Raw genomic sequence first — 57,671 nt, forward strand, 5'->3', positions numbered from 1 at the left:
GCGGCAATAACTAATTTTATATTTTTATTAAACATATGTTTTGTTTGTATTTTCAGATCGCAAAGGTAATAAAAACAAAGAGTTTACCTTCAATGATTTTTTGTTGACTTATAATTTTACCAAAAAGTAGAAAAAAATATTGATTATGCCTGTATTTAATAGAAGTATTATATTTGTTTAGAAGGTAACAAAACAGTCTAACCCTTAGTATTAGCGATTTTACTGCAATAAAGATACTTTCTAAAAAACCAAATAAAATTTTTCTTTTGGCTCTTGCTATAATAAAAACTTGTTGTATATTTGCACGCAGTTTTGAGATAGCTCTCAATCAATTAAAGAAAAATTAGTTTTTAAAAATATAAGACATGCCAAAAAGAACATTTCAACCGTCAAAAAGAAAGAGAAGAAACAAACATGGTTTCAGAGAAAGAATGGCTTCTGTTAACGGAAGAAAAGTTTTAGCACGTAGAAGAGCTAAAGGAAGAAAGAAATTGTCTGTTTCAACTGAATCAAGACATAAAAAATAATGATTAACAATTGTTAATATATTAAGGCGTTACTTAGGTGTAACGCCTTTTTTTATATCCAAGTGATACTTATTTTTGCAACGCTAATTAATTAAAGTTTTTGTTAAAACACTAAATATATATTCTCATGCCAAAAAATAACAGCATAAAATCTATTTTACTTATTGGTTCTGGTCCTATAGTTATTGGGCAAGCCTGTGAATTTGATTACTCTGGTTCTCAAGCTTTACGCTCTTTGCGAGAAGATGGAATAGAAACCATTTTGATTAATTCTAATCCTGCAACAATAATGACTGACCCTACAATGGCAGATCATGTTTATTTGTTGCCGTTAAACACAAAATCATTAATTAAGATTTTAAAAGATCATCCACAAATTGATGCTGTTTTACCAACAATGGGCGGACAAACAGCATTGAATCTTTGTATTGAAGCCGATGAAAAAGGAATTTGGGAAGATTTTAATGTAGATATTATAGGTGTAGATATTGATGCTATTAATATTACAGAAGATAGAGAGAAATTTAGAGAACTAATGTTAAAAATTGGTGTTGGCATGGCACCACAAGCAACTGCAACTTCGTTCTTAAAAGGTAAAGAAATTGCTCAAGAGTTCGGTTTTCCTTTAGTAATTAGAGCGTCTTATACTTTAGGTGGAGCAGGCGCGTCTTTTGTTTTTAAAGAAGATGAATTTGACGAGAAATTAACGCATGGTTTAGAGGTGTCTCCAATTCATGAAGTTATGATTGATAAGGCTTTAATTGGTTGGAAAGAATACGAATTAGAGCTACTTAGAGATAAAAATGATAACGTTGTTATTATATGTACCATAGAAAACATGGATCCTATGGGTATCCACACAGGTGATTCAATTACACTTGCTCCAGCAATGACGTTGTCTGATAAAACACAACAGAAAATGCGAGATATGGCAATTCATATGATGCGTAGTATTGGTGATTTTGCTGGTGGATGTAATGTGCAGTTTGCTGTAAGTCCTGATGATGCCGAAGAAATTATTGCAATTGAAATTAACCCTAGAGTATCGCGTTCTTCAGCATTAGCGAGTAAGGCAACTGGTTATCCTATTGCCAAAATTGCAGCTAAATTGGCTATTGGTTATACTTTAGATGAACTAGATAACCAAATTACAAAATCTACTTCAGCATTATTTGAGCCAACTTTAGATTATGTAGTAGTGAAAATTCCGCGTTGGAATTTTGATAAATTTGAAGGGTCAGACAGAACTTTAGGTCTACAGATGAAGGCTGTAGGAGAGGTGATGTCAATTGGTAGATCATTTCAAGAAGCATTGCACAAAGCAACACAATCTTTAGAAATTAAAAGAAATGGTTTAGGCGCTGATGGTAAAGGATATAAAGATTATGATACCATTATAGAGAAACTTACGTATGCTAGTTGGGATCGTGTATTTGTTATTTATGATGCTATTGCTATAGGAATACCATTAAGCCGAATACACGAAATCACAAAAATTGATATGTGGTTTTTAAAGCAATATGAAGAGTTATTTCAACTTCAAAAAGAAATTTCAACATTTAATATTGACACTATTGAACGCGAATTATTACTAGAGGCAAAGCAAAAAGGTTATGGAGACCGACAAATAGCACATATGCTTGGCTGTTTAGAAAGTGAAGTTCGTAACAAACGTATGGCATATAATATTAATCGTGTATTTAAGCTGGTTGATACTTGCGCAGCAGAATTTAAAGCACAAACACCATACTATTATTCAACCTTTGAGAGTGAAGTAGAAACAGCAGACGGTGAAGTATACGTGCACAATGAAAGTGTTGTTACAGACAAAAAGAAAATCATTGTATTGGGCTCTGGGCCAAACAGAATTGGTCAAGGTATTGAGTTTGATTACTGTTGCGTACATGGCGTTTTAGCAGCCGCAGAATGTGGTTACGAAACTATTATGATTAACTGTAATCCAGAAACGGTCTCTACCGATTTTGATATTGCAGATAAGCTTTATTTTGAACCTGTTTTCTGGGAGCATATTTATGATATCATTCAGCATGAAAAACCAGAAGGTGTTATTGTTCAGTTAGGTGGACAAACAGCATTGAAACTTGCCGAGAAATTAGAAAAATGGGGAGTTAAGATTATGGGAACAAGCTTTAAATCTCTCGATTTAGCAGAAGATAGAGGCAGTTTTTCAAATATTTTAAAGGAGCATAATATTCCTTATCCTGAGTTTGATGTTGCAGAATCTGCTGATGAAGCATTAGCTATTGCAGACGTTTTAGACTTTCCGATTTTAGTAAGACCTTCTTACGTACTTGGTGGTCAAGGGATGAAAATTGTAATTAATAAGCAGGAGTTAGAATCACATGTAATAGATTTATTAAAATCGATTCCAGGTAACAAATTATTATTAGATCATTATTTAGATGGTGCTATTGAGGCAGAAGCAGATGCAATTTGTGATGCAGATGGAAATGTTTATATCATTGGTATCATGGAGCATATAGAACCATGTGGTATTCACTCAGGTGATAGTAATGCAACATTGCCACCATTTAATTTAGGTGAGTTTGTAATGCAACAAATTACAGATCATACGCATACTATTGCAAGAGCCTTAAATACGGTTGGTCTAATTAATATTCAATTCGCTATAAAAGATGATGTTGTTTATATTATTGAAGCCAATCCAAGAGCGTCACGTACAGTTCCTTTTATTGCAAAAGCTTACAAAGAACCTTACGTAAACTATGCAACTAAAGTTATGCTTGGCGAGAAGAAAGTAACTGATTTTAACTTTAATCCACAACTAGAGGGATACGCGATAAAACAACCAGTCTTTTCATTTAATAAATTCCCTAATGTTAATAAACAGTTAGGGCCAGAAATGAAAAGTACAGGAGAAAGTATATTGTTTATAGATAGTTTAAAGGATGATCAATTTTATGATTTATATGCCAGGCGAAAAATGTATTTGAGTAAATAATTGGCATAGTTTTCGATGAATGGTTAATGTTATTATTTAATATTTACTAATTTAGCTAGAAGAAGACCCAAATTGTATGAAAAAAATATTACTCGGATTTTTATCAATAATATCATTTGGTACTATGTATGCAGATGCATTAAGGCATCAAATGAGCGAGATTAATGAATTAAAAGAAAGCATTGAAACTATATATTATTTTGATAGCAATAATGATTTGTTTCAAGATGATAGTTTTAAGATTTCACCAAATCCTTCAAAAGATAAGTTAAATATTAGAATGCCAAAAGCGTCTCAGAATTTAACACTTGAAGTTTATGATGTTTTAGGAAAACGAATTCATAAAAGCACAATTACACAATTAGCAACGTCTATTGATGTTTCTAGCTGGAAAACAGGTGTTTATTTGGTTAAAGTCTCTAATAAAAATGAGACGCAGACTAAACGTTTTATAAAGCAATAAATTTAATAGATAATTATAAAAAAAGCTGTTTATCCCAATAACTATTGGAAGAAACAGCTTTTTTATTTAGGGTCAATTTTTGAAATATTCTTTTTCTGAATATTGACCTATATTTTAAATATTATTCTGAAGGTGTTTTAAAAATGAATATGTTCCGAATTTATGATTCAAATAATTCAATTAAAGCATTTTGCGATTTAATTAATTCAATATGATCTTCTAATTTAAAATCTGAAGAATTAAAACGAGAAGACCTTTTTCTAGATTGTTCTTGTCTGGCAACACTTCTTGCAAATCGTCTAACGCCTTGTATTGAGTCTAAAATTAGGCCAGGTACTTTAGCGTTTTTTCCATCTTCTCCCTTAGCAACCATTGTAAAATAAGAAGAGTTGCAATGCTTAACTAGACCTGTTTGTACGTTCTCAGATTCAACACGCAACCCAATTACCATTGAGGTATTACCTGTATAATTAACCGATGCTTTTAATGTAACTAATTCACCTACTTCAATTGGGTTTAAAAAATCAACCTTATTTACAGAAGCAGTAACGCAATAATTTCTGGAGTGTTTTGAAGCACAAGCAAAAGCGATTTGATCCATTAGATTTAAAATATGACCACCATGTATTTTACCACTAAAATTAGAATGCGATGGTAACATTAACTGGGTAATTGTAACTTGTGAGTCTTTTGCGTATTTATACATGAGTTTTGCTTTAGTTCTGACCTTATAAGCTTATGATTGCGCTAAATTAGGTATTTATTTTGCGTAAATTTAATCTCAGTTTTATTTTTAGTAAGTTCTAATGTATTCCAAATTAAAAAATGATTTTAATAATGATTAATATTGGAATTATAAAAATTACAATTAAGAATTTAAAACAACAGATAAATTAAATAAACGTTATTCGTTTTCTTCTTCAACTTTGGTAATAAAATACTTGGTGTCTCCTAGCCAAAACATCGTTTTATAGCGCTCAAAGTAATAAAGCTTAACAAATTTACCTTGTAATCTATTGAGGTCTTCAATGGCTTTTTTTTCGCCATCTTCAACAGAGAAGGTAAATGTTTGCGCATCAGAAACACCTTGGCTTATTTCGCCCTCCCAAGTTTTAAATAAAACCCCTTTATTACTGAATTTTACAAGTTTTCCTGCTCTTACACCTTCACTATAATGTACAAAATACATGAAACAGAATATGCCAGCACTTAATATTAAAAGGACAATAATAGATTTGATTAAAAATTTCATGAGATTATATTTTTCTATAGTATTAAGCTTTCGCTATTATTTATTTTGAAACTAAAATTTTGAAAACTATTTTATTAATTGTCTTCTTCTTCAGCACGTTTTAAAATGGCTTCAGGAAGCGTTTTTTTAGCTTTAGCACCCATTTTTTTGAGTTTTTCAACGCTAGTAATTAAATTACCTCGTCCGTCAACTAGCTTGTTCATAGCAGATGAATAATCGGATTTGGCAGCATCAATCTTTTTTCCTACACCTGTTAAATCTTTTACTAAGCCTTCAAATTTATCATAAAGTGCACCAGCTTGTCTAGCAATTTCAATAGCGTTTTGTTGTTGTTTCTCATTATTCCACATACTATCAATAGTGCGTAATGTCGCTAAAAGGGTAGAAGGCGTTACAATAACAATATTCTTTTCAAATGCTTTATTGTAAATAGAGTTATCCTCATTAACTACTATTGCAAAAGCGGGTTCTATAGGTATAAATAGAAGTACAAAATCTGGCGATTCTATATCATATAAATCTTGATAATTCTTTTCAGAAAGTTGGTCAACATGTCTTTTAATAGAATTGACATGTGCTTTAAGGAAAGTTGATTTGTCATTGTCATCATCTGCATTAACCAAACGCTCGTAATCGGTTAAAGATACCTTAGAATCTATAATCATCTTTTTATTACCAGGTAAATTTAAAACGACATCTGGTAAAACTCTAGAACCATTTTCTAAAGTAAAACTTTGCTGCACAAAATACTCTCTATCTTTTTCTAAGCCCGATTTTTCTAAAACACGCTCTAAAACTAATTCGCCCCAATTACCTTGCATTTTACTATCGCCTTTTAAAGCTCTTGTAAGGTTTGTCGCTTCTTTTGTCATTTGTTGATTAAGATCTTTTAAACCAAGTAATTGTTCTTTTAATGCAGAATGCATACTTATGCTTTCCTTTTGTGTATCATCTACTTTTTTCTCAAAAGTTTTTATTTTCTCTTCAAGCGGGTTTAAAATGCTTTTTATGTTTTCTTTATTCTGAAGCGTAAATTTTTCAGATTTTTCTTCTAAGATTTTTGAAGCCATTAACTCAAAATCTTTTCGAAGTTGAATTTGTTGTCGTTCTAATTCTGCATCACGTTTAAGGTTTTGCTGTTGTAAATTTTCAAACTCAGTATTTCGTCTTGATAACTCTGTGCTTAAAAAATCTTTTTCTTTTCTTATGTTTTCGCGTTCAGACTCTGTTTTAGATATATTTTCTTTTAATTCTAATAATTGCTGATTAAAATATTGGTCTTGCTTTTTGTTTTCAGCTTCAGAAAATTGTTTGAATTCGTTGAATTGTTGTTGCAAGTTAGCATTACGCTCTTCAAGTGTACTTTTGTCACTTTTACTTTTAAGTTGGGCAAATTTGAGACCAATAAAAGTACCAATTCCGGCAGAACTAATAATGGCTATAAAGAGAATAAGTGTATCGTTCATTTTAGAAATAGAAATTTAACCAAAGGTAATTGTTTTGTTAATTAGAGCGAAACTAAGCTTCTATATTTCTCAACAGATTATGAAGTTATAATATTTTAATAAGATTGTTTTATTTGGATACTCTAAAACTCCCAGTTTTATTATCAAAAGAAATTAAATCCTTCGGAAAAAGAGTTTCAAAAACGCCATCTGAAATTAAATTACAGGGTTGGTCGCAAATTACCTCATTCTTTTGCATCACAATCATAGTGTCACAAAGTTGAATAGCCAAATCAATTTCGTGAGAAGAAAAGAGAATAGTTTTACCCGTTTCTTTAGTTAATTTTTGAAGTAATTTTAAAATATATGCTTTGTGGTACATATCTAAATGCGAAGTAGGTTCGTCTAAAGCAATTATTGCTGTGTCTTGCGCTAAGGCACGCGCTATCATAACTTTTTGTAACTGACCATCACTAAGTTCGTAACATCTTTTTTCTTTTAATTCTAAAATGTTAACTAATTCTAGAGCATTATTTATAATGGTTAAATCATTTTCGGACAAACTTCCAATCCAATTAGTGTAAGGATGTCTACCTAAGGCTATCAGCTCAAAAACAGAAAGATTTTTAGATAATAACGGCTCTGTTAAAACAATACTTAATTGTTTAGCAAGATCTATTGTAGATGTTGCATCTAAGTCTTTGTTGTTTATTTGTATAGAACCAAATAGGCTTGGCTGCACTTTAATTAAAGTTCTTAAAAGGGTTGATTTTCCTATACCATTAGCACCAACTAAGCCTATGAGCTGTCCTTTTTTTAATTCAAAATTAATATTAGAAGCAATAATAGTCTCAATCTTTTTGGTTTTATAACCAATAGAAAGTTGATGTGCTTTTAATATGGTATTATTTTTATTATTGGCCACTAATGCATTTTAGTTACTTGTAATATTATTATCATGACAAATACTAATGTAATGAATTGCTAGTACAATTTGAATATTTTTATTGGATAAATCAAAGTCTAGTTTATTATCATTTAAATAATTTAACATAGAAAAATGACTGAAATTTCCGGATTTTACAGTTTTATTATAGTAATCATTTATCCTAGAATTGTATCTGGTGTTTTTAGCTAAAAACTGAAGATATTTGCCTTTTTCCTTAGGTATTAAATACTCATAGGATGCAGAGTTGCGTTTGCTAGGTTTATGAGTTTTAGATTCCCAAATTTCATTAAACGTATCTTCATTTACAGTTTTAAACAATTCATCTATTTTTTTTGGTTTTATAGATGAAAAGCCACTAGATTCTAATTTATACATTTCATTTCTAAATTTAAAATGAAAATTATCATCATTTAGCTGCATGATATCCTTAATAAAAAAGGATCTAATAGTTTCAAGGTCTTTGATTTCGTCTTCAACAAAGATAGACTTAAGTTCGTTAGTAGGTTCGTAAGATTTACATCCCATTATCATAGTTAATGATAATGCAATAATTAAGGGTTTAACAGTGTCAATCTTACAAAAACTTAGGGGAGTTTTTGAATTCATGTTTTACATAGTTTAAAACATTATTTTCCGCTGTTTTATTAATAGCCAAATTACTACTGGTGCTCCAACTAACGCAGTAATAGCATTTATTGGTAGGGTATAGTCACTAGCAGGAACTTGAGCAATACTATCACAAATAAGCATTACTATAGCACCAAACAAAAATACAGCAGGCAATAATATTTTATGATTTGAGGTTTTAAAAATTTGCCTAGTTAAATGAGGAATCGCTAAGCCTATAAACGCTATAGGTCCAGCAAAAGCTGTAACGGTTCCAGCAATTAAACTGGTGGCTAATATAATAACGAATCTGCTAGAATTCAAAGATAATCCTAGACTTTTTGCGTAGTTGTCGCCTAATTGCATAACATTCAGTTTTTTAACTGAGGCTATGCTTAGAGTGATGCCTATGGCATAAATTCCGAAGAAAATTAGCAATTCTTCCCATGATAAATTGCTTAAACTACCAAATCCCCAAAATATATATTGTTGTAATTGTTCTGCAGAACTAAAATAAGAAAGCACACTCACAACGGCAGCAGTAATGCTTCCAAACATTAAACCAATAATTAAAATAGCCATTGTGTCTCTCACTTTACTAGATACTACCAAAACTGCTAATAAAACTAAAAAGCTACCTAAACTAGCAGCAATTACAATACTCCATTTTGAAATTAGTATGGTTGCAAATGCACCTCCAAATAGACCAGCTCCTAAAATTACGATAGCTACACCTAAACTTGCACCAGAACTAATACCTAAAACAAAAGGTCCTGCAAGTGGATTTCTAAATAAAGTTTGCATCAATAACCCGGAAATGCCTAAACCAGAACCTACCATAACGGCAGTAAATGCTTTGGGTAGTCTATATTCTGAAATAATGATTTGCCACGTTTCATTCTCTACTGTTCCAAAAAAACTTTGAAAAATTGAAGATAAAGGAATACTAACTGAACCTAAACTAATATTTACGACAAAGCAGAATAGTAAAATAACTAAAAGTGATATAAATGAATATGTATGGTTGGTTTTCATGTTTTATTTGCCATGTTGAGGAAGGCAGAATTTGTATTTAAAAAAGAGACTTCAAATACATAACGTTTTTTATTTTACTCTAAATGACAATAAGTTATTTTAATTTTTCAAAAAAATAAGGTTGATAATCTTCTAACAATTCAGGATGTGCAATTTTAATTAAGTCTTTTAATACAATATCTGGTCTGGCTGTTCCTAATTCATAATACAAAATACCTCCTGTTTTTCCTTTTTTATTTGCGAAGGTATAAATGTTTTTTTGTTTAAAGGCTTCAAAATTTGTGTAAAGTGTGTTCCCTTTTTCTAACTGTTCTAAACTGCTATAATAAGATGGACTTAGCCATAAATCTGCCTTTTGGGCTTTGTCTAAAACGACTTCAAAACTCAGTGCTAAACTACCGTTTCCTTTAGTTTCACTCCAAAGGTAATTAACATTGGCATCTTTTAAAAATTGGGCTTCTGCACTTAAGCCGTTTGGTAAGTGCCAAACATCTTTTTGCATTGCTCCACTTAAAACGGTTGGCTTATTTTTTGCGCTTACAGCAATTTCTTTAGCTCCGAGATATTCTTTTTCTATGTTTTTAAAAATGGAGTCCGCTTCTTTTTCTTTATTAAACAAAGCTCCGAAAAATTTAATCCATTCTGCTTTTGCAAGTGCGGATGGTTCTACCCAATCACCATTATAAATTACCGGAATGCCTGCTTTTTTTATGGTTTCAAATGTTTTGTTTACACCATCTACACCAAAACCTATTACTACATTAGGGTTTATCTCAAGTAAAACTTCGGTATTAATTCCTTCGTTTTTTCCGAGCTCTCTCACTTTTTGGTTATCTATTAATTTTCTAGTTTTCTCAGAAGATATATAATCAGTTCCTGGGAAACCAATAAGCGTTTCCTCAACTCCCAATAATTCTAGAGCAGGTATATGTGTTGTAGATGTTACTACGGTTTTAGAAATAGGAGTAATTATAACACCATCATAATCACTTTTGTTGTAAGAAGATATTGCAGCCTGTTCTTTTGATAGTAGTAAATAAGTGTATTTTTTATCTGCCTTTGGCCAAGGTTTAGTGATTTCAATAATTTTACGGTTATTGTACTCTGTAATTTTCAGTCCTTCAGCATATTGCAATGCCAATTCTTTACCTTCACTTAAATCTGGAAAGTCGTTTTTAGTTTCATTTTTACATGCAGTAATAACTATAAATAGTATGAAAATCCTTATATATTTCATTGGTAACATTTGTAACTTATTAATTGTAACATTATCTTTAATTTTGATAAAAATTCTACCATGAGAGGCGATTCAAATTTAACACTATATATTGTTGCAGGTATTATTATTGCCCATTTTTTAATTGGATTCATTTACCTTATCTACAAAATGAATAAAAAAAAATGATAAAAATCAGCTTTCAACTGTAATTAAAAGTCTAGTTTTGCCGCAGATTTAGGTTCGACTATAATTAAATAAAAGTCGATTAAAAGGGAATCTGGTGAGATAATTATAATCAAGTCCAGAACTGTTCCCGCAACTGTAAGTTTTATACTGAATTTGTTTCAGTATCTCTTTTAAAAGTTATTATTTACTTCAAATACCACTGGCTATTGCTGGGAAGGTGAAATAATAAAAAACGAGTCAGGAGACCTGCCTATTTTAAACTTTAAAGTAAACTTTCGGGATAAAAGTTAAGGCAGTATGATACGTATATTATTCTTTGTTTTATTACTATGTTGTTATAGCGTTGCTAAAGCGCAAACGTCTATTGACTCTATTCAGCGATTGGATGAAGTTGTGTTGAGCGATGTAAAACTTAAGCGCTACAATGAAGGTTACAAACTCACTGTACTCAATGATTCTATTCTTAGAAAAAATGGTAATTCATTAACGGATGTTCTTCGGTTTAATTCTAATATTTACTTTAAAGAAAATGGTTATGGTATGGTTTCTTCAGCGTCGTTTAGAGGAACTAATGCTTCGCAAACTGCTGTAATTTGGAATGGCATTAATATTAATTCTCAACTTAATGGACAGGTTGATTTTAATACCATATCTACAGCAAATTATAATAATATTAGTATAAGAAGTGGAGGAGGAAGTGTGCAATATGGTAGTGGTGCCATTGGTGGAACTGTACATCTTTCTAATGATTCTGACTTTACTAAGCACATAAATCATAGACTACAATTGGGTTATGGCAGTTTTGAAACTGAAAATGCTAGTTATAATGTTTCCTTTGGTAATAATAATTGGTCTGGTAATGCAGGTGTTTCTTATGTGAATACTGAAAATGATTATCGAATTCTTGGTACAGATGAAAAAAATGAAAATGGAGCTTTTAATAATTTAGACCTTAATCTAAACTTAGGTTATGTTTTATCTCAAAAGGATGTTCTAAAAGTTTACCATCAGAATTTTAGAAGCGATAGAGCATTTTCTTCAACCTTATTAGCGCCTTCTAATAGTAAATATGAAACTGAAGATTACCGTAGCATGTTAGAATGGGCTCATGTTGGAGATAATTTTACGTCGAGTTTAAAAGCGGTACATTTATTAGAACAATTTAAATATTTTGAAAACAAAGATTTAAATAACTACTCTAAAGGTCAGGCAAAAACATGGTTAGTAAAGCATCATTATAAGCGTAATGTGTCTAAAAACATGGCATTAAGTGTTATTACAGATTACAGTTATATTACGGCTGAAGGAAATAGTTATGTAGATCCAAAACGAAATGCTTTTTCTGCTACTGCCATATTAAATCATCAATTTTCATCAAAATTTAGATACAACCTAAATGTTAGAAAAGATGTGATTTCAGATTTTAAAAGTCCTTTAGTTTTTGCAGGAGATTTAAGTTACAAATTAGGAGAACCTTATACATTAAAGTTTAATGCTTCTAAAAACTTTAGAGTGCCAACATTTAATGATTTGTATTGGAATCCTGGTGGAAATTTAGACTTAGAACCAGAAGAGTCTTTTCAATTTGATTTAGGTCACCAATTTAAAATATTAAAATCGATACAATTAAAACTGAACACCTTTTACATTGAAACTTCAGACCTTATTCAATGGCGACCAAATGCTGAAACCAACTATTGGAATCCTGTTAATATTGCTAATGCTAAGCATTATGGTTTAGAAGTAGAACTTGGTTATTTAAAACAAATACATGCGCATTACTTTAATTTAGTAGCAGCGTATTCTTATACAGAAACTGAAGATGTAGAAAAAAATCAGCCGTTGTATTATGTGCCGCTTCATAAAGGGAATACTGCTTTATCATACAATTTTAAATCATTTACCGCTTATTACCAACACTTGTTTACAGGTGAAGTAGATATTATTGGTGGTTCATTAAATGGTTATGATGTTGGTAATTTAGGCTGTTCTTATGAGCTAAATGCCACCGGAAAATTAAATTACATCCTAGATTTAAAAGTAAATAACATTTATAACACTTACTACGAAAACGTAGCATTGCGTCCAATGCCAAACAGAAATTTCAATATTCAATTAACACTTAAATTTTAAAACAAAATGATTTCAAAAAAACTAGCCTTATTATTTTTATCAATGACATTACTATTAACATCTTGTAATAATGATGACGATGATACAACCACTGAATCTTTAGGAGATTACGATAACGGATTATTGATTACAAATGAAGGTAATTTTGGGCAAGGTAACGCATCAATAACGTTTGCCTCTTATGATTTATCAGTTGTAGAAAACAACGTTTTCAATGCGGTAAATTCTAGAGCATTAGGAGATACTGCTCAAAGTATTACATTTAATGGAGACTTGGCCTATATTGTTTTAAATGTATCTAATTCTATTGAGGTAGTAAACAGATATACTTTACAATCTGTTGCAACTATTAATACAGTATTAAATAACCCAAGACATATTGCCTTTGCAAATGGGAAAGGTTATGTTACAAATTGGGGAGATGGCGGTGTTGCTACTGATGATTTTTTAGCGATAATAGATGCATCTACTAATACAATTGAAACACAAACAATTTCCGTTGATGAAGGTCCAGAAAAAGTTATAGCAAATGGAAATACAGTTTACGTAGCGCATCAAGGTGGTTATGGTCAAAATAATATTGTTTCAGTAATTAATGCTGCTACGGATGCTGTCTCTACAACGGTAACGGTAGGAGATGTGCCAAACTCTTTAAGATTAGATTCTAATGGAGATTTATGGGTTTTAGCTGGTGGAACACCATCTTGGACAGGTAATGAAACTGGCGGAAAATTATCTAAAATAGATGGTAGTGATTATAGCGTAACTTCTATTGACTTTGCAGGTACTGAACATCCAAGCTTTTTAGCACTAGAGAACGGAACACTTTATTACTACTTATCTGGTAGCGTTTATAAAATGGATGCGGATGATACAGCATTACCGACAACGGCAGAACTTAATGGATTAAATTTCTACGGAATGGAAGTTAAAGACAATGTTTTATATGGTGTTGATGCTATAGATTATACAAGTAATGGTATGATTTTATCATATAGCTTATCTTCTAATGAAGAAACAAATTTTGCGACTACAGGTATTATTCCAGGAGGTGTGTATTTTAATTAAAAATATAACTTTTAATCAAAAAGACCGCTTTTACATTTGTAAGAGCGGTCTTTTTATTTTTTATTGATTAAACAGTTTAAATTTTGAAGCACGATTATCAACCATGTCAAACACTAAAGGATTATTAGAATTTTGATTTCCTATATGTTTAAGAGGTTGTTGGCTGTTAGTTTCTGCTCTACTTAGACCAGTAATGTCCGCAATAGCCATAGCTAATAAAGGTTCGTCTATATCACTTAATTGTCCTAGGTTTTCAAATAATTCACCAATTTCAAATCCATTAGTTGGTGAAATTCCGTCGTAATATTGTGAGAAACCATCAGCGTTTTCAGACTCATAAATTAATGGCTGTAATGCGTAATTATGGTTAATGTTTACATTAGAGCGTGTAAAGTCTGGAGAATCATATATAGTAATTGATGCTTGTGGTTTACCTCTAGTTGTTGTTCCTATTTGTACAATATCAATATAAGGAGTAAGGCAATTTATAACAAGTTCACTGGCAGAAGCACTACTAGCAGAAGTAATAATATAAACTTTATTTAGGTTTAAACTATTAATAGACTGCTGATAAATAATATCATTATCCGTATTTCGTTTAATCATGGTATCTACAAATGTATTTGTGATGGCATCAAGATTATTTGCTTCAAAATTAGATTGAATTTCATTATTCCATTTTTCTTTAAAAAACAACTCACCAGTATATTGACCTGTAATCATTGAAGACAACCAAATTGCTGTGCTTACACTTCCTCCGCCATTATAACGTAAATCTAAAACCAAATCTGAAATGCCTTCAGCATCAAATTCACCAAAAACGGTATTAAGTTCGTCTAAGTTTGCGTCTGCAATTCTAAAATTATTATACATTAAATAACCAATTTTATGGCTTTCAACATTAAGTACGTTATGTGTTAAAATAGGATTTTCAGTATATGCAGATTTGGTAAGTGTTATTGCTTCATTATTAGTTGAAATGATATCATCATTAAATACGCCTGGTGTACCATTATTATCGTAATCGGCTAGATTAATGGTATATGTAGTTGCAGAGGTTAAATTAATATAGTTGTCTGCTGTTAAAACCGTACCATCAATGCTATTAAAAATCATGCCTCTTGTTACACCTTTTGTTTCGGCATCTGTATTTGGCATAACGTACCTCACATAGCCAATTATATCTTCATTCGCATTAGGTATTCTTACCAAACCATAAGCCATACCATTGTTTAATGATGTGCCTTGTAATAATTGTTCTAATTCAAAATAATTAGAATAAATTCTGCTAAATTCATCAACTGTATCAGGCTCATAGAGTAAAGATTCAAATAAATTTTCTGGAGAATCAAATCCATTTAAATAATTTTGATATTGCTCAGTGGTTTCAAAATTATCATTTCCTAATTCTGTAATTAAATCTTTATAGACATACACGGCATTCATCCCTTTCCAAACAAAATCATTAAGCTCTAATGTGCTGGAAGGAATAATATTATCATCTAAATCATCAAAGCAACTTGTTACCGAAAAAAGCACAATACAATTGAGTAGTAACATCTTAAATTTTCTCATCATTTTTTTTCTTTTTTTTAATAGCAATTCTTTACATATACCTGTAAAACTCTAAATTTACTTACAATATTATAAAAATCATAAAATCTTTGTAACAAAAGATAAAGTGACTCGTCGTAATATTGAAAGCGAGTAAAAAGGCTTTTACCAACCAACCAAAAAAAGTAATGAAGCAGGCAGATTTTGTAAATATCGTTATGCCTTTTAAGGATAAAGTATTTCGTTTAGCAAAGCGACTACTAGTTTCTAGGGAAGAAGCTGAGGATGCTACGCAAGAAATACTGTTGAAATTGTGGAAGAATAATAAAAAAATTGAAGACTATAAAAATGTAGAAGCGTTTTCAATGACCATGACAAAGAATTTTTGTTTAGATCGACTAAAATCGAAACAAGCGCAGAATTTAAAAATTGTTCACAGTAATTATACGGATGGTAATACATCTTTACAAAAGCAAGTAGAAGCAAAAGATAGTGTGGATTGGGTTTCTAAAATAATGGAAGACCTACCAGAACAACAAAAAATAATAGTGCAACTAAGAGATATTGAAGAATACGATTTTGCAGAAATAGCTAAAATGCTAGACATGAATGAGACTGCAATACGCGTCAACTTATCTAGAGCACGAAAAACAATAAGAGAAAAATTAACTAATACACATGGATATGGTATTAAATAATATAGAAAAACTAATAGAAAAGTATAACAATGCGGAAACTACGCTTACAGAAGAAGCGCAATTAAAAGCGTACTTCTTAAGTGATGATGTAGCACCACATTTAGAACATTACAAACCAATGTTTCAATACTTTTTAGAATCAAAAAAAGAGCAGTACACCAAAGACGTTCCATTAAACTCTAAGAAAACAAAATTGTATCAATGGATTTCTGTCGCAGCTGTGGCTGTTTTAATGCTTGGTTTGGTTGTGCCAACCTTTATTGGTCCGTCTGAACAAGAGAAACGAGAAGCTCTTATGGCTTATAACCAAACGATGGAAGCTTTAAGTTTAGTTTCGATTGGTATGAATGAAGGCAAACAACAACTTAATTCACTGGTTTTGGTTTCTAATAATTTTAATCATGGAATTGAAGAAGCTGGGAAATTAAGTGAATTTACAAAAACAACAAATAGAATTTTTAAAAACAAGTAACACACACAAAAATTAAGAAATTATGAAAAATTTGAAAAATTTTCACGAATACAAAAAAAATAAAAGTACCATGAGTAAAAAATTAATTGTAATACTCGCAATCATAGTTGCACCTTTTACGTCTAGTGCACAAAGTATCTTTGATAAATACGAAGATATGTCAGAGGTTGTATCAGTAATTGTTAATGAGAAAATGTTTAGTATGATTGCAAGTATTGATGTAGATATGGACGATCCTGAAGCTCAACAATACATGGATATGGTTAAAAAAATTACTGGGCTCAAAGTGTTTACAACTGGTGATGCTAAAGTTTCGGCAGATATGAAAGCTACGGTAGAGAAATATTTAAAATCATCTGATTTAGAAGAATTAATGCGCATTAAAGATGGTGAACAAACGGTTAAGTTTTATGTAAAAGAAGGTAAAGATGAAAACCATGTTAAAGAGCTTTTAATGTTTGTTAGTGGACTTAAAGATTTAACCAAAGATCAGAATATAGAAATTAATGGTAAAAAGCGCGAATTTGAAACTGTTTTATTGTCTTTAACAGGTGAAATAGATTTAAGACAAATCTCAAAAATTACGAATCAAATGGATATTCCAGGAGGTGAGCAGTTAAAAAAAGCTGGTGAAAATAAAGAATAATATTATGATACAATCAATCAAAAAATCAATAGTAGTGTTGCTTCTTGTTACAGCTTTTACAAGCTGTAATCAAGGACCAACATTGCAAACTTACTACGTAGATAATGAGCAAAAACCAGGTTTTGTGTCGTTTGATATACCAACAAGTTTGCTTAATCTAGAAAATGCCGAATTGACCGACGAGCAAAAAGAAGCTTATGAATCTGTAGATAAGTTAAATGTATTAACCTATATGGAAGCTGATACTGAAGCGGCCGACTATAAACTTGAGTTAGAAAAGGTAAAAACCATATTAAAGAATCCGGATTATGAAGAATTAATGCGTGGAGGGAATTCTACAGATGGTAAGTTTGTAATTAAATATTTAGGTGATGTTGAGAATATAGACGAACTCGTCATTTTTGGAAGTGCTAATGACAAAGGGTTTTTAATAGCAAGAATTTTAGGCGATAATATGAATGCAGGACAACTAATGTCGCTATCATCTGTTTTAGAAAAGGCAAATTATGATGATGCACAACTTGGTAAACTCAAAGAATTTTTTAAATAAAGAAATTTAAATAAACTGACTTTTATTTAAATGTTAATGTGAATCGTCTTGAAGCTTGTCTTCAGGACGATTTTTTTTTCGTTCATTCTTTATCGCAAAGTATATCGCAACAGCTAATAAGCTACCAAAACAAATAAATGTTAGTATTTGTATAATAACGTAATTAAGGACATTAAACGTACCAGCTATAAAAAAGCCAACGGCAAGCAGCCCTACAAAAGTTAATGAAATACTATCTTTAGTTTCAGGTATATACTTCACAGCGTATTATTATTATTAAATGCCTGTATAATTACTAGGTGTAATTGCCTTTAGTTCAGCTTTAATAGCCTCTGAAACCTCTAAGGTATCAATAAAATTTGAAATAGAACTTTGTGTAATCGCTTCGTTTGTTCTTGTTAAACCTTTTAAAGCTTCATAAGGGTTTGGGTAACTTTCGCGTCTTAAAATCGTCTGAATTGCTTCTGCAACAACAGCCCAATTGTTTTCTAAGTCTTGCGCAAATTTTGGTTCATTTAGTAATAACTTACCTAAACCTTTAATTGTAGATTTAAATCCAATTATTGTATGTCCAAACGGAACACCAACATTTCTCAATACTGTACTATCCGTTAAATCACGTTGCAATCTAGATATTGGTAATTTTGCAGAAAGATGCTCAAAAATAGCGTTTGCTATACCTAAGTTTCCTTCACTGTTTTCAAAATCAATAGGATTTACCTTATGTGGCATTGCAGAACTGCCTACTTCACCAGCTTTAATTTTCTGTTTAAAATAATCCATAGAAACATATGTCCATATATCTCTATCTAAATCTATTATAATAGTATTAATGCGTTTTAAGCCATCAAATAAGGCAGCAGCATGATCGTAATGTTCTATTTGAGTTGTCGGAAAAGAATGCTGTAAGCCTAGTTTTTCTTGAACAAATTTTGTCCCAAATGCCTTCCAGTCTATATTAGGATAAGCAACTTTGTGAGCGTTAAAATTTCCTGTTGCACCACCAAATTTTGCAGCACTTGGTACATCATTTAGTAAATTAAATTGTTCCCTCATTCTCACCGCAAAAACACTAATTTCTTTACCTAAACGTGTAGGTGAAGCTGGCTGACCATGTGTTCTTGCTAGCATTGGTATTGCTTCCCAATCTTTAGCTAAGCCTTCAATTTTTTCTAAAAGCTCAAAATACTCAGGCACATAAACATCATTCATAGCATCCTTAATACTTAAAGGAATGGCTGTGTTATTAATGTCTTGAGATGTTAATCCAAAGTGAATAAACTCTTTATAAGCAGACAATTCTAAAGCGTCAAATTTCTCTTTAATAAAGTATTCAACAGCCTTTACATCATGGTTTGTTACTTTTTCAATCTCTTTAATAGCAGTAGCATCTTCAGCTGTAAAGTTTTTATAGATGTTTCTTAATGCTTCAAATAGTGAATGGTCAACAGACTCTAGTTGAGGTAATGGTATTTCACAAAGTGCAATAAAATATTCTATTTCTACTAAAACACGGTATTTAATCAGTGCTTCTTCAGAAAAATAGTCTTTTAATTTTTCTACTTTAGATCTATATCTTCCATCGATTGGAGAAATTGCATTAAGAGGTGAAAGTGCCATTTTTAGTTGATTTTTTAGAAGCATCAAATATAATAAAGTTAGTTGGAAGAATGAATTATTCTTTGACCTTTAGCGCTTAGCTTTTTGCTTCAAATTCTATAATTCTAGAAAGTAGAAACTATTTTTTAATTTTCTTCAAAATTTGTCTGGCTCTAGCTTTAAATGCTGCACTTTGAAACTGAAAATCGCGTTCTAAAATGAGCGTTAATTCGGGATATATCCAATCGTATTCTTGCCCTATTAAATAAAGACTTACCATACTATAAGCTTTTGCAGCTACTTTTTCATCATTAATCATCCAATCAAAACAAGCTTCTATAATTTTTTCTTTGTGTTTTTCGGTAAGATGAGTTTTTAATAAATGGTCTTCTTTACCGTAGTATGCTTTGGTAATATATTCGCACACTTTAGAAACTGGTCTTACGGCAGAATCTAAATAAACGCTATGCATATGTTCTGTAAATGTATCTAAAAACGGTATTATTGCTTCTAGTTTTTCGCCACACATAAACTCAAAAACCCAAGCTGCTCTGCAAGAAATTTTATCATCAATATCAAAAAGAATTTCTAGAAGTGGCGTAACTAATTCCGGATTGTCAATAACCATATTCGCGTATTTCAATCGATTCTCTCGCGAATGGTTTACATAGTTTAATTCTTTGTAGAGTTCTGCTTTGGTCAAAAGAAAATGATTATTTTAGAGCTCTAAAATTAATAAAAAATGAAGATTATAAAGAAAATAGCACTCTTACTTTTAGTTGTATTTATAATTGCTCAGTTTTTTGGACCTGACAAAAATGAAGGTGATATTGCGTCTGTAGAAGCATTTTATACAGATACTAATCCGCCAGAAGAGGTAAAAATAATTCTTGAAAACGCATGTAATGATTGCCACAGTGATAATACGCGTTATCCTTGGTACAATAATATTACGCCTGTTAATTATTGGTTAGCAGACCATGTTAAGCATGGAAAAAAGCATTTTAATATTTCTAAATGGAATGACTATAGCGATAAGAAAAAAGACCATAAACTCGATGAGTTAATTGAAATGGTAGAAGAAAAGGAAATGCCATTAGATAGTTATACATGGACGCATGGTGAAGCAGAATTATCGCAAGATCAAATTGATGCTGTGATTGCTTGGGCAAAAAATGTGCGTTTAAAATATGCGTTTTTAGAGGAAGCTCAATAAACACATTGCCTCAGTTTATAAATCCCAAATTCCAAAATCAGTCTTATTGGAGTTTGGGATTTTAGTTTTATCAATTATAATTTGTTATGAAAAAGAAGTTACTCGTTATTGGTTTTGTTTGGCCAGAGCCTAAAAGTTCTGCAGCTGGTAGCAGAATGTTGCAGTTAGTTGCGCAATTTCAAAATCAAGGTTATGCGGTGACGTTTGCTTCGGCAGCAAAGACGTCTAATAATACGTTTGATTTAAGCAGTATTAATGTTGCAACACAACCTATACTTTTAAACGATTCTTCTTTTGATGTATTTATAAAAGACCTCAATCCAGATGCTGTGTTGTTTGATCGCTTTATGACCGAAGAACAATATGGATGGCGTGTTGCAGAGCAATGTTCTGATGCATTAAGGTTATTAGATACTGAAGATTTTCACGGCTTAAGAAAGGCTAGGGAAGTAGCTTTAAAACAAAATGAATCTGTTTCTATCTCACATTTGCAAAATGAGATTACCAAACGCGAAATTGCAAGTATTTACCGTTGCGATTTAAGTCTAATGATTTCTGAAGCTGAAATTGAAATTTTAACTAAACAATTTAAAATAGATAGAGGCTTATTGTATTATCTGCCATTTTTGTTAGAACCAATGCAACAAAAAACTATTAATCAATTACCAACTTTTGAAGCAAGACAACACTTTGTAACCATCGGTAATTTTTTGCATGCACCAAATTACGATGCTGTTTTGTACCTAAAGAAATCCATTTGGCCATTGATAAGAAAACAATTGCCCAAAGCCGAATTACATATTTATGGTGCTTACGAATCTCAGAAAGTAACCCAACTCAACAATAAAAAAGAAGGCTTTTTAATTAAGGGATTTGCAGAAGATGTTAATGAAGTGATGCAAAACGCAAAAGTATGTTTGGCATCGTTGCGTTTTGGTGCAGGACTAAAAGGTAAACTTGCAGATGCCATTGAAAATGGAACTCCATGTGTAATGACAACAATTGCAGCAGAAGGCCTATTTGGTGATTTAGAAACAAATGGTTTTATAGAAGACCAACCAGAGGTTTTTGCTGAAAAAGCGGTTTTACTTTATAATGCTACTAACATCTGGAAACAAAAGCAACAAAACGGTTTTAATATTTTGAAACAACGGTTTAATCGATTAGATTTTGAAACTGAGTTTGCTATTCATATAAATGGACTTTCTACAAACCTAAAATCTCATCGCGAACAGAATTTTATTGGTCAATTGTTGATGCATCAAACAATGCAGAGTACAAAGTATATGAGTAAGTGGATTGCCGCTAAGAATGGATGATTTTTTTGGACTTTTGTTTAACGGTTTTGTGTATGGTTTGTTGTGTTGTTTTAGCAACTAATTTGGTAAACAATCACCTAATAAAAAATCCGCGAGGATTTTCGTAAGTAGGCTAGAACTAGCAATAAATTATATACGGTGTTGGCAATAGTTTTTGTTTTAAAACCTGAATAGTGTGCAGTTTTCTTTAGTCGAAACGGTTATTTAGCAAGTTATTAAATAAATATTATCCTGTCAAAATCATTATTTTGACACGTTCAGTCAATTTATTGAAAGCCCTAGTCAGTTAAAATACTTATATTTTTTCTAGTTTTGATTCGTACAATAATAATCATAAATATTTCAACCATGCTTAAAAACAAAAAGAACATTAAAGTAATGAAATTAGCAGCCATAACCATGTTATTTATCAACGTTCAAGGTTGTGGTGAAAATGTGAATAAATCTGATGAAAAAGATGGCTCAGTAACAGCACTTTCTCTTAACGGCAAAGAAGAATCCCACATTCACGATAATTCCACGCATTCACACACTAGTAAAAGAATAGTAAAACCAGAAGATGCTCAACAATTGTGGATATTTCCAGAGAGCAAAGACAAGCTTGGGTCTGGAGGATTACTTAAAATTTATATGGATCCTGAAAGCCACCCTGATGCCTCTTCAGGTTTTTCAAAATACGAGTTAGGTGTAGGTGGAGCCTTACCAGAGCACAAGCATAATAAAACGGAAGAGATTGCTTATTTTATTTCAGGAACAGGTATCGTTATAAATTATGAGAACGATGAGCGTAAAGAAACAATTGTTAAAGAAGGCTATGTATGGTATACGGCACCTGGAGAATGGCATTCTTTCCAGAATACTGGTAATGAACCTTTAAAACTGGTTTTTGCTACTGTTCCAAATGCTAAACATGGTTTGTTGAATTTTTTCAAAAAAGTAGGAGTAGAACCGGGAATGGAATCATCTAATACCTTAAGCGCAGAGGAATTCGCTAAATTAGCATCTGACAACGACCTTATTTTAAAACCTATAAAAATCGATTAGAAAGTTGATATTTATCTAGTTAAAAAACAGTTTAATATAGTCTAAGATGTTTCTAATAAGTTGATTTCTTAAAAAAAGTGTATTTTACAAAATAAAAAATTGACTTAAAAATAATGGGTAACGGTTACGACATAGCAAAAAACACGCCTACGTTCAAAAAAATTGAAGTGTCGTCACTTATGTTTTCGGAGTATAGATGTACGGAGGAAAAATCCATATTCACGACTTGGAACCATCTAAATTATTTTATTTATGTACTAGAGGGTAAAAAGAAATGGCGAACGCTGGAACATAGTTATATGGTTCATGTAAATGAGGTACTTTTTGTTAAAAAGGGAGCAAATATTATTGAGAAGTATTTTGACTCGGATTTTTGCGCCATAGTAATCTTTATTCCCGATTCTTATGTCAAGGATTTTATGTCACAAAAACCTGAAATAGGTGCCAGTCATAAAAGTAATCTTCAAAGTGATAGTGCAATTCCGCTGAAAATGGATAGAACGTTAAGTACTTATTTTACTTCAATGTTAGATTATTTTTTTAATGAAGAAAAGCCTTCAAAATATTTGATGGAAATTAAATTTCAGGAGTTGTTGGTCAATATTTTGTCACTGCCTTATAACCCTGAAATAGGGAGCTATTTTAAACAGATAGCCCAAGAAGTTAAACTATCGGTTAAAAACATAATGGAATCCAATTTTGTTTATAATTTATCATTAGAAGAATTTGCAAGACTATCGCACAGAAGTTTAAGTACTTTTAATCGCGACTTTTATAGTGCTTATGGAACATCACCAGGAAAATGGCTTACTAAAAAAAGACTCCTTCATGCGAAACGATTATTGGAGAATACCAATCAAAAAGTATACGAGGTGGCTTTTGATAGTGGTTTTGAGAGTCCTGCCCATTTTGCAAGAGTATTCAAGAACGAGAATGGAATTACTCCTTTAAAATATCAAAAAGCACAACTGTCTGTTTAAGCGATATCATAGATAAAAATTAACTGTATTATGAATATTCATGAAAACAAGGTAACTAAAACTCCTTCAAAGCACTGGTTAAATATTAAAGACCAGCTTGGGGACCAATTAGCTGCAAATGGAATTGCCCACGATAAGGCCGATACCTTTGTAGCCGATAATTATAAGTTATTGAAAAAGCAAGGATATTTAACAGCCATGATACCAAAAGCATTGGGAGGTGCCGAAGTTTCCTTTACTGATATGTGCGCTATATTGGTTAAAATAGCGCAGTATTGCCCTTCTACGTCATTGGCATTGTCTATGCACCAACACCTTCTTGCGGCAAATATCTGGAAATATAAACACCAAGGCACAGGCGAAGAACTTTTAAGGAAAGTAGTTGACGAAAACTTGGTGTTGGTCAGTACAGGAGCACGTGACTGGCTAGATTCTAATGGAACCATGACAAGAACTGACAATGGTTATTTGGTTTCAGCAAAAAAACAATTTGCAAGCCAATCTGCAATTGGCGACCTCTTGGTGACCAGCATACCCTTTAATGACCCAGAAGACGGATGGCAAGTATTCCATTTTACAGTATCTATGAAATCTGATGGGATACAACTATTAGATGATTGGCACACTTTGGGAATGCGCGGAACAGGTTCACAGACCGTGACGCTTAATAATGTGTTTATTCCAGAAGACTCCATTGTTATGAAAAGAGCAAAAGGGGAGTTCCCTCTGTTTTGGAATGTTGTTCTAACTGTGGCATTACCCTTAATCATGGCACCATATATAGGAATTGCAGAAAAAGCGATGAAGATTACTTTAGAAAAATCAAAAGCAAAACAGAGTAGACCACTTCATACTACTTTCTTGCTAGGAGAAATTTACAACAGCCTTACATTGGCTCAAGTGCTTCATAAAGATATGATTGAAATAGCCAATAATTTGGATTTTGAAGCTGACGAAAGAATAGGTGTTGAAATATTGACTAGAAAGACCTTGGTTGCTAATGCATGTAAGGAAACGGTCAGTAAAGCCATGGAAACAGTAGGAGGACAAAGTTTTTACAGAATATTTGAATTGGAACGACTCTTTAGGGATGTGCAAGCGGTAAGTTTTCACACATTGACTGAAAAACATCAGCATTATTTTACAGGAAAATTTTTATTGGAATAGCATAATTATTGCCAATGGTTTGATGATATAAAAGCGTTTCAATGTTTTATATCATACGTTAAACGAAGTTAGGCTTTTAAATTTACAAAGTCAAGCGTTAACTTTATTACTAATGGTAAATTAAATGGAGCTAAATATCTTCTTAAACCTTTCTGGTAATTCACTTTTTAAATAAATACTTTTATTTGTAAATGGATGAGTAAACTCTATTGAATACGCATGTAAATACATGCCTTTTCCATTCAATATTAAGTCTTTTATGCCATAATCTTTATCGCCTAAAATTGGGTTTCCCATTTCAGATAGATGAATTCTCAATTGGTGTCGTCGTCCTGTTAATGGTTCTAGATGCACTAAGTTGAGTTTGCCAAAGAGATGAGATAAAACGGTTCCTTCAACTATATATTTAGATTGTGAGGACTTATTATCCACATTAGAAGTGATAATACCTTCTGTAGGAGTCATATCTCCAATAGTTATGGCAATGTATGTTTTCTTAATGGTTTTGTTTTCAAATTGCTTGTTTAAAGCTCTTATGCTGCTGCTCGTTTTACCAACTAATAAAAGACCTGTGGTTGCAAAATCTAAACGATGAACAGGTTGTGGTTTAGTAGCATCTTGTAAGCTACTTGGTGTTATGTTCTGAACCAATGCATTGGCAACGGTTTTAAAATGATTACCACTCACTAAAATACCTGCAGGTTTATGGATTGCAGCCAAATAGTCATCTTCATAAATCACCTTAAGTTTAAAGATTAATCTTTTCTTAGGTGTAACATGTTCTGGGATAGATAATGTAATGGTTTCGCCTCCTTTTATAAATGTCGCAGAGGTTGCTATTTCTCCATTAACTGTAATGAAGTTTTTCTTTAAAGCTTTTTTTAGTGCAGATTTTGTAGCACAAGCATCAAATAGTCCCACACCATAATCTTGCATTCTTATTGGAGTAGACCGTTTAGGTACAATATGTGATACTATATGTATTATTGGTTTGCGTTATAAATGTTACAGGACGAATTTAGTTTAAACTTTTGTGAGTTTGAAAATAAAAAAAGCCATTAAATATTTAATGGCTTTTTAGGTAAACAAAAACAAACTATTAAAAAACAATTCTTTTAGATACTACTTTTAAATTTTAACGGGTTAGTTAAGTTGCTAAAAGTTGTATCTGGCATGCGCATTCTAATTTTCCTTTTTCAAATATTGTAGATATGTTTAGCACGGAACGTTATAGTTCTTGGTGTTTATGTTTTTTGTGTTTTTTTTAAGCTTTAAAATCTTCTGGCTTCAGTCCATTATTAAATTTTATATCTGTCCAGTTTACATTAATCCATGGCTGATCTGTAACTTCGGCTTCCCAATTAGAGGGTTTATATTTTCTTTTGGTCGGTATTAAAATTCCATCAATATTTTCGTATTCCATCTGCATTAAAAATGGAATTTCCATTTTACCAAAATCTGCTACAGTAAATAAAAACTGATCAACTAAATTTGTTTCTTTATTGATGTAGAGTTGGTAGATGTCTGTTGGTTTATCGGTCTCTGAAATAAAAGATATTTTTACAATCTCATAATCTTTTCCGTTAATTGTTTTTTCTCCTAAATACTCATAAGTTAGTCCTGGGTCTAAGAGTTTTTGAAACATGGCAAACCAATAAAAATTTGTAGGTCTATTAAAAGCGACTCTTTTTAAATACGCTTCGTTATTTAAAACGTTGCCATTGTGTTTAAGCCAGTATTGGTTACCGTCCCAACCTTGTTCTAATACACCTTTGAGATTTGGTAGTGTTCTTTCGTGTTGGTTATAAGCACCATACGATAGTTCACCATTAAAAATGTATTTTTCTGTAGAACTATCTGTTTTTCCATCTGGTGTTTTGTAAGTGTAGGTATAAACAACATCTTTCTTATTAAGAAGTGTTTGATAATTTCCAGTTTTTTTTGTGAGGTTGTAAACTAATTCATGTCCTTTATTATCAAATGACATGGTTTCTGTTTTAACGATTTCTGGCGCTGTTGAAGTTGGCTTTTTAGTATCGTTGCAAGATGCTAAAACAACACAAAGAATAAGTGTAAAAATGTTGGCTTTCATATATTATTTTAAAAATTGAATTTTTATTTTTTTATAGCTACTGTTCTAAACTAATGCACCATTTGCTCCTATTACTTGGCCAGAAATCCATTTAGAGTCATCACTTGCTAAAAAGACCGCAATTTTAGCTATATCTATAGGTTTGGCTAATCGGTTAAAAGCATTCATGCTGCTCAGTTTATCAATGAAATCTTGTGATTTTCCGTTTAAAAATAATTCTGTTTCTGTAGCGCCAGGTGCTAATGCATTTACCGAAATACCTCGTCCTATTTCTTTAGAAAATACACGTGTCATTTGTTCTACAGCAGCTTTAGAAGCAGAGTAGAGTGCATACGTTGGAAACATTAATTTTACAGTACTTGATGATATATTAATAATGTTTCCGTTGTCGGCTAATTTATCATAGGCTTCTTGTAAGGTGTAAAAAATGCCTTTAACGTTAATATCAAATTGTTTGGTGAAATCTTCTTCTGTATTATCTTTAATAGTTTTAGAAATCATAATGCCTGCGTTATTGATTAAAACATCTACTTTACCATAAGTAGTAATGGTTTTATCGAATAAGTTTGTTACATCTTTTTTGTCACTAACATCTGCTTTTATTGCTAATGCGTTCCCGCCTTCACTTATAATTGTATTAATGGTTTCTTCTGCTTCTTCAGCACTGTTAGAATAGTTAACAATAACTGTTGCACCATTTTTTGCTAATTGAATGGCTATTTCTTTACCAATACCTCTGGAGGATCCAGTAACTATAATGACTTTGTTTTCTAATTTTTCCATGAGAATTATTTCAGAGCTGTTAGTTTTTCGGCTATTAGTTTTAAATTAGGTTCGGCAATTTCTGGAGAAGGTGCTAATGGGTATTGTTGTGCACCAGGTCGACTGACAAAAGCACCTCTCCAGTTTGCCCATAATGCACCAGCTATATCCCAACCGTGTGCTGCTACTAATAAACATTCGTTGGGCTTTATGCCCATTTTTCTGGCTGCCCAATCGTAGGCATCTGTGTGTGGTTTAAATTTTCCGATGTCTTCAATGCTTAGGCGTTCATCAAAATAATCTAATAAGCCTGCATTTTTAAATTGTGTTTCTACACCTATATTAGATGAATTTGTAAATGAAACTAACTTGTAACCAGACTTTTTTAAATCCGATAAAGCCTGTTTAACTTCAGGATGTGCAGGTATTGAGCGTAAGGGTTTTAAAATAGCCTCTTTAGCTTCGTCTTCTGTTAAGGTGATACCATGATTTGCAGCAACCATTTGTAGTGCTGCAGAACCAATTATTCCGAAATCATTATACTGTCTACCAACAGTTGAAACCAGTGAATATTGCAGCATTGTAGTAAACCATAATGGTAATAAATCGCTTCGGTTGCCTAATACTTTGCCAACGCTTTCTTTCATAGCTGTTAAGTCTAACAATGTTTCATTGACATCAAAAAATATAACTTTAGGTCTAATCTGTGTTTTCTCCATATATTTTTCGTTTTTATTGTTAGTTGCAAATCCAAATTGAGGTATTGTAGCGCCAGCTAATCCTAAGATTGCAGATTTCTTTATAAAACTTCTCCTATTGTTGTTCATATTTACTTTTAAAACATACTAAATGGTATGTTTTTGTTTAAAAAAATTATGCTTCTAATTGATTAATATATATAGAAAACCCATTAATATAATCATCTAAAATCTGATCATCGTTATATAATTTTCTAATACCTCTAACACCTTCAAAAGCACTGATTAAATAAGTGGCAATAGCATTACTAGAAAGTGATTTTTTTATAGTGTTTTCTTTTTTTCCACGTTCTATTATATAAACTAAAGCAGCTTTCCATTCTTCAATGATTCGTTTTAATGCGATTTGGTAAGCTTCTTCTTTATCAGCAATTTCATTAATTAAATTATTCATGGGACAACCATGTTTCTTGTCAAATAGAGAAAATGATTTTAGTCGATTAGAAAAGGTATGTTCTAAAATAGATAATGCATTTCCATCTTCATATAATGGCGTAATCATGCCATCATAAACACGTTTTTGTAATTTTAAACTTATAATTTCTAAGCCAAGATCTTTTTTACTTTTGTAGTGATGATAAAAAGCACCTTTGGTTAGATTAGTCGCCTTCATAATTTTATCTACACTTGTAGTTTTAAACCCGTTTTTATAGAACAATTTAAAAGACTCGTCGAGTATTAACTGTCTTGTGAGTTCGGATTTTTGTTTTTGCTCCATACACAAATATAATATAAAAAATACTAGTCGGTATGTTTTTAAAATTTTTAACTATTATTTAAGATTACGAATTCATGCAAAGCTTAATGGATAAGTGTTATTTCATCTCATAAATAGGAACTGATGCTTTAGAATCTGAAATTAAAATAGCATAATCTAGAAAATCTAATGTCGACATGCCTTTTACAGCCTCACTATTAGAAGCTTCATCTTGCATTATAATTTCTATTAAGTCTGGCTCATTTGTAAAGTAAGGTGAATCTGATTGGTTTAATCTAAACAATGTTTTATCTGATAGTTTTGTATTCTTTAAATTTTGAATTCCTCTGAAGTATTCTTTTTCATAATCTCCAATACCAAATCCAGCTTCAATTGAATAACCAGAATAATCACCGTTTTTGTCATACTGTTCTGACCAAAAAACTTTGCTGTCAGTAAAATATCCAATTACAGAGATGATTTTTTGTTTTGGATAAATTTTGTTTTCTACTAATCTTGCAAATAGGGAAGGATAACCATCTTTGCCTTCTCTAGATTTTTCTAGATGAAAAAAACCAACACGCATAAACTGAGGGTTATTGCTAAAATTGTATTCAGATTTAAGGGTTAAATAATTATGGTAAATGATTTGTTCGCGTTCTGGTTGCTCTTCAAAGGAGTGTTTAATATTCTTAAGAATCATTTCAAACACTTCTACATTTTCAATTTTTGAAGTGTAGCGTTTTTTATCGTTTTCGTAATCAGTTATTAAATCTTTTAAATTTTGCTTGACTAAGCTTGGTTTATCAATGCTGTAGTTTGTTGTATCTGCTGCAATTGTTTGTTTTAAGCGTCTAATAGGTTGTAGTTGGTTATTTTGGTCTTTTATTAGTTCAACGATATGTTTAGTAACATATTTATAGTTTCTTATCCATTCAATTCCTAGAATTTTTAGTTTTTTGTTTTCAGGAAGCCTATCATTTAAATGTTTGATTTGTTTCCATTTATCGTAAACTTCAATGGTTCTTTCTTGTGTAATGTGATAACCGTTATAAATAATTAACTCCTTTAATAGTGCAGTGTCACCTGTTTCTAAAAATTCATTATAGTAATAGGCTGTGCTGTAATCTACTTCAGGTAAATAATACTTTATGGTTCCGTTTTTAGTTAGCGCATGAAGTAGTTTTATTTCTACATCTTCAGTTTTGGCACTTCCATGATAAGCACCAAACCCTAATATATTAAAATCTTTTTCAGGAAAATCAAAGTCTTGTGATGTCAGATCAAATCTGTTTTGCTCTAAATATGATATTTTAGTTTCTTTACAAGATTGTAAAATAAGAATGGAAAACAAAAGGATAATAAATTTGCACATAGTTGTATTTTGTTATTAAGATAGTTTTCTTTTAGTAATGTTACAGTGATTTTTATTTATAAACTGTTTCTGTTACGTCGTGATTAAACAAAATAATCCCAAAGAATATTTTAATTAATAATTTGGTTTATGTTTAAATGTAAAGTATATTTGACATATAGGAAAATATGTTTTCCTTAATATAAAGAAAATTTGTCAATTATGAATACGGAAAGAATTATTAACTGTGAGCGTAAACGCTTTCAAAAATTAATTAAATTTAGGTTGTCTCATCGTTTTATGACTATTGGTGTTGCTATTGTAATAGTATCTATTGTTGGTATGTTTGTGCGTGCTTTTGCATTGGATAACGAGGTTGAATGGTTGAAACAACTCTTACAAAAAACACTTTTAGTTGGCATGCTTATTATGTCCATGTCTAAGGATAAAGTAGAGGATGAGATGACTATTGCGTTGCGAGCACAATCTTATGCTATTGCTTTTGTCGTAGGTGTAATTTATGCTTTGATAATGCCTTATGTAGAATATGGTGTGTCTAATTTAGTGCATTCTGGTGGTGAAGCCTTTAAAGATTTAGGAGATTTTCAAGTATTATTATTTATGTTAATGATTCAGCTTATGTTTTATCATAATTTAAAACGGTTTAGATAATGGAAAACACCATAAAGGTAGAACGTGCTATTTTAAATCTAACACAAGATGATTTGGCAAAAAAAATAGGTGTATCTCGGCAGACTATAAACTCTATAGAAGCTAATCGTTATGTGCCTTCTACAGTATTAGCGTTAAAATTATCTGCATTATTTGGCAAACCAGTTAATGACTTTTTTAAGTTAACTAAAGATGATTAGTTAGGTGTTTATGGCATACGTTTTATTTTAAAATGTCCATCAACTCCTTCAAACCTTCGGTAGCAGATTTTGGTATTACAGTTATCTTTCCGCCACTTTTAATTGCAGGTTTTGGGTCTATATAAAAAATAGAAGTATCTGGTTGTACATAATTAATTAAACTAGCTGCAGGATATACTTGCATACTTGTGCCTATGATTATTAAGATATCTGCTGCATAGCAAATTTTAACTGCTGTTTCTATTTCTGGAACATCTTCTCCAAACCACACAATATGAGGACGTAATTGATAGCCGTTATCGCATAAATCACCAAGGTTTAAATCTTCGGTCCAAGTTTTTATATCATTATAATTTTTTGTGCTTCTTATTTTTAGTAATTCACCATGAAGATGCACCACATCGCTGCTACCAGCGCGTTCATGTAAATCATCTACATTTTGGGTGACAATGGTTACTTTAAAATGATTTTCAAGCTTAGCCAAATCTTTGTGTGCTTGGTTAGGTTGCACCTCTTTAAGTTGTTTTCGTCTTTGATTATAAAAATCTAAAACCAATTTAGGGTTTCTGGCAAAGCCTTGAGGAGATGCTACTTCCATAACATCATGGCCTTCCCATAATCCATCGTGATCTCTAAAGGTTTTTACACCACTCTCGGCACTCATGCCAGCTCCAGTTAGTACAACAATGTGTTTTTTCATAGATTAAAAATACTATATTTTGAATTATTTTGAAGTAAATATGTTGATTTCAAAATCTATATGTAATAAAAATCTTCGCTACGCATTGAATGACATTTTGTATTTTTGAATTATGCAAGACTTAAAACTATTAGAATATTTAGAAACATTTTTAACAGGAAATAGGAGAGAGCGTTTTAAAAAGGTACTGCCATTAAGAACAAAACATTTTACAGTAGCAACAGAAGATGTGTATCAATTGCATAATACTAGTGCCGTAATGCGCTCTTGTGATGTGTTCGGAATTCAAGAATTAAACATTGTAGAAGAAGTAAACTCTAAAAGTATTGATAGAGAAATTGCAATGGGAGCGCAGAAATGGGTAGACTTAAATAGATATCATTCTACTAAAGATTGCATTAGTGACCTAAGAACTAAAGGTTACCAAATAGTAGCAACTACACCTCATAGAGATGATTGTGAATTGATTGATTTTGATATAACTAAAAAGTCTTGTTTTTTCTTTGGAAGAGAAACAGAAGGTTTATCGCAACACGTATTAGAGGAAGCCGATTGTTACTTAAAAATTCCGATGGTTGGTTTTACAGAAAGCTTAAATATCTCTGTGTCTGCCGCGATTATTCTACAGCATGTAACGGCTCAATTAAGAAAATCTGAAATAGATTGGAAATTAACAGAAGAAGAGATTATTGAGAAACGATTTGATTGGATAAAAAAAACTCTAAAGGATTACGATGCCATTGTAGAAAGGTTTCAAACCTTACAATAATGGTTTTTAAATTTCAATTTAGTTTTTTTTGTTTTTTCGCTCTTTACTGCGTTTAATTACTTTATATTCTTCGTAACATTCACTAATAGCATCTAAAATTTGAAGATCGTTAGCCGTGTTTATAAAGTCTTTAGAATAGTCACATTGATTCACTATTTCGTCTAAATCGTATTTTGTAACTTGCAGTAATACCAATAACATTTCTCTATCAAAACGTTTTGCTAATTGGTTTCTAATTTCATCATCCTCCTTCATTTTCTTTAACTTATGCATTTCGTTGGGCTTTTTGCCAAACATATTGTATAAGAAATCTGCAGGATTAAAAATGGCACCTAAAACTTTTGTTGCTATATTTGGTTTGCCGGCTTCATAACCTTGGCCAGGTAAGCCAGAAATACGATAACGATTATTTGATGTTACCGGAATTTGTTCCATGTCTACCTCTAAGTAACCAGTTAATTCTAATTGTTTCACGGTAACTTCTTCTAATGCTAAGGCTAATTCTGTCATTTGAATTTCTGTACCTCCAAATTTCAACCAGTCATTAGTTACACGCACTTTAATAGATTTGTAACCTATATACGATAAATGTAGTGTGTCGTTAACTTTAGCTTTAATTTCAAATTCACCAGCATCATTAGATGCTGTACCTATAACCTGATTAATGTTTACAATATTGGCTTCACTTAATGGAAGTGATGTAGATGCACTAACCAACGTTCCTTTTACTGTAGTTGGTGTCTTTGTAGATGTAGTGTCTTGACTATAGCTTTGAACTGTAGTTAAACATAAAAATAGAATTAATAAATGTCGCATGTACGTGTGTTACTCGGTAAAGGTAATAAACAAAACGGATTTAACATATTGCACCTTTATTTTTGACTTAAAATTAACAATCTTTAGTTTCAGAGTACGAGAAAAATAAAAATCCAAAACCTAAAGTAATTCTTCAAGTTTTGGATTTTGTATGGGTCTTTATAATTTTATAGGAATAAAATTATTATATAAGCGACATTTTAATCTCTTCTTCTAGAACGTCTTGGTCTGTCTGAACCAGTACTGCTAGACTCGGGACGTCTATCACCTCTAGAGTCATTAAATTTTCTATCACTTCTGTCACTAGTTCTTGAGTCGTCTGAGCGTCTACCGCGTCTATCACTTCGGTTACCAGAACCTCCTGAAGAACGTCTGTCATTAGAACGTCTTTCTCGTTTATCATCTCTTCTTCGGTTTCCGCTTGCACCAGAACGTCTGTCATTACGTCCACGGCTTCTGCCGCCACTTCTGCCACCACCTCTGTTTTCGCTCACTTCTACGTTTACAAATCGACCTTCGTATTTAAAGTCTGTAAAGAATGCTAACACTTTTTCTTGTAATGCTTTTTCTGTATTAAAGAAAGAGAAACTTTCTTTTACATCAACTTTAAAGACATCATCGCGTCCTAATTCTAATTGTTCTTTTAAGAAATCTTTCAACTTCATCCAATCAAAACCGTCTTTGCTACCTACATTTATAAAGTAACGTGTGTCGTTAGATTGTTTTCCGTAATCGCGTCCACCATCTCTATCTCCACGAGATTCTACAACACTTAAATCTTTTGATTTTTGATAATAATTAAAGAAGCGGTTAAACTCTACTGAGAAGAATTTTTTAATTAATTCATCTTTATCTGTATCGGCAAATAGCTCGTTAATACTATCTAAATGCTTATCTATTTCGTGATTAGTTTCTGTAGTATGAATTTTGTTAGCTAAAGACATTAATTGTACTTCTACAATATCAGTACCAGAAGGAATGTCTTTTTTCTCAAACTGTTTTTTAATGATACGTTCAATACTTTTTATCTTTCTAACTTCACTTTTAGAAACGATTACCATAGAAACACCTGTTTTACCAGCACGTCCTGTTCTACCAGATCGGTGTGTGTAGGTTTCAATTTCATCTGGTAATTGGTAATTAATGACGTGTGTAATATCATCTACATCAATACCACGCGCAGCAACATCTGTTGCAACTAGCATTTGTATTTGGTTGTTTCTAAAGGATTTCATTACCAAATCTCGTTGATTTTGGCTTAAATCACCATGTAGCGCTCCAGCAGAATAACCATCTTCAATTAAGTTTTCTGCAACCTTTTGAGTATCTCTTTTAGTTCTACAGAAAATTACAGAAAAAATATCTGGGTTTGCGTCTGCTAAACGTTTTAAGGCTTGGTAACGGTCTCTGGCATTAACTAAATAATACTCGTGAGATACATTACTTGTACTTTCATTTTTATTACCAACAGTAATTTCAGTTGGGTCGTACATAAATTTCTTAGCAATTGTAGACACCTCTTTTGGCATCGTTGCTGAGAACAACCATGTACTTTTATCTTCTGGTGTGTGCGATAAAATGTCGGTGATATCTTCATAGAATCCCATGTTTAACATTTCATCAGCTTCATCTAAAACACTGTATTGAATTTTAGAAATATCAACCATTCTACGGCTAATCATATCTTTCATACGACCAGGAGTTGCTACAATAATTTGTGCTCCACGTTTTACAGCTCTTGCTTGGTCAGAAATACTAGAACCACCATAAATGGCAACTACATTTAAACCTTTACAATACTTTCCGTAGTTTTTTAATTCGTTTGTAATTTGCAAACAAAGCTCGCGAGTAGGTGATAAGATTAAACCTTGCGTGGTTCTACTATCAATATCTATTTTTTGTAACATTGGGAAACCAAAGGCTGCTGTTTTACCAGTACCAGTTTGTGCCAAAGCTACTAAGTCTTTGTCTTCTTCTAATAAAAGTGGAATTGCTTTTTCTTGTACTTCACTAGGTTTTACAAAACCTAAATCCGTAATTGCGTTAAGTAGGTCTTCATTAAGACCTAATTCTTGGAATGTGCTCATTCTTGAGTTTTTATGTATTCGATTATGTTCTGTTGGTGTTACAAGAGAAGCGAATCGACATACTAAACACTAAAACTTCTAGGTAACACATCCTCACTCTGAGGAATATAAAAATCCTAACAATGGATTTTTTTTGCAAGGTGCAAAGGTAGGTTAATTTATTTAATAAACAATTTTTGTTTTATTTGAAGAATTTGAGTGTATTTATCTCATCGTTTTATATTGAAATAGATTCTTTTTTTTTAATTATAACTCGCGGAAAATTTATGTATTTATGGGATTCCGCGATTTCTATTTTACGTGAATGAATTTTTCAGATGCTTTTATTAAGCTATCATATTTTTTAATAATATTTTCTAATCTTTTAATATCGGGTTTCTCGTTATTTTGATAATTTCTAATCATCGACTCAGTTACGTATAGTTTCATTAAAATTAATTGGTCGTCTAAGGCTTTTGATTTTTCTGTGATTATTTTTTGTTTTTCTGCTAAAGCTTCAATTTTCTTTTTGTAATTGGTTTCTATAGTATTAAATGCGGCTATTGTTGATTCTTTAAGAGTAGAATCTTTAATTCTATTAGCATAAGTTTTGGCATTTGCAAAATATCTGGCATTAACGCTTACATATTGAGAGTACTCAGAAATACTATCATTTTCTATTTCACCCATTTTAATGATTTCTTTGTGAAGTTTTTCTAGATTAGCGTTCTTGTCCATAGCTTCTTTATATAACTGAGAGATTATATCAGAATCATATCTTTTAGAGAATGAAACACTCTTATAGTTTGATTCATCATCAAGTACTTCTGGTGTTTCATTTTGTATTTCTTGTATTGTAGGAGTTTTGGTTGCCGATTCATTAATACAGCTAGTTATTAATACTTGTAAGAGAAGTAATTGAAATATTTTTCTTTTCATATTATTTTATAGTTTCTTAGTTCTTTGATTGGCTTGGTATTGTTTTATTTTAAATAGTAAATAAATCTGCCTGTTGTCTTTTGGTTATTTTTTTGAAGTATTTGATTATTGCTCTGTGAATGGTAGTATTATATTTTATAAAATTTTATAGTTTTATAAAGATTCTTTTTTGATTGTATCTGCATAAAATACATACCTGCTTCAAGATTACTTACATCTACTGTATTTTGGTTAGCACTAGTAATTATTTGTCCAACGGTATTAAAGATAGTTATTTCTATGACATCAGTATTTACAGAAATACTATTAGATGTTGGATTTGGATAAATGTTTATTTCATTTTCATTATTATAAGTTTCAACACTTAAAGGACTTTCATTAGTTATGTATCCTAAGTTAAACAAATTAGTTGTAGAGTTTAATCCGAGCCAAATAATATCATTATCTCCATCATTGTCTAAATCATCTGAATAAACAATTTTATAAACAAAGGAATCATCTATTAATATTGAATTGCCAAATACACCAGATTGGTTATTCGCTTTCCAATATAGGTTAGCGTCGTTATTATCAATATAAAGTATATCATAAAAAGCGTCTGTATTTAATTTAGAATGATGAAATTGTGATAACGGTACATCCACATTATTAATTTGAGAAACTGTAAATATCTTATTAAATGTATTTAAATTATTATTAAAAAAGTCTATACCTTGGTTAGCTAAAGGGTTACCAGATATAACATCGATGTCTCCATCATTGTCAATATCAAAAGAGCTTAGAAATAAACGAATACCATCATTAATAAGAACTGTTGGTGAATTAAAAGATCCTGATGTATTGTTGGTGAATAATTCCATACCAAACGTACCAGTATTAAGAATTAAATCCTTAAAACCATTTCCGTTAAAGTCAGCAACAGTCATAGAATAATACTCGGTAGCACTTTCAATTAGAATTGGTGCTGTAAAAACGCCAGCACCATCATTTTTACACATAGTGATTTTAGTATCACTATTGGTAACAATGTCTAGATCTCCATCATTTTCTACATCTATAAGGAAAGATTTGAAGGCTCCAAGTGGTAAATTGCTATTTAGTACAATTTCGGACCAAGTTAAACCTCCGTTATTATTAATAAAAACACTTACACTACTATTGTTATCATTATTATTAGTTGCAAGTAAATCTATATATCCATCTCCATTTACATCTCCAAAATCTAAATGGTAAGGTGTTGTAAATGTTGATGTAATACTTTGTGAAGCAGAAAAACTAGTTCCTAAATTTTTGTACCAAACTATATTGTTAGAAAAACTACTTAATATAATATCTTTTTTGCCATCATTATCTACATCAAAGGTTACAATATTTCTTTTGTTAATTGAAAAACTATCATCAATTATGATTGGAGAACCAAACTGAGCATTTAAATTAAAGTTTATAAAGAATACAAAAATGCTTAGTAATTTTATGATTTTCATTCGGTGTGTTTTTAAGATGGCTGACTTTTGCTGATAAAAGTCGGTTTCCATAATGAACTTAAGACAAAAAGCGAAGTTAGTTTTTTGAAAGCATATTGTCAAATAGTACAGAATTAAACGGTAATTTGTTTTTAAACAAAGCTTTAGGGTTGTTATAACTAAAAATTTTATATACGGTAATGTAAAATGACATCTTAAAAGGAGTAAAAATAAAAACCTTCCATATAAATGGAAGGTTTAAAGCAATCAATCAAAATGTGATTCTTACTAGTAACTAAGAATTCACAGTTTCTTTAGACCATGCAAATTTTTTAAATGCATCATCTACAGGTGTGTTTGCAATATGATTTGTGTAATTACTAATTGTTTTTTGAGATAAGCCTAATATGATATCTAATACGTGCTTTTCTTCATAACCAGCTGCATAGAAGGTGTCTAAATCTGTTTTAGAAACATTACCACGATTTCTAACAATAGTTAATGTCATTGTACGTAAGGCTTCTAGTTTAGAATCTGCTAAAGGTGTTTCATTACGTAATGCTTCAGTAATACTATCATCAACTTTCATCATTTTGGCAATGCCTGTATGGGCTGGCACACAGTAATGACATGCGTGCTCTACATTAATAGCTTGCCATACAACAGTTAATTCTTCTTCGTTGAATGAAGATTGAGTGAATAACTCATGTAATGTCTGATATGCTTGTAAAAGTTGTGGTGAACCTGCTAAAACGCCATGTAAGCCAGGAATCATTCCGTAAGCTTTTTGAGAGTTTTCTAGTAAAGGTTTTGCTTCTGATGGAGCCGATTCAATGTTGTGAATTTTTAATGTAGTCATAATTTTTCTTTTTAATTTATTTGTTAATTATTTCTAAACGTTCGTTTAGTTATTGTGTAAAAAAAATGGTTAAAGGTTTTTAAAGGTTAGTTCAATATAGTCTTCAATTTCTTGTTTTGTATTTACTCTCGATGCCGCAGCTAAACCATGTTTTGCTAATAACAAATAGTTAGCTTGCCTTAAAATAGTTTCTTCATTTTTAGAGGTATCCATTTTTAATTTTTCTATGATAATTTGCTTTAAATTAGTCATAAAAATGTTCATTTGTTCCTTTATTAATTCGTCTTCTGTTTCAGAAAACTCATTATATGTATTGGTTACAAAGCACCCTTTTAAATTGTCGTCATTAAAATTAGAACTTACAGAATCGTAGAAAAATTGTTTAATATCTTCAATACCATTAGTGCCTTTTTTAAATTTTTCAAAAGTTGAATTTACTCTAGATTTATATTGCTTTAAACTTTCTAAAAATAAACTGTGCTTATTGCCAAAACTAGAATATATAGAAAACTTATTAATGCCCATTTCTTTTTCGAGCATTTGCATAGAGGTAGCTTCATAGCCATTTTTCCAAAAAAGGTGCATAGCTTTTTCTAATACTTCGTCTTCGTTATACTGTTTTTTGCGTGCCATTATTTCTAGTTACCCACAAAACTAAACAATCGGTTAGTAATAAAAAAAGTTTTAACAATATATTCTGAAATATCCACTATTTATTAAGGAATTCTATAAGTTGAGCAACGGCTTTTCCGCGATGTCCAATTTTATTTTTTTCTTTAAGTGTTATTTCTGCGAATGTTTTTTTGTAGCCTTCTGCTTTAAAAACAGGATCGTATCCAAAACCACCTTCACCATGTTTTTCTTGAGTAATTTCTCCTTTACAAATACCTGTAAATGTGTGTAGTTCTCCATTGAGATATAAAGCAATTACCGTTTTAAATTGTGCGTTTCGGTTGGATTTATCTTTTAACTGATTAAGAAGTTTATTCGTATTATCTTCTGCATTGCGCTGAGGTCCAGCATAACGAGCAGAGTAAACACCAGGTTCGCCATTAAGTGCTTCTACTTCCAAGCCTGTATCATCTGCAAAACAGTCATAGTTATAATGTTTTTTGAGATATTCTGCTTTTTGTATTGCATTACCTTTTATAGTTGGTTGCGTCTCAGGAATATCCTCAATGCATCCAATATCTTTTAAGCTTAATAGCTTAATATGAGAAGGTACAATTGCTTGTACTTCTTTTAGTTTATTTAAATTATTTGTAGCGAATACGAGTTGCATAAATTAAGTTTTAAAGAGTCAAAAATAGAGTTATATTTAACAATCAAATTTAATAAATTAGAAATGAAGTTTTTTTTATCCTGTGCACTCATATTTTTATTTTCATTTTATAGTTTTTCTCAAAAAACATACAAATATCCTGAAGTTTCAAAAGGTTCATTTGTAGATACTTATTTTGGTGAAAGTATAGAAGACCCTTACCAATGGATGGAAAATCCTGCCGACCCAAGATTAGAAGAATGGTTAGCAGAAGAACAAAGATTAACTAACAAACAAGGAAATAAATATCTGCATAGATGGACTTTGAGAAGTCAGTTGGGTTCTATGTATTATGATACTAGAGTTTCTGAAAAAGAAACTTACCAAAAACAAGCAGATAGTTTAAAAACAAAATATCAATATAAATATAGAAGAAGTTCATCAAAACGTTCAGCGGATTTATTATACCGTTTAAGGGGACAAAAGAATTATAAAAGTTTAATTAATATAAAGGACTTTAGAAAAAATAAAGATGATAATGTAAGTATTGTAGATGAATATCTTAATGAAGATTTTGATCTAATTGCAGTTGAAATTTCACATAATGGAAGTGATTGGCACGAAATATATTTTTTCGATTTATTAACAGGAAAATTATTCGATGAAAAATTAGAAAATTTTAGAGCTACGAGTAATTTAATTTGGAAAGAAAGGGATGTAATTTATGATGCTTATGAAAAAGCTATTGAAGGTAGAGAATTATTGGACAAAGCAAAAGGACAAAAATTATTTTATCATAAACTAGGTACTAAACAATCTGAGGATACAATGATATATGAAAACCCAGATTTAACGGGTACCAATCTGTTTTCATATTTTGAATTAAATGATAAAGTGTTTTTTAGACATTTTTATAATGTTAGAGGTAAGTCTTACAAAGCTTTATCAGTAGCATATATAAATCCTGAATCAATTTTTTTATCTAAGTTTTTGTTATATCCAGACTCTAAAAAGATTTACGTAAAGGTTGAATTACTAGAAGGTGATAACGTCATTTTGAGTACAAATTGGGATTCTGGAAATGGAAGAGTTTTGCAAGCTGATATTACACAGTTAAATAAAGTTATAGAGTTAATACCAGAATATGATTCTCGACTAACCAACGTTAATAAATTAGGAAAAGGGAAAATTGCATGTATCTATTCGGATAATGGAAAAAATATGGTTTTAATTTTTGACATGGAAGGCAAATTATTAAGAACAATAGATTTTCCGGAAGGGAAAGAGGTAAAAAACTTTTACGAAAATAATGATAGTGCTACACATACAGATTTTAGTTTATCCTCTTTTTTTCACCCGAAAATTTGGTATCAGTTATCGCTGTCAGATTTAACGTTTAAGCCAGCTCAAGTGATTAGTGTGCCTTATGATGCAGAAAAATTAGAAACGAGATATGTAAAATATAAATCTAAGGATGGTACAGAAATACCAATGTATATTACGTGTGCTAAAGAAACTGTTTTAGATGGTAATAACCCAACTTTAATCTATGGTTATGGTGGCTACGGAACTACTATTGTGCCTTCTTTTAATGAGTCTTTAACGCTTTGGTTATTGCATGGTGGAGTTTATGCAGTACCAAATATTAGAGGAGGAGGAGCTAATGGTAGTGAGTGGAGTTTAGCAGGTAGACGATTAAATAAACAAAATACAATAGATGATTTTATTGCAGCAGCAGAATATCTTGTTGAAGAAAAATATACCAATAGTAATAAACTGGCAATTAGTGGAGGTTCTCATGGTGCATTAATTGTAGGTGCTGCTATTACGCAAAGACCAGAACTATTTAAAGCTGCTATAGCAGAAGCAGGTCCTTATGATATGTTGAGAATGGAGAATTTTACAGTTGGTTCTGTAAATACAAATATTTCTGAATATGGCGTAACCAGTAATGAACTAGATTATAAAAATTTAAAGTCTTATTCGCCTTTACATAATATAAAAGAAGGTGTAAAATATCCTAATCTTTTACTGATTACTGGTGCAGCAGATGATAGAGTACCACCTCTGCATTCTTACAAGTTTTTAGCAACATTACAAGAGAAAGCAAGTAAAGAATCTTTGTTTCTTATGCATGTTATTGAAGGTTCTGGCCATGGTGGTGCTTTAAACTCAAAAGATTTTACGGAAAAACTTATTCATAAATATTCGTTTTTATTTGACCAATTAGACGTAGATATGTAGTGTTTTTTAAGCTTATAACATTACGCCTTTTTATTTAGTTATAATATCAATGAATTTTAAATTGTCAATATATTTTTTTTTAAATAGGACTTCAGTTTTAAAATGGTTTGTGCTTCTGGTACTTAGTTTTACCAGTTTGGCAACAGCTGCTCAAGATTTAGAAGATTTAGATTCTTTATTGGTGGATAGAGATTTAGATAATTATTCATTTCGTTTATTTACCAATTATAAGTCTAATAAGTTTAGCATTCAAAATAGTGAATCTAAAGCAAGGTTTGTGCCTAATAATAGACATGGTTTAGGTTTAGGTATTGCTAACAAAAAAATTATAGTAGATATTGCTTTTAACCCTAAAAATGCTAATAAAGAGGCGACCAAAAAGTTTGATTTACAAGGAACAACAATTATAAAGAATAGGCATTATTCTAATATTTATGTACAAACTTATAAAGGTTTTACAGCTAAAAATAATTTTGATGAAGATGCTGAGTTTATAAGCGATTTACGCTCTATTAGTTTTGGTCTTAATTATTTATACACCTTTGATGATATAGAGTTTTCTTATGCCTTGTTAAAAGCCGGATTGGCAGAAAAAAGAAATGACAACATTTTTATGACAGGAGGTATTGGGTTGTTCTCAGGTTTCGATTATTTTTCTTCAGACTCTAGTATTTTAACAGAAGACACAAGTCCTTATTTTAACGAAGAAGGTAGTATTAAACGATTTCAAGGTGTAACCATTGGGGTTTTAGCTGGTTTTATATCTTATTTTAAACTACCAGAAAATATAACAGCCACTGTTAATATTATGCCAGGAATGGGTTTAATGTACAAAAAACTTACCGTAGAAGGTAAAAGTTATACGCCAAGTAATCCTATGCTATATAAATTAGATTTCTTAATAGGATTAGGTTACAATTTTGATAGATATTATGTAAGCCTCACGTACAGTAACGGTTTGTATACTACAGATTTTGATTACGATAATAGATATCGTTTAAATCTTACTAATGCAAAATTAGCAATTGGTTACCGCTTTAAGAGTAAACGAAAAACATACTAATTCACAGAAATTATAAGTAAGATTTTAGTCCCTTAATTAGGAGTGATTTATAAATTTTATCAATTATTTATGATAATTATCAGCAATAAAATTCACTAAAATCGTTAACTTAGACAAAAGAATTATAACTTAAACTATATAGAATATGACTGTAAATTTTCAATACGTAAACATAGATACAAGCGAAACGCTTTCAGCATTAACGGAAGAAAAATTAAAAAAATTAGCCAACAAATTTGAGTTTCTTATTTCTGCTCAAGTATATTTTAAGCATGACGAGAAAGACCGCGAAACAGGTAAAATTTGTAATATAGAATTAAGTTTACCAGGACCACGTCTTTTTGCAACATCAAATAAAAAGAATTACGAAATGGCAATGACAGAAACCATTAAAGATTTAGAGCGTCAACTAAAAAAAAGAAAAGAAGTTTTTAGTACACATTAATAGATTAAGACGTTTATTTTAAGAGGGTTTATAGTTCTTAGCGATGATGATAAGGTTCATTTCTAAGAATTGTAAACCCTCTGTATAATTGTTCTATAAAGAATAAGCGTACCATTTGATGGGAAAACGTCATTTTAGATAAACCTAATTTTCCGTTGGCTCTTTTATATACAGCATCCGAAAATCCATAAGGTCCGCCAATTACAAAGATTAACGTTTTTATACCAGAATTCATATGTTTTTGCAAATAGGAAGAAAATGCAACAGAATCTAGTTGCTTACCATTTTCATCAAGGAGAATTAAAACATCCGAAGTCTGTGTCTTGGCTAAAATAAGTTCACCTTCTTTTTCTTTTTGCTGAGCTTCAGATAAATTTTTGACCTTTTTTAAATCAGGAATGACTTCAAATTCAAACTTTATATAAAAACCTAGACGTTTGGTATAATCCGTAATGAGTGCTTGTAGATTTTTATTGTCGGTTTTGCCTATGGCTATAAGTTTTATGTTCATTTTATGTTTACTTCTGGTGATTCCGATTTTTTTCTAAATCGTATTGAGAAGTCTATAATTAGAAGGTTCTCTATGCAAATTTATTCGTTTTACTTATAAATTCACTCCAACTGAGGATAGATTTATTCAAATTTTCAAATTTCAATTCCTATTTTTACAACAAATATGTATTCAAATGATTTCAAAAGCACAATTCGATAAAGAAATAGAATTAATAATCTCTAATGCTATCCGAGAAGATGTTGGAGATGGCGACCATAGCTCATTAGCATGTATTCCTGCTACTGCTCAAGGAAAAGCAAAACTATTAGTTAAAGACAAAGGTGTTATTGCAGGTGTGGAGTTTGCAAAGCAAGTATTTGCTTACGTAGATGCAGATATGAAAGTAGAAACACTTATTGAAGACGGAAGTAGAGTAAAACATGGTGATATTGTGTTTTATGTAGAAGGAGCATCACAATCGATACTAAAAGCAGAACGCTTAGTATTAAATGCTATGCAACGTATGAGTGCTATTGCTACTAAAACAAGAGAATTTGTAGATATTTTAGAAGGTACAGGAACCAAAATTTTAGATACACGTAAAACAACACCAGGGATTAGAGCGCTAGAAAAATGGGCTGTAAAGATTGGTGGAGGTGAAAATCACAGGTTTGCGCTCTATGATATGATTATGCTTAAGGATAATCATATTGATTTTGCAGGAGGTGTCTCAAAAGCGATAAATCTTACCAAACAATATTTAAAAGATACTAATAGAGATTTAAAAATTATTGTAGAAGCAAGAAATCTAGAAGAAATAAAAGAAATTTTAGATTGTGGTGGAGTTTATAGAATTTTAATAGATAATTTTAATTACGAAGATACGCGTAAGGCTGTAAAATTAATAGGAGACCAATGCTTAACTGAATCTTCTGGTGGTATTAATGAAAACACACTTAGAAAATATGCAGAATGTGGTGTAGATTTTATCTCATCTGGTGCATTAACGCATTCTGTTTACAATAAGGATTTAAGCTTAAAAGCGGTTTAAATAACGTTGTAATATTCTGTTTTACTGATATAGATAAATAGTGATAAGCTAAAGGCGAAAGCCAACAGCTAAAAGCCAAACCATGACCAAACCCATTGAAGATAAATTAGAAAAAATTCCGGTTATAAAAATAATTGTGCGTTTTTTTAAGCAGATTAGGTTACCAGGATTTGAAGGGTTATCTATTTATGATTTGTTGGAGTTATACATTATGGGAATTGTTAAAGGCGCACTAACCACTAGAGCAAGTGCCATAGCTTTTAGTTTTTTTACAGCTATATTTCCGTTTTTACTGTTTGTGATTATCTTAATTCCGTATATACCAATAGATAATTTTCAGGCAGAATTCTTAGATTTTTTAAATTCATTTTTACCGCCTCAAACTTCAGATTTTTTCTTTACAAATATATTTGAAAACATTAGTGGTAATGGAGGAGGAGGTTTGTTATCTTCAGTATTTTTATTGTCTATGCTTTTAATGGCAAATGGTGTTAATGCTGTTTTTTCTGGCTTTGAAAACTCTTATCATCAGCAACTTACGCGTAATGTTTTTAAGCAGTATATATTTGCCTTAGGTATTGCCCTAATTTTAGCGATTTTGGTAATGCTAACGGTTGCTTTTTTAGGGTATTTTCAGATTTATGTTATTGAGCCGTTATATGAAAGCATCAATAAAGAAATGGTATCCGAAGACAATTCTGGTGTCGGTTGGGTGATTTTTGCAAAGTATATGTTTTTTGTTGTAATGACTTATTTGGCAACGGCTACACTTTATTATTTTGGTACTAGAGAAGGACGTAAATCGAGATTCTTTTCCGTTGGTGCTTTACTAACGACCCTTCTTATAATTTTAACGTCATTTCTCTTTGGAATTTACATCAATAATTTCTCGCAATACAATGAACTTTATGGCTCAATTGGAGGTTTGTTAATTCTATTACTTTATTTATGGCTCAACTCTAATATTTTACTTTTAGGTTATGAGTTAAATGCTTCACTTCAGTTTTTAAGAAAACATCCCAAGGCTAAAAAACCATTTAAATTAAAAGATTTAGAAGATTTAATTAAATAAAATGTTTTAAAAACGCTTCTCTTTTTCTCACTGAAATTGGGACTTGGGCATCGTTAGACATTAATACATAACTTTGTTTTCCTTTAAAGTATTTCTTTACATGTTCTAAATTAATTAAATGCGATTTATGCGTTTTAAAAAAAATAGTGTCATCTAGTAAATCCTCATAAAACTTAATAGGTTTAGAAACCATTGTTTTTCCATCTTTTGTAAAAATATGAGTGTAGTTTGTATCTGCCTCTAAATGAATAATTTCTTCAATTTTTAATGTTTCAAATCCTGTTAATGATGGAATTGTAATAATTTTTTTTTGATTTGATTTGAGATTTTTAAACAAATTCTGAAGTTGTTGCTCCATATTTTGATGTGCTATGTTTTCTTTTAAACGTAAAATTGAAGCATTAAAATCATCTGAATCAATTGGTTTTAATAAGTAGTCAATGGCACTATATTTAAAGGCTTTAATAGCAAAATTGTCAAAGGCAGTTGTAAAAATCACTTTGAAATTTATAGTCTCTATTTGTTGTAAAAAATCAAATCCGGTTTTATCATGAATTTTAATATCTAGAAAAACTAAATCTGGTTGTTGTTGAGGTACTAAGTCTAAAGCATCAGAAACGTTATCAATAACTTTGAGAACATTAAACGTGTTTGGATGTTGCTCAATAAGGCTTAAAATGCGGTCTGAACAATGCTTTTCATCATCTATAATAATAGTGTTTATCATTTTAAAAAGCGAGTTGTATTGGTAGTGAAACGTTTATTCTTGTACCTTCAGTTTTGTCTATTATTTCAATATTTCCGTTGGTGTTTTTTAATTTATTTATAATTTCAATTCTACTTTTAGTAATTGACATTCCCATAGATTTATTATCTTCATTAGTTTTATTTGTTGCCGATTTTTTTCTGCCAATTCCATTATCATCAACACTACAAATAAGCATGTTGTTTTCCGTTTTATAAACGATTTTTAATTGGCCCAAATTATCCTTTTGTGACAATCCATGTATGATGCTGTTTTCAATAAAAGGCTGTAAAATCATTGGAGGAACCAAAATGTTATCTTCATCTAAGTCAGAATCTATTTTTATAGTATAATTAAATTTATTGTTGAAGCGTTTACGCTCAATATCCATATAGGTTCTTAGTAGTGAAATATCTTCACTTAGCAGTATTTCCTTTTTTTCTGAATTCTCTAAAGTCAGTCGCATTAGTTTAGCAAATTTGCTCAAATAATCACTAGCAGACAGCGTATCGTTTTTAAGAATATAATCACCAATAGAGTTTAAGGAGTTAAAAATAAAATGTGGATTCATTTGAGAGCGTAACGCTTTTAATTCGGTATCCGAAACCTTAGCATTAAACTCAGCTTCTTTAGATTTTGAAACGGCTTCTTGTTTTCTTCGGTATAAAATAAAACCAATTATTGAGGCTAATACAAGTCCAGAACCTCCAATGATAGATGTGTTTTTTATGGATTTTTGTCTTTCAATTTCTATTTGAGCAATGGCTCTATCTTTATCAGCTTGGTATTGAATTTCTTTTCTTGAAATTTCAAGCTTTTGGTCAGCATTGATTAAGCTATCTCTTAATATTATATGCTCTTTATATGTAATTAATGCGTTTTTATAATCTCCTTTTTCATTATATACGTTTGCTAATGTTGCCAACGCACTGTTTTTTGTAGATAAAGTTTGGAGACCTTTATTTAGTTTTAAGCTATTGGTTGCATAGTATTCTGCTTTTTCAATATCGTTATTTTTTAAATAGACTTCTGCTGCATTTGTATAGGCTGTAACGCGTAGACCTTCAATGTTATGGGTTTCAATTAAATCTAAACTCTCGTTCATTGTTGTTAAGCCATCTTTTAAAAAACCAGCATTAGTTTGTATTAAACCTAGATTGGTTTTAATATTTGCAATGTATAACGGACGATTAATCTGTTCTGCACCTACAAGAGCTTTTTTATAATAATATATAGCTGAATCTAATTTTTTTTCTTCACCAAAAACGTTAGCAATATAAAATTCTGTATTGAATTTACTTTTGTTTTCTGGGTTATGCAATAAGGCTTTAAAACTTTTTAGAGCTTTGCTGTATTCTTGTTGTTCTAAATATATAAGCCCAATATTAGTAAGTACGCCAACTACATATTTTTGAAATTTTGGTTCATTTTCAAATACGGCATAACTCTTTTGGTAGTAAGCTAAACCTTCTACTGGTTTAGATTGAAAGTAGTGTTTAATTATCCCTAAATTATTATAAGATATCCCAATACCTTTAGGATAATTAAGTTGCTCAGAAATCTTTAAGGTTTTAAGATTGTATGCTCGCCAGGTACTATCTGTTGGAGTTAAAAACATTTTTCTTGCAACATACTTAATTCTAAGGTTTACATAATTAGTGTCTTGTGTTTTGTAATTATCGATAACATTTTCTAACGAGTCTAGCATCTTATTCTGAGAAATACAAAATAGTGAAGTCATTAAAAAGAGGATGGTTAGGAGTCTTCTCATTTATAATTTTGGTTAATAGCTAGGTTAAAAATAGTAATTATAAGTCAAAAAAACGCTACAAGTTAAACGTTAATATATTCAGAACCAACGATAATAGGTTGTCTGTTGGTTCTAAACGAGATATGAAGTTACTTTAAATTATTAAACAAATAGTTAATCAGTAAAACCAATTAGAATTATGAAAATAAATAGCTTAGGCAATTTTTTTATGCTCGCTTTATTTGTATTACTCTCCATTAATTGTTCAAGTAGTGATGATTCAGATTCTGATGTTTTTGGGTCAATTCAATTATCAGGAACAGATACTTCGTTAATCGGAACCGCTTTAGTTGTTGGCAATATTGATTCTGACGCTTTAGATACAACAGGTACATCTAGTTCAGTAGTACTTTTAGATAAAAATACAACGATTGAAAACGGAGAATTAGAATCTTCAGATTATGCAAATGCCTTTATTATTGTTGCCGCACAGTTTGATGCTGATGACAATGCTTCAGCAGAAAAAACAATTTCAATGACCATTTTAAAAAATGGAGTTGAGTATAGATATGTCTGTGCTACACCAGCAATTAGCGCTGCAAATAATACAGATTGCGGTTCTGGTTTTAGCGTAGATAAAGTAAACAAACAGGTGATATTTAGTAATACAACGGTAATAAATGTAGACAATGAAACCATTTTAACTATGGATGGTATTATAAATTATGATTAAAGTATTAAAATCTCTCAATATGAAAACAATTAATTCAAAATCGTATAATCTAATCGCCTTTTTTTTAATGGTTATGTTTCTTTCTGTGAGTACCGTTTGGTCGCAAGAAAATAGGCTAAAACCACCAAAACGAAGCTCTAAGATTAAAAGCGTAGATAATTTTGTAAATCATTCTTTTGAACTTTATCATAAGGTGTTTGTATACGATAGTTTAACAAAAGCAGGCGTAGAAGTACCAGCAGAAATTGAAGATGAATTGATAGAACGTGCAGAACGAAATGTTGATAGTCTATGGCAAGAAGTCCCAGATATTGTAGATGATATTAGCGATGCTTCTTTTATGAAACAAGCTAAGGCTACGCTAAATTTAAATCGTTCAAAAAAAGCATTAAGGTTTTGTATGACAGCTGTTAAGACCTATTTTGTAGGTACAAAAGATGAAGAGGAAGACTAATTTTAATTAAAAATTTAATGAAAACTAACATCATTTATATTCTTTTAGTATTGAATTTATCGTTTGTTAATGCGCAAAATTATAAAAGCGCTTTTAGGTCAGATGTATGTAATTGTTTAGAAGAAGAAAGTCTAAAACGCGTACTTACAGAAAATGCATTTAAAAGGTGTTTACGAGAAACATTGCCTAAATATGCTGCACAAATTGATGCATCTATTATAGAAGAAGATACACAGCAAAAATTTTTAAAAGGGCAATTAGCGCGTAAAGATTTATTATCAGCCATGCCTTCAGAATTAATATATAGCTGCGATGTTTATTTCAAGCATATTAATTTTTTAAGAACCAGTAGCTTACTCATTATGCGCGAAAATGCTAAAGAAGATGAAATAGAAAAATACGACCAAATGGTAGCATTAACACCAAGTGCAACCGCTTATTTTATGAGAGCAAAAGTACATTTTAAGTTAGGAAACATTAAAGAAACAGAAGCAGATATAGCTAAAAGTTTAGAATTAAATCCAAATAGCGAAAATACTATTTCAACCAGACATGAACTGATGTTATTGGCATGGGTATTAGAAGAGCAAGAACGCTACAAGGAAGCCATTGAAATTTACGATAAAGTTTATTTTGGAGCATTAGATTCTGAGGTCGCAAAATTAAGGGCTTTAGCAGATAAAAAATCTGGTGGGACAATAGCTAATATTCCAGTCAATGTCACTGTAGAAGACAAAGAAAATTCAAATGTAAATTCTAGGATAAAAACTGTAAAAGTTAATAGAACAGACAATAAATCAAAGCCAAGTACTAAAGTTAAAAAAGACTCGACTTCGCTTAAAAAATTATTTAAATTATAAATTCAAACATTTTGCATTATGAAAAAAATAGTACTGTTCTTATTGGCCATTACATTAATTAGTTGTGATGTAGAAGATGCTGTTAACCAATTTATTGAAGATGCAGGTGAGGTTAAAGCAGATATTAATGGCGTAACAAAAACATGGGAGTTTGGACCTAATTCTTTAGGTGCTTTACTAAGTACGGAATCTGTGGGTACAGAAACTATTTATGCCTTTAGTGTAGCAGCCTCTACAGATGGTGTTTCAGATAATTCAGAAACTACTGCTATTGGAGTAGTTGTTTTTATTGATAGTCCAGAGGATATTATATCTGGTGCAACATTTACTTCGTCTGCTGATTTAATAGTTGGCTCATATGCATTTGAAAGTGATAATAGCACTACAAATATTGATGCCGATCAAACCGTAAGTGCAACATTGCATATTTCAGCAATTAATGCATCTTCAGAAACAATTTCTGGAACATTTAGTTTTAAAACTACAGATGACGATACTAATATAACGTACAATATTACCAACGGAAGTTTTTCGGAAATTCCTTATTACAACGACTAATAAATATTAAACTTTGTAAGCCACATGCTTTTTTAAATCGAAAACCATCTCATAAAGGGATGGTTTTTTAATTAATCCTATTACTTTTGGTATATAAAGCTTTTAATTTTTAATTATGAATAAAAATATTTTAGTACTTTTTTCAGTTTTCTTTATGTTTTCATGTCTTTCCGCGCAATCTGTTTTAGGGAAATGGAAAACCATAGATGATAGTACAGGAAAAGCAAGGTCTATTATTGAAATTTATGAAAGCGATGGAAAAATATATGGAAAAATTATAGAATTAATAAATCCAAAATCTAATAACCCGCTTTGCAAGCAATGTAAAGGTGATAAAAAAAATCAACCTATAATTGGATTAATTATTATTGATGGTTTGTCTAAGAATGATGACGTTTACGAAGATGGTACCATTTTAAATCCTGAAAACGGAAAAACATACGACTGTCGTTTAAAATTTGAAGATGATGAAGACACTTTGCAGGTAAGAGGTTATTTAGCTTTTTTCTATAAAACTCAATATTGGAAACGTATTAAATAATGCTACATTTTATAGACGTCATTTTACCAATTCCGCTTCAAAAGGCATTTACATATCATATTACCGAAGCAGAATCCCAATTCCTAAAACCTGGAATGCGTGTGGCTGTTCCATTTGGTAAAAGTAAAATTTATACGGCTATAGTTTATACTATTCATCAAAATCCACCAACGGCTTATGATGCTAAAACCATTCATCAAATTCTAGATGATTCGCCTTTGATTACAGAAAATCAGCTGAGGCATTGGGATTGGATAGCAAATTATTATATGTGTAGTATTGGTGAGGTTTTAAGAGCTGCCATGCCTAGTGCATTTTTGCTAGAAAGTGAAACAATAATTTCTAAAAATGAAAAGGTACCTATTGATGAGTCTGAATTGAAAGATGAAGAATTTTTAATTTACGAGGCTTTACAACATCAATCATCTCTTAAAGTTAATGATGTTATTTCAATTTTAGATAAAAAACGTGTTTTACCTGTAATTAATGGCTTAGTAGAAAAAGGTGTTTTAAACCTACAAGAAGAACTCTACGAAAAATACACGCCAAAGTTGGTGCGCTATGTTAAGTTACATCACAATCATAAATCACAAGAGAAACTTCAAGAATTATTAGAAGAGTTAAGCAGAGCGGCAAAACAAAGAGAAGTAGTATTAACGCTATTTACTATGGAGGCTTCCTTAAAACAGCCTATAAAAGTTTCAGAATTATCAGAGCGTAGTGGAGCGTCAACAAGTATAATTAAAGCACTAATAGATAAACAAATTTTAGAAGAGTACCATATACAAGTAGACCGCGTTCAGTTTGAAGGTGAAGGTGATGCAGATGCCAAACGATTAAGTGAAGCACAGCAAAAGGCGTATGATGAGGTTGAATCTATTTTTGAAGAAAAGTCAGTAGCCTTATTACATGGTGTAACGTCTTCAGGTAAAACTGAAATTTATGTTCAACTCATTCAAAAACAACTAGAAATAGAAAAACAAGTGTTGTACTTGTTGCCAGAAATAGCATTAACTACGCAATTAGTAAATAGACTTCAAGATTATTTTGGAGAAAAAGTCGCTGTTTTTCATTCAAGATATTCAGGAAACGAAAGGGTAGAGGTTTGGCAAAATATGCTTTCAAATTCTGAGAAAGCTCAAGTTATCATTGGTGCGCGCTCGTCTTTATTATTGCCATTTCATAATTTAGGATTAATCATTGTAGATGAAGAGCACGAGCAATCTTACAAACAATTTGATCCTGCGCCACGTTATCATGCCAGAGATGCTGCTGTTGTTTTAGCAAATATATTTAAAGCAAAAACGCTATTAGGTTCGGCAACACCAAGTTTAGAAAGTTATTTTAATGCTAGCCAAGGAAAATATGGTTTGGTAGAATTAAATACACGTTATAATAATGTATTAATGCCAGATATTGAATTGGTAGATTTAGCAGATAAATATAAACGTAAACGTATGAAAGGTCATTTTAGTGACCGACTTATAGAAGAAATGACTGAAACTTTAGAAGAAGGGTTTCAGATTATATTATTTCAAAATAGAAGAGGGTATTCGCCAATTATTGAGTGTACAACTTGCGGTACCTCACCACAATGCCCAAATTGCGATGTCAGTTTAACCTATCATCAATATAGAGATCAATTGCGTTGTCATTATTGTGGTTATAATTCGGCAATGCTAAAAACGTGTCAAGGTTGTGGAAATGCTACATTAGATACCAAAGGGTTTGGGACCGAACAAATTGAACAAGAAGTAAAAGTGTTATTTCCTGATAAAAAAATAGCACGAATGGACTTAGATACCACAAGAGGAAAGTACGGTTTTGAAAAGATTATAAATAGTTTTGAGCAACGCGACATTGATATTTTGGTCGGCACACAAATGCTAACCAAAGGGTTAGATTTTAGATTTGTAAAATTAGTTGGTATTATGAATGCTGATAATTTGCTCAACTTTCCAGATTTTAGAGCACATGAGCGTAGCTATCAATTAATGGCACAAGTTTCTGGTAGAGCAGGACGAACCGATTTGCGAGGAAAAGTGCTTATTCAAACATATAATCCACATCATAACATATTGCAGCAAGTTTCTACAAACGCATATAAAGAAATGTTTGCAGAACAAATGAACGAGCGTTATAATTTTAAATATCCACCAATATATCGATTGATAAAAATTACGTTTAAGCATAAAGATTATAATCGTGTAAATATGGCAGCAGATTGGTTTGCAAAATCGTTAAAGCACTATTTTAAGTCTAATGTTTTAGGTCCAGAATTTCCTCCAGTATCTCGAATCCGTAATTTATATCATAAAAATGTTTTAATAAAGATTCCACATCAACAATCCTTAGTAAAAACAAAAGAAGCAATTAGTAAAATAGATAATAGTTTTAATGCGGTAAAAGAATTTAGACCCGTACGTGTTATTATTAATGTAGATAATTACTAAAAGCACATAGAACTAGCAGATTAAAAACTTTTGATAATAAAATTAATTAAAGATTATCTAATTCTACTAATATGCTGAAGAAACCAAAACTAATAGTCTCCTAAAGGCAACTTTTGAGGTGTAAAAACCAAAAAATCCTAAGCCATGGCTTAGGATTTTTTAAAATTATAATGTAATGCTTAAATCATAAATGTAAATGTTCTACATGTTATTTAAAGCATCAACTAATTGAGTCTTTTTGTTTCGACTCAATGGAATTTCGTAAGCGCCAACTTCAACATTTTTACTGTTAAATCGGTCAATTTTATCGAGATTCACAATATAAGATTTGTGTATTCTTAAAAATTTTCCTTCTGGTAGTTCGCTTTCAAAAGCTTTCATTGTTGATAGAACCACAAGACTGTTTTCTTCAGTAACTACTTTTACATAATCACCAAGAGCTTCAATCCATTTAATGTCCTTAATATAAACTTTACGTTTTTTAAGGTTACTTTTCACAAAAATATGTTCGCCATCCGTTTCATTAAAGTCCAGTTTTAATTTGTGCTGCTCAATAGCTTTTTCTACGGCAGTATTAAAACGTTCTTTAGTAATTGGTTTTTGAAGGTAATCTGTGGCATCATAATTAAATGCTTTAAAAGCATATTCGGTTTTACCGGTAACAAAAATAATTTGGGGTTTGTTGTTGAGTACATCTAGCAACTCAAAACCGTTTAATACAGGCATCTCTATATCTAAGAAGATAAGATCTACTTTATGTGTATTAAGACCGTTTTTTGTTTCTAACGCACTGCTGTACTCTGCAATAAGATTAAGTGAGGAATGATTCTCAATTAACTTTACTATAGAGAGGCGCTGAATCGCAGAATCATCAACAACTACACAGTTTAAAGTCATAACATTATTAATTTTAGGTTAAGATATCGACAATAGTACGATAAATTCGGTTAAAAAACAAATTTTACCGACAAACCGTATTAATTAACATAATTTTTTTTTGATTTTTAGTCTATTAATTAATTGGTCTAAAAGTACTTGCAAAACATGTTGCCAGTTATAGAATAAATGTGTATTTTTGCACCCGTTTTAACAATAAACAAAATTATTTATTATGAATCATTATGAAACTGTTTTCATCTTAAATCCCGTTTTATCTGAAGATCAGATAAAGGAGACAGTAAAGAAATATGAGGATTTCCTCGTTTCTAAAGGTGCTAAGATGATATCCAAAGAAGATTGGGGCTTAAAAAAATTAGCTTACCCAATTCAAAACAAAAAAAGTGGTTTTTACCATTTATTTGAGTACCAAGTTGCTGGTGAAGCAATTGAGCCTTTAGAAGTAGAATTTAGACGTGATGAGCGTTTTATGCGTTACTTAACTGTGAAATTAGACAAGCATGCTGTTTCATGGGCTGAGAGAAGAAGAGAAAAACTTAAAGTAAAAGCAAAAGCATAATTATGTCATCTATAGAACAACAAGCAAAAGGAAAAAAAGACGGAGAAATTAGATATTTAACACCGTTAAATATTGAGACGTCTAAAACTAAAAAATATTGTCGTTTTCAGAAATCTGGAATCAAGTATGTAGATTATAAAGATGCAGATTGGTTATTAGGTTTTGTAAACGAACAAGGTAAGTTATTACCAAGACGTTTAACAGGTACTTCTTTAAAGTATCAAAGAAAAGTATCTGTGGCAGTAAAAAGAGCTAGACACTTAGCCTTAATGCCATACGTAGCTGATTTATTAAAATAAAATATCATAACAATGGAACTTATATTAAAACAAGACGTTGAAAATTTAGGATTTAAAGACGATATTGTATCTGTTAAGAACGGTTATGGTAGAAATTTTTTAATTCCTCAAGGGCATGCCATTATGGCTACATCTTCTGCTAAAAAAGTATTAGCAGAAACCTTAAAGCAAAGAGCTTACAAAGAAAAAGCAATTATTGCTGAAGCAGAAAAAACGGCTGATGCTCTAAAAGCATTAGAGATTAAAATTACAGCTAAAGCTGGTACAGGTGCTACTGCTGGAGATAAATTATTTGGTTCTATTACCACTATAGATTTAGCTGCTGCACTTAAAAATGCTGGTCACGATGTTGATAAGAAATTTATTTCTATCAATGGTGGTAACATTAAGCGTTTAGGTCAGTACGAAGCTGCAATTAGATTACACAGATCAGTAACAGTAGATTTAACTTTCGATGTTATTGCTGACGCTTAATCTTTTATAATACATTATTAAAAACCGTTTAGTTTTCTAAGCGGTTTTTTTATAACTTTTTTTTAGACATAATTAGACTTCTCATTTTTTTGCCTTTTAAGTCTTTATTATTACTTTATTATGAAAAATTTTCTCCTAATATTTATACTTTGTGCTTTTATAGGTTGTAAATCTTCAACAGATAAAAAAGAAACTATTGAAGTTTCTAAATTGATTGAATTGTTTAAGCCCTCTCGCTCAGATTATCCAAATATTAGTGTACATCGTGGTGGTAAAGGATTATTAAATTATCCTGAAAACTGTTTAGAAACGCTTAAATATATTAACGAAAATATATATGCTATATACGAAGTAGATGTTGCACAAACAAAAGATGGAATGCTTGTATTAATGCACGATAATTCTATAGATAGAACAACAACCGGAACAGGTAAAGTAAGTAGCTTAACTTATAATGAGCT

The 57,671-nt window shown here is 31.0% G+C and carries 62 protein-coding genes and 1 riboswitch (2 of these 63 running past the window's edge); of the genes, 32 read left to right on the forward strand and 30 right to left on the reverse strand.

Annotated features, from left to right (window positions below; genetic code table 11):
- A protein-coding gene (locus tag HNV10_RS12210; RefSeq protein ID WP_173301667.1) for a DUF2892 domain-containing protein crosses the window boundary here: on the reverse strand, window positions 1–35 show its beginning. It extends 544 nt beyond the left edge of the window; the window shows 35 of its 579 coding nt (coding positions 1–35); it begins with the start codon at window positions 33–35; the stop codon falls past the left edge of the window.
- Between the two features lie 330 nt (window positions 36–365).
- Between HNV10_RS12210 and rpmH the strand changes: the two genes are divergently transcribed.
- The 3 genes from rpmH (at window position 366) to HNV10_RS12225 (ending at window position 3,973) form a co-directional block, all read left to right on the forward strand.
- Window positions 366–527 (forward strand): 50S ribosomal protein L34, encoded by a 162-nt coding sequence (rpmH, locus tag HNV10_RS12215; RefSeq protein WP_115818167.1) that lies wholly within the window; start codon window positions 366–368, stop codon window positions 525–527.
- A gap of 127 nt (window positions 528–654) precedes the next feature.
- Entirely contained in the window at window positions 655–3,510 is a 2,856-nt protein-coding gene (gene carB / locus HNV10_RS12220; RefSeq protein ID WP_173301668.1) for a carbamoyl-phosphate synthase large subunit, read from the forward strand.
- Window positions 3,511–3,586: 76 nt separating this feature from the next.
- Window positions 3,587–3,973, forward strand: a complete 387-nt coding sequence (locus HNV10_RS12225; RefSeq protein ID WP_173301669.1) for a T9SS type A sorting domain-containing protein — start codon at window positions 3,587–3,589, stop codon at window positions 3,971–3,973.
- 160 nt (window positions 3,974–4,133) lie between these two features.
- Here HNV10_RS12225 and HNV10_RS12230 read toward each other — a convergent pair whose 3' ends face one another.
- From HNV10_RS12230 to HNV10_RS12260, 7 genes are all read right to left on the reverse strand, one after another.
- The gene (locus HNV10_RS12230) at window positions 4,134–4,679 is read right to left on the reverse strand and encodes an acyl-CoA thioesterase (protein ID WP_173301670.1); all 546 of its coding nucleotides are present in this window, start codon (window positions 4,677–4,679) and stop codon (window positions 4,134–4,136) included.
- A gap of 198 nt (window positions 4,680–4,877) precedes the next feature.
- On the reverse strand, window positions 4,878–5,225 hold the full coding sequence (locus tag HNV10_RS12235) for a 6-phosphogluconate dehydrogenase (RefSeq protein WP_173301671.1): 348 nt from the start codon (window positions 5,223–5,225) through the stop codon (window positions 4,878–4,880).
- A gap of 74 nt (window positions 5,226–5,299) precedes the next feature.
- Window positions 5,300–6,691 (reverse strand): DNA recombination protein RmuC, encoded by a 1,392-nt coding sequence (gene rmuC, locus HNV10_RS12240; protein WP_173301672.1) that lies wholly within the window; start codon window positions 6,689–6,691, stop codon window positions 5,300–5,302.
- Window positions 6,692–6,800: 109 nt separating this feature from the next.
- Window positions 6,801–7,595 carry an ABC transporter ATP-binding protein gene (locus HNV10_RS12245; RefSeq protein WP_173301673.1) on the reverse strand — a complete coding sequence of 265 codons (795 nt, stop codon included), beginning with the start codon at window positions 7,593–7,595 and terminating at the stop codon, window positions 6,801–6,803.
- A gap of 9 nt (window positions 7,596–7,604) precedes the next feature.
- Complete coding sequence (locus tag HNV10_RS12250) at window positions 7,605–8,225, reverse strand: hypothetical protein (protein WP_173301674.1); 621 nt, start codon at window positions 8,223–8,225, stop codon at window positions 7,605–7,607.
- 12 nt (window positions 8,226–8,237) lie between these two features.
- On the reverse strand, window positions 8,238–9,260 hold the full coding sequence (locus tag HNV10_RS12255; RefSeq protein WP_173301675.1) for a FecCD family ABC transporter permease: 1,023 nt from the start codon (window positions 9,258–9,260) through the stop codon (window positions 8,238–8,240).
- 94 nt (window positions 9,261–9,354) lie between these two features.
- A complete protein-coding gene (locus HNV10_RS12260) occupies window positions 9,355–10,497 on the reverse strand; it encodes an ABC transporter substrate-binding protein (RefSeq protein ID WP_173301676.1) in 1,143 nt (380 codons plus the stop codon).
- Window positions 10,498–10,698: 201 nt separating this feature from the next.
- Window positions 10,699–10,933, forward strand: a riboswitch (cobalamin riboswitch).
- Between the two features lie 29 nt (window positions 10,934–10,962).
- Here HNV10_RS12260 and HNV10_RS12265 point away from each other — a divergent pair.
- Together HNV10_RS12265 and HNV10_RS12270 are read left to right on the forward strand one after the other, a co-directional pair.
- Window positions 10,963–12,798, forward strand: a complete 1,836-nt coding sequence (locus tag HNV10_RS12265) for a TonB-dependent receptor plug domain-containing protein (protein ID WP_173301677.1) — start codon at window positions 10,963–10,965, stop codon at window positions 12,796–12,798.
- A 6-nt stretch (window positions 12,799–12,804) separates the two neighbouring features.
- Window positions 12,805–13,866 carry a YncE family protein gene (locus HNV10_RS12270; RefSeq protein WP_173301678.1) on the forward strand — a complete coding sequence of 354 codons (1,062 nt, stop codon included), beginning with the start codon at window positions 12,805–12,807 and terminating at the stop codon, window positions 13,864–13,866.
- A gap of 60 nt (window positions 13,867–13,926) precedes the next feature.
- Here HNV10_RS12270 and HNV10_RS12275 read toward each other — a convergent pair whose 3' ends face one another.
- Entirely contained in the window at window positions 13,927–15,441 is a 1,515-nt protein-coding gene (locus HNV10_RS12275; protein WP_173301679.1) for a S41 family peptidase, read from the reverse strand.
- Window positions 15,442–15,608: 167 nt separating this feature from the next.
- On the opposite strand from HNV10_RS12275, the gene HNV10_RS12280 reads away from it, so the two are divergent.
- From HNV10_RS12280 to HNV10_RS12295, 4 genes are all read left to right on the forward strand, one after another.
- On the forward strand, window positions 15,609–16,118 hold the full coding sequence (locus HNV10_RS12280; RefSeq protein WP_173301680.1) for an RNA polymerase sigma factor: 510 nt from the start codon (window positions 15,609–15,611) through the stop codon (window positions 16,116–16,118).
- A complete protein-coding gene (locus HNV10_RS12285) occupies window positions 16,099–16,590 on the forward strand; it encodes a hypothetical protein (RefSeq protein ID WP_241695506.1) in 492 nt (163 codons plus the stop codon). Before HNV10_RS12280 ends, HNV10_RS12285 begins: the two co-directional genes overlap by 20 nt.
- A gap of 70 nt (window positions 16,591–16,660) precedes the next feature.
- A complete protein-coding gene (locus HNV10_RS12290; protein ID WP_173301681.1) occupies window positions 16,661–17,236 on the forward strand; it encodes a DUF4252 domain-containing protein in 576 nt (191 codons plus the stop codon).
- Between the two features lie 4 nt (window positions 17,237–17,240).
- Window positions 17,241–17,786, forward strand: a complete 546-nt coding sequence (locus HNV10_RS12295) for a DUF4252 domain-containing protein (protein WP_173301682.1) — start codon at window positions 17,241–17,243, stop codon at window positions 17,784–17,786.
- A gap of 33 nt (window positions 17,787–17,819) precedes the next feature.
- Here the strand turns inward: HNV10_RS12295 and HNV10_RS12300 are convergent, their stop codons facing one another.
- The 3 genes from HNV10_RS12300 to HNV10_RS12310 all read right to left on the reverse strand — a co-directional run bounded on the left by HNV10_RS12300 (window position 17,820) and on the right by HNV10_RS12310 (window position 20,088).
- Window positions 17,820–18,047, reverse strand: coding sequence for a hypothetical protein (locus HNV10_RS12300; protein WP_173301683.1), 228 nt, complete (start codon window positions 18,045–18,047; stop codon window positions 17,820–17,822).
- A gap of 15 nt (window positions 18,048–18,062) precedes the next feature.
- Window positions 18,063–19,406, reverse strand: a complete 1,344-nt coding sequence (purB, locus tag HNV10_RS12305; RefSeq protein WP_173301684.1) for an adenylosuccinate lyase — start codon at window positions 19,404–19,406, stop codon at window positions 18,063–18,065.
- A 118-nt stretch (window positions 19,407–19,524) separates the two neighbouring features.
- Window positions 19,525–20,088, reverse strand: coding sequence for an adenylosuccinate lyase (locus tag HNV10_RS12310; RefSeq protein ID WP_173301685.1), 564 nt, complete (start codon window positions 20,086–20,088; stop codon window positions 19,525–19,527).
- Between the two features lie 39 nt (window positions 20,089–20,127).
- Between HNV10_RS12310 and HNV10_RS12315 the strand changes: the two genes are divergently transcribed.
- From HNV10_RS12315 to HNV10_RS12335, 5 genes are all read left to right on the forward strand, one after another.
- Window positions 20,128–20,601, forward strand: a complete 474-nt coding sequence (locus HNV10_RS12315; protein ID WP_173301686.1) for a heme-binding domain-containing protein — start codon at window positions 20,128–20,130, stop codon at window positions 20,599–20,601.
- Between the two features lie 86 nt (window positions 20,602–20,687).
- Window positions 20,688–21,920, forward strand: a complete 1,233-nt coding sequence (locus HNV10_RS12320; protein WP_173301687.1) for a glycosyltransferase — start codon at window positions 20,688–20,690, stop codon at window positions 21,918–21,920.
- 348 nt (window positions 21,921–22,268) lie between these two features.
- Entirely contained in the window at window positions 22,269–22,964 is a 696-nt protein-coding gene (locus HNV10_RS12325) for a cupin domain-containing protein (protein WP_173301688.1), read from the forward strand.
- 113 nt (window positions 22,965–23,077) lie between these two features.
- Window positions 23,078–23,944 carry a helix-turn-helix domain-containing protein gene (locus HNV10_RS12330; RefSeq protein WP_173301689.1) on the forward strand — a complete coding sequence of 289 codons (867 nt, stop codon included), beginning with the start codon at window positions 23,078–23,080 and terminating at the stop codon, window positions 23,942–23,944.
- A 30-nt stretch (window positions 23,945–23,974) separates the two neighbouring features.
- A complete protein-coding gene (locus HNV10_RS12335) occupies window positions 23,975–25,111 on the forward strand; it encodes an acyl-CoA dehydrogenase family protein (protein ID WP_173301690.1) in 1,137 nt (378 codons plus the stop codon).
- Between the two features lie 120 nt (window positions 25,112–25,231).
- Here the strand turns inward: HNV10_RS12335 and HNV10_RS12340 are convergent, their stop codons facing one another.
- The 6 genes from HNV10_RS12340 to HNV10_RS12365 all read right to left on the reverse strand — a co-directional run bounded on the left by HNV10_RS12340 (window position 25,232) and on the right by HNV10_RS12365 (window position 30,795).
- Window positions 25,232–26,047 (reverse strand): RluA family pseudouridine synthase, encoded by an 816-nt coding sequence (locus tag HNV10_RS12340; protein ID WP_173301691.1) that lies wholly within the window; start codon window positions 26,045–26,047, stop codon window positions 25,232–25,234.
- A 328-nt stretch (window positions 26,048–26,375) separates the two neighbouring features.
- Window positions 26,376–27,203: a DUF6503 family protein gene (locus tag HNV10_RS12345; RefSeq protein WP_173301692.1), complete on the reverse strand. Its 828-nt coding sequence runs from the start codon at window positions 27,201–27,203 to the stop codon at window positions 26,376–26,378.
- A 45-nt stretch (window positions 27,204–27,248) separates the two neighbouring features.
- Window positions 27,249–27,986, reverse strand: a complete 738-nt coding sequence (locus tag HNV10_RS12350) for an SDR family oxidoreductase (protein ID WP_173301693.1) — start codon at window positions 27,984–27,986, stop codon at window positions 27,249–27,251.
- Between the two features lie 5 nt (window positions 27,987–27,991).
- Window positions 27,992–28,792 (reverse strand): haloacid dehalogenase type II, encoded by an 801-nt coding sequence (locus tag HNV10_RS12355; protein ID WP_173301694.1) that lies wholly within the window; start codon window positions 28,790–28,792, stop codon window positions 27,992–27,994.
- A 46-nt stretch (window positions 28,793–28,838) separates the two neighbouring features.
- Window positions 28,839–29,441: a TetR/AcrR family transcriptional regulator gene (locus HNV10_RS12360; protein WP_173301695.1), complete on the reverse strand. Its 603-nt coding sequence runs from the start codon at window positions 29,439–29,441 to the stop codon at window positions 28,839–28,841.
- A 97-nt stretch (window positions 29,442–29,538) separates the two neighbouring features.
- Window positions 29,539–30,795, reverse strand: coding sequence for a hypothetical protein (locus HNV10_RS12365; protein WP_173301696.1), 1,257 nt, complete (start codon window positions 30,793–30,795; stop codon window positions 29,539–29,541).
- A 201-nt stretch (window positions 30,796–30,996) separates the two neighbouring features.
- On the opposite strand from HNV10_RS12365, the gene HNV10_RS12370 reads away from it, so the two are divergent.
- Together HNV10_RS12370 and HNV10_RS12375 are read left to right on the forward strand one after the other, a co-directional pair.
- Window positions 30,997–31,446, forward strand: a complete 450-nt coding sequence (locus HNV10_RS12370; RefSeq protein WP_173301697.1) for a hypothetical protein — start codon at window positions 30,997–30,999, stop codon at window positions 31,444–31,446.
- Window positions 31,446–31,646, forward strand: coding sequence for a helix-turn-helix transcriptional regulator (locus tag HNV10_RS12375; RefSeq protein ID WP_173301698.1), 201 nt, complete (start codon window positions 31,446–31,448; stop codon window positions 31,644–31,646). The genes HNV10_RS12370 and HNV10_RS12375 overlap by 1 nt, the downstream gene beginning before the upstream one ends.
- 22 nt (window positions 31,647–31,668) lie before the next feature.
- Here HNV10_RS12375 and HNV10_RS12380 read toward each other — a convergent pair whose 3' ends face one another.
- A complete protein-coding gene (locus HNV10_RS12380) occupies window positions 31,669–32,346 on the reverse strand; it encodes an SIR2 family NAD-dependent protein deacylase (protein WP_173301699.1) in 678 nt (225 codons plus the stop codon).
- Window positions 32,347–32,458: 112 nt separating this feature from the next.
- Here HNV10_RS12380 and HNV10_RS12385 point away from each other — a divergent pair, with 112 nt between their 5' ends.
- Window positions 32,459–33,115, forward strand: a complete 657-nt coding sequence (locus tag HNV10_RS12385; protein WP_173301700.1) for a TrmH family RNA methyltransferase — start codon at window positions 32,459–32,461, stop codon at window positions 33,113–33,115.
- An 18-nt stretch (window positions 33,116–33,133) separates the two neighbouring features.
- Here HNV10_RS12385 and HNV10_RS12390 read toward each other — a convergent pair whose 3' ends face one another.
- The 7 genes from HNV10_RS12390 to HNV10_RS12420 all read right to left on the reverse strand — a co-directional run bounded on the left by HNV10_RS12390 (window position 33,134) and on the right by HNV10_RS12420 (window position 40,540).
- Window positions 33,134–33,931, reverse strand: a complete 798-nt coding sequence (locus HNV10_RS12390; protein ID WP_173301701.1) for a carboxypeptidase-like regulatory domain-containing protein — start codon at window positions 33,929–33,931, stop codon at window positions 33,134–33,136.
- Window positions 33,932–34,131: 200 nt separating this feature from the next.
- Window positions 34,132–36,018 (reverse strand): DEAD/DEAH box helicase, encoded by a 1,887-nt coding sequence (locus tag HNV10_RS12395; protein WP_173301702.1) that lies wholly within the window; start codon window positions 36,016–36,018, stop codon window positions 34,132–34,134.
- A 291-nt stretch (window positions 36,019–36,309) separates the two neighbouring features.
- A complete protein-coding gene (locus HNV10_RS12400; RefSeq protein ID WP_173301703.1) occupies window positions 36,310–36,936 on the reverse strand; it encodes a hypothetical protein in 627 nt (208 codons plus the stop codon).
- A gap of 128 nt (window positions 36,937–37,064) precedes the next feature.
- Entirely contained in the window at window positions 37,065–38,420 is a 1,356-nt protein-coding gene (locus HNV10_RS12405) for an FG-GAP-like repeat-containing protein (RefSeq protein ID WP_173301704.1), read from the reverse strand.
- A 274-nt stretch (window positions 38,421–38,694) separates the two neighbouring features.
- Entirely contained in the window at window positions 38,695–39,258 is a 564-nt protein-coding gene (locus HNV10_RS12410) for a carboxymuconolactone decarboxylase family protein (protein ID WP_173301705.1), read from the reverse strand.
- Window positions 39,259–39,327: 69 nt separating this feature from the next.
- On the reverse strand, window positions 39,328–39,891 hold the full coding sequence (locus HNV10_RS12415) for a TetR/AcrR family transcriptional regulator (protein ID WP_173301706.1): 564 nt from the start codon (window positions 39,889–39,891) through the stop codon (window positions 39,328–39,330).
- A 76-nt stretch (window positions 39,892–39,967) separates the two neighbouring features.
- Window positions 39,968–40,540, reverse strand: a complete 573-nt coding sequence (locus HNV10_RS12420; RefSeq protein WP_173301707.1) for a non-canonical purine NTP diphosphatase — start codon at window positions 40,538–40,540, stop codon at window positions 39,968–39,970.
- Window positions 40,541–40,603: 63 nt separating this feature from the next.
- Here HNV10_RS12420 and HNV10_RS12425 point away from each other — a divergent pair, with 63 nt between their 5' ends.
- From HNV10_RS12425 to hpf, 3 genes are all read left to right on the forward strand, one after another.
- Window positions 40,604–42,763: a prolyl oligopeptidase family serine peptidase gene (locus tag HNV10_RS12425; RefSeq protein ID WP_173301708.1), complete on the forward strand. Its 2,160-nt coding sequence runs from the start codon at window positions 40,604–40,606 to the stop codon at window positions 42,761–42,763.
- A gap of 109 nt (window positions 42,764–42,872) precedes the next feature.
- Window positions 42,873–43,826: a DUF4421 family protein gene (locus tag HNV10_RS12430; protein ID WP_317166902.1), complete on the forward strand. Its 954-nt coding sequence runs from the start codon at window positions 42,873–42,875 to the stop codon at window positions 43,824–43,826.
- A gap of 145 nt (window positions 43,827–43,971) precedes the next feature.
- Entirely contained in the window at window positions 43,972–44,271 is a 300-nt protein-coding gene (gene hpf / locus HNV10_RS12435; protein ID WP_173301710.1) for a ribosome hibernation-promoting factor, HPF/YfiA family, read from the forward strand.
- A gap of 37 nt (window positions 44,272–44,308) precedes the next feature.
- On the opposite strand, the gene rlmH is transcribed toward hpf, so the two are convergent.
- Window positions 44,309–44,782 carry a 23S rRNA (pseudouridine(1915)-N(3))-methyltransferase RlmH gene (gene rlmH, locus HNV10_RS12440; protein WP_173301711.1) on the reverse strand — a complete coding sequence of 158 codons (474 nt, stop codon included), beginning with the start codon at window positions 44,780–44,782 and terminating at the stop codon, window positions 44,309–44,311.
- Between the two features lie 175 nt (window positions 44,783–44,957).
- On the opposite strand from rlmH, the gene nadC reads away from it, so the two are divergent.
- Together nadC and HNV10_RS12450 are read left to right on the forward strand one after the other, a co-directional pair.
- Entirely contained in the window at window positions 44,958–45,815 is an 858-nt protein-coding gene (nadC, locus tag HNV10_RS12445; RefSeq protein ID WP_173301712.1) for a carboxylating nicotinate-nucleotide diphosphorylase, read from the forward strand.
- Between the two features lie 82 nt (window positions 45,816–45,897).
- Window positions 45,898–46,887, forward strand: coding sequence for a YihY/virulence factor BrkB family protein (locus HNV10_RS12450; protein WP_173301713.1), 990 nt, complete (start codon window positions 45,898–45,900; stop codon window positions 46,885–46,887).
- Here HNV10_RS12450 and HNV10_RS12455 read toward each other — a convergent pair.
- Both HNV10_RS12455 and HNV10_RS12460 read right to left on the reverse strand, forming a co-directional pair.
- Window positions 46,880–47,614, reverse strand: a complete 735-nt coding sequence (locus HNV10_RS12455) for a LytR/AlgR family response regulator transcription factor (protein ID WP_173301714.1) — start codon at window positions 47,612–47,614, stop codon at window positions 46,880–46,882. The genes HNV10_RS12450 and HNV10_RS12455 overlap by 8 nt on opposite strands.
- Before the next feature lies 1 nt (window position 47,615).
- Complete coding sequence (locus HNV10_RS12460; protein WP_173301715.1) at window positions 47,616–49,403, reverse strand: tetratricopeptide repeat-containing sensor histidine kinase; 1,788 nt, start codon at window positions 49,401–49,403, stop codon at window positions 47,616–47,618.
- Between the two features lie 178 nt (window positions 49,404–49,581).
- On the opposite strand from HNV10_RS12460, the gene HNV10_RS12465 reads away from it, so the two are divergent.
- The 6 genes from HNV10_RS12465 (at window position 49,582) to priA (ending at window position 54,981) form a co-directional block, all read left to right on the forward strand.
- On the forward strand, window positions 49,582–50,115 hold the full coding sequence (locus HNV10_RS12465; RefSeq protein WP_173301716.1) for a hypothetical protein: 534 nt from the start codon (window positions 49,582–49,584) through the stop codon (window positions 50,113–50,115).
- A gap of 19 nt (window positions 50,116–50,134) precedes the next feature.
- Entirely contained in the window at window positions 50,135–50,569 is a 435-nt protein-coding gene (locus HNV10_RS12470; protein ID WP_173301717.1) for a hypothetical protein, read from the forward strand.
- A 17-nt stretch (window positions 50,570–50,586) separates the two neighbouring features.
- A complete protein-coding gene (locus tag HNV10_RS12475) occupies window positions 50,587–51,429 on the forward strand; it encodes a tetratricopeptide repeat protein (protein WP_173301718.1) in 843 nt (280 codons plus the stop codon).
- A gap of 18 nt (window positions 51,430–51,447) precedes the next feature.
- Complete coding sequence (locus HNV10_RS12480; protein ID WP_173301719.1) at window positions 51,448–51,987, forward strand: DUF6252 family protein; 540 nt, start codon at window positions 51,448–51,450, stop codon at window positions 51,985–51,987.
- A 115-nt stretch (window positions 51,988–52,102) separates the two neighbouring features.
- Window positions 52,103–52,528, forward strand: a complete 426-nt coding sequence (locus HNV10_RS12485; RefSeq protein WP_173301720.1) for a DUF2147 domain-containing protein — start codon at window positions 52,103–52,105, stop codon at window positions 52,526–52,528.
- Window positions 52,528–54,981 (forward strand): replication restart helicase PriA, encoded by a 2,454-nt coding sequence (gene priA, locus HNV10_RS12490; RefSeq protein WP_173301721.1) that lies wholly within the window; start codon window positions 52,528–52,530, stop codon window positions 54,979–54,981. The genes HNV10_RS12485 and priA overlap by 1 nt, the downstream gene beginning before the upstream one ends.
- A gap of 201 nt (window positions 54,982–55,182) precedes the next feature.
- On the opposite strand, the gene HNV10_RS12495 is transcribed toward priA, so the two are convergent.
- Window positions 55,183–55,878: a LytR/AlgR family response regulator transcription factor gene (locus HNV10_RS12495; protein WP_092443855.1), complete on the reverse strand. Its 696-nt coding sequence runs from the start codon at window positions 55,876–55,878 to the stop codon at window positions 55,183–55,185.
- 214 nt (window positions 55,879–56,092) lie between these two features.
- On the opposite strand from HNV10_RS12495, the gene rpsF reads away from it, so the two are divergent.
- The 4 genes from rpsF to HNV10_RS12515 form a co-directional block, all read left to right on the forward strand.
- On the forward strand, window positions 56,093–56,437 hold the full coding sequence (gene rpsF, locus HNV10_RS12500; protein ID WP_173301722.1) for a 30S ribosomal protein S6: 345 nt from the start codon (window positions 56,093–56,095) through the stop codon (window positions 56,435–56,437).
- Window positions 56,437–56,736, forward strand: coding sequence for a 30S ribosomal protein S18 (gene rpsR, locus HNV10_RS12505; protein ID WP_173280593.1), 300 nt, complete (start codon window positions 56,437–56,439; stop codon window positions 56,734–56,736). Before rpsF ends, rpsR begins: the two co-directional genes overlap by 1 nt.
- A gap of 12 nt (window positions 56,737–56,748) precedes the next feature.
- Entirely contained in the window at window positions 56,749–57,210 is a 462-nt protein-coding gene (gene rplI, locus HNV10_RS12510) for a 50S ribosomal protein L9 (RefSeq protein ID WP_173301723.1), read from the forward strand.
- Between the two features lie 120 nt (window positions 57,211–57,330).
- Window positions 57,331–57,671, forward strand: partial view of a glycerophosphodiester phosphodiesterase family protein gene (locus HNV10_RS12515; RefSeq protein WP_173301724.1) — the start only. The gene runs 526 nt beyond the window's last position; the window shows 341 of its 867 coding nt (coding positions 1–341); its start codon is at window positions 57,331–57,333; the stop codon falls past the right edge of the window.

The sequence above is a fragment of the Winogradskyella litoriviva genome (assembly GCF_013249065.1).
Classification (GTDB): domain Bacteria; phylum Bacteroidota; class Bacteroidia; order Flavobacteriales; family Flavobacteriaceae; genus Winogradskyella; species Winogradskyella litoriviva.

Coding starts and splice junctions, on each gene's coding strand:
- rmuC (WP_173301672.1), bottom strand. CDS start 6,691: ATGAACGATACACTTATTCTCTTTATAGCCATTATTAGTTCTGCCGGA.
- HNV10_RS12485 (WP_173301720.1), top strand. CDS start 52,103: ATGAATAAAAATATTTTAGTACTTTTTTCAGTTTTCTTTATGTTTTCA.
- HNV10_RS12325 (WP_173301688.1), top strand. CDS start 22,269: ATGCTTAAAAACAAAAAGAACATTAAAGTAATGAAATTAGCAGCCATA.
- HNV10_RS12465 (WP_173301716.1), top strand. CDS start 49,582: ATGAAAATAAATAGCTTAGGCAATTTTTTTATGCTCGCTTTATTTGTA.
- HNV10_RS12270 (WP_173301678.1), top strand. CDS start 12,805: ATGATTTCAAAAAAACTAGCCTTATTATTTTTATCAATGACATTACTA.
- HNV10_RS12285 (WP_241695506.1), top strand. CDS start 16,099: ATGGATATGGTATTAAATAATATAGAAAAACTAATAGAAAAGTATAAC.
- HNV10_RS12280 (WP_173301680.1), top strand. CDS start 15,609: ATGAAGCAGGCAGATTTTGTAAATATCGTTATGCCTTTTAAGGATAAA.
- HNV10_RS12405 (WP_173301704.1), bottom strand. CDS start 38,420: ATGAAAATCATAAAATTACTAAGCATTTTTGTATTCTTTATAAACTTT.
- HNV10_RS12395 (WP_173301702.1), bottom strand. CDS start 36,018: ATGAGCACATTCCAAGAATTAGGTCTTAATGAAGACCTACTTAACGCA.
- rplI (WP_173301723.1), top strand. CDS start 56,749: ATGGAACTTATATTAAAACAAGACGTTGAAAATTTAGGATTTAAAGAC.
- HNV10_RS12390 (WP_173301701.1), bottom strand. CDS start 33,931: ATGCGACATTTATTAATTCTATTTTTATGTTTAACTACAGTTCAAAGC.
- HNV10_RS12450 (WP_173301713.1), top strand. CDS start 45,898: ATGACCAAACCCATTGAAGATAAATTAGAAAAAATTCCGGTTATAAAA.
- HNV10_RS12455 (WP_173301714.1), bottom strand. CDS start 47,614: ATGATAAACACTATTATTATAGATGATGAAAAGCATTGTTCAGACCGC.
- HNV10_RS12295 (WP_173301682.1), top strand. CDS start 17,241: ATGATACAATCAATCAAAAAATCAATAGTAGTGTTGCTTCTTGTTACA.
- HNV10_RS12315 (WP_173301686.1), top strand. CDS start 20,128: ATGAAGATTATAAAGAAAATAGCACTCTTACTTTTAGTTGTATTTATA.
- HNV10_RS12400 (WP_173301703.1), bottom strand. CDS start 36,936: ATGAAAAGAAAAATATTTCAATTACTTCTCTTACAAGTATTAATAACT.
- HNV10_RS12335 (WP_173301690.1), top strand. CDS start 23,975: ATGAATATTCATGAAAACAAGGTAACTAAAACTCCTTCAAAGCACTGG.
- HNV10_RS12365 (WP_173301696.1), bottom strand. CDS start 30,795: ATGTGCAAATTTATTATCCTTTTGTTTTCCATTCTTATTTTACAATCT.
- HNV10_RS12475 (WP_173301718.1), top strand. CDS start 50,587: ATGAAAACTAACATCATTTATATTCTTTTAGTATTGAATTTATCGTTT.
- HNV10_RS12420 (WP_173301707.1), bottom strand. CDS start 40,540: ATGCAACTCGTATTCGCTACAAATAATTTAAATAAACTAAAAGAAGTA.
- HNV10_RS12230 (WP_173301670.1), bottom strand. CDS start 4,679: ATGTATAAATACGCAAAAGACTCACAAGTTACAATTACCCAGTTAATG.
- hpf (WP_173301710.1), top strand. CDS start 43,972: ATGACTGTAAATTTTCAATACGTAAACATAGATACAAGCGAAACGCTT.
- HNV10_RS12360 (WP_173301695.1), bottom strand. CDS start 29,441: ATGGAGCAAAAACAAAAATCCGAACTCACAAGACAGTTAATACTCGAC.
- HNV10_RS12425 (WP_173301708.1), top strand. CDS start 40,604: ATGAAGTTTTTTTTATCCTGTGCACTCATATTTTTATTTTCATTTTAT.
- HNV10_RS12275 (WP_173301679.1), bottom strand. CDS start 15,441: ATGAGAAAATTTAAGATGTTACTACTCAATTGTATTGTGCTTTTTTCG.
- rpmH (WP_115818167.1), top strand. CDS start 366: ATGCCAAAAAGAACATTTCAACCGTCAAAAAGAAAGAGAAGAAACAAA.
- HNV10_RS12495 (WP_092443855.1), bottom strand. CDS start 55,878: ATGACTTTAAACTGTGTAGTTGTTGATGATTCTGCGATTCAGCGCCTC.
- HNV10_RS12470 (WP_173301717.1), top strand. CDS start 50,135: ATGAAAACAATTAATTCAAAATCGTATAATCTAATCGCCTTTTTTTTA.
- HNV10_RS12355 (WP_173301694.1), bottom strand. CDS start 28,792: ATGAACAACAATAGGAGAAGTTTTATAAAGAAATCTGCAATCTTAGGA.
- HNV10_RS12250 (WP_173301674.1), bottom strand. CDS start 8,225: ATGAATTCAAAAACTCCCCTAAGTTTTTGTAAGATTGACACTGTTAAA.
- priA (WP_173301721.1), top strand. CDS start 52,528: ATGCTACATTTTATAGACGTCATTTTACCAATTCCGCTTCAAAAGGCA.
- HNV10_RS12375 (WP_173301698.1), top strand. CDS start 31,446: ATGGAAAACACCATAAAGGTAGAACGTGCTATTTTAAATCTAACACAA.
- purB (WP_173301684.1), bottom strand. CDS start 19,406: ATGGCACTTTCACCTCTTAATGCAATTTCTCCAATCGATGGAAGATAT.
- HNV10_RS12260 (WP_173301676.1), bottom strand. CDS start 10,497: ATGAAATATATAAGGATTTTCATACTATTTATAGTTATTACTGCATGT.
- HNV10_RS12290 (WP_173301681.1), top strand. CDS start 16,661: ATGAGTAAAAAATTAATTGTAATACTCGCAATCATAGTTGCACCTTTT.
- HNV10_RS12480 (WP_173301719.1), top strand. CDS start 51,448: ATGAAAAAAATAGTACTGTTCTTATTGGCCATTACATTAATTAGTTGT.
- carB (WP_173301668.1), top strand. CDS start 655: ATGCCAAAAAATAACAGCATAAAATCTATTTTACTTATTGGTTCTGGT.
- rlmH (WP_173301711.1), bottom strand. CDS start 44,782: ATGAACATAAAACTTATAGCCATAGGCAAAACCGACAATAAAAATCTA.
- HNV10_RS12255 (WP_173301675.1), bottom strand. CDS start 9,260: ATGAAAACCAACCATACATATTCATTTATATCACTTTTAGTTATTTTA.
- HNV10_RS12415 (WP_173301706.1), bottom strand. CDS start 39,891: ATGGCACGCAAAAAACAGTATAACGAAGACGAAGTATTAGAAAAAGCT.
- HNV10_RS12265 (WP_173301677.1), top strand. CDS start 10,963: ATGATACGTATATTATTCTTTGTTTTATTACTATGTTGTTATAGCGTT.
- HNV10_RS12385 (WP_173301700.1), top strand. CDS start 32,459: ATGCAAGACTTAAAACTATTAGAATATTTAGAAACATTTTTAACAGGA.
- HNV10_RS12320 (WP_173301687.1), top strand. CDS start 20,688: ATGAAAAAGAAGTTACTCGTTATTGGTTTTGTTTGGCCAGAGCCTAAA.
- rpsF (WP_173301722.1), top strand. CDS start 56,093: ATGAATCATTATGAAACTGTTTTCATCTTAAATCCCGTTTTATCTGAA.
- HNV10_RS12225 (WP_173301669.1), top strand. CDS start 3,587: ATGAAAAAAATATTACTCGGATTTTTATCAATAATATCATTTGGTACT.
- HNV10_RS12350 (WP_173301693.1), bottom strand. CDS start 27,986: ATGGAAAAATTAGAAAACAAAGTCATTATAGTTACTGGATCCTCCAGA.
- HNV10_RS12340 (WP_173301691.1), bottom strand. CDS start 26,047: ATGCAAGATTATGGTGTGGGACTATTTGATGCTTGTGCTACAAAATCT.
- HNV10_RS12345 (WP_173301692.1), bottom strand. CDS start 27,203: ATGAAAGCCAACATTTTTACACTTATTCTTTGTGTTGTTTTAGCATCT.
- HNV10_RS12460 (WP_173301715.1), bottom strand. CDS start 49,403: ATGAGAAGACTCCTAACCATCCTCTTTTTAATGACTTCACTATTTTGT.
- HNV10_RS12330 (WP_173301689.1), top strand. CDS start 23,078: ATGGGTAACGGTTACGACATAGCAAAAAACACGCCTACGTTCAAAAAA.
- HNV10_RS12370 (WP_173301697.1), top strand. CDS start 30,997: ATGAATACGGAAAGAATTATTAACTGTGAGCGTAAACGCTTTCAAAAA.
- HNV10_RS12410 (WP_173301705.1), bottom strand. CDS start 39,258: ATGACTACATTAAAAATTCACAACATTGAATCGGCTCCATCAGAAGCA.
- HNV10_RS12235 (WP_173301671.1), bottom strand. CDS start 5,225: ATGAAATTTTTAATCAAATCTATTATTGTCCTTTTAATATTAAGTGCT.
- nadC (WP_173301712.1), top strand. CDS start 44,958: ATGATTTCAAAAGCACAATTCGATAAAGAAATAGAATTAATAATCTCT.
- HNV10_RS12380 (WP_173301699.1), bottom strand. CDS start 32,346: ATGAAAAAACACATTGTTGTACTAACTGGAGCTGGCATGAGTGCCGAG.